The organism is Thalassobacillus sp. C254 (assembly GCF_001310615.1).
The window spans coordinates 1-56,307 of record NZ_BAXQ01000023.1; the positions used below are offsets into that span (position 1 = coordinate 1).

The following is a 56,307-nucleotide window of genomic DNA, read 5'->3' on the forward strand; positions in this document are numbered from 1 at the left end:
AGCCCCTTTTTATCGAGATTGAAGCAATATAGAGAGTTTTTTTCGATTATTTGCTGGTAGCTATGTGCCTTCTCTAAATATAGTTTACAATGTAAGTAATACAGATAGTAAAGGTTGATAAGAGATGAGCGTTTTACATGTAGAGAACTTATACAAGACTTATGGAGAAAAAGTATTGTTTAATGAAATCTCCTTTTCCATCAAGGAGAACGAAAGAATTGGTTTGCTAGGTGTTAATGGGACTGGAAAGTCTACACTCCTTAAAGTAATCGCAGGAATAGAAAGCGCTGAACGAGGAGAAATGCTTCATGCCAATTCTCTTCAGATCGAATACCTTCCCCAGCAACCTGAATTAGAGCCTGAATTGACCGTTTTAGAACAAATATATTACGGTGATTCTGTCATGATGAAAGTGATGAGAGAGTATGAAAAAGCGTTACAAAAGCTGGACCATAACCCGGAAAAGCAAAGTGCTCAAGAGCTGGTAATGAGTATGCAGCAAAAAATGGACGAAGCTGATGCCTGGGATGCGAACACAGCAGCAAAGACGGTATTAACGAAGCTTGGCATTTCAGACTTTGATAAGAAAGTGAAATATCTGTCTGGGGGTCAAAAGAAAAGAGTTGCCATAGCTAAAGCGTTGATCCAGCCAGCAGACCTCTTAATACTGGATGAGCCGACAAACCATTTGGACAATATCTCTATAGAGTGGCTGGAAGGATACTTAGCCGCATATAAAGGATCATTAATTGTCGTTACCCATGACCGTTATTTCCTCAATCGTGTCACTAATCAAATTTTTGAATTGGAACATGGCAGTCTTTATACGTATGAAGGGAATTATGAGATTTACTTAGAAAAGAAAGCTGAAAGAGAAGCAGCAGCACAAAAAAGTGAAGAAAAAAGACAGAACTTACTGCGCAGAGAACTTGCCTGGTTGCAAAGAGGAGCAAAGGCCAGAACCACAAAGCAAAAGGCACGGAAGCAACGAGTGGAAGGCCTAAAGGAACAAACAGGGCCAGAGGCCAAAAAAGACGTCGATTTTTCCATCGGTTCGGTTCGCCTGGGAAAGCAGGTCATTGAAGCGCAGGATATTACGTTTTCCTATGCAGCTGAGCAGATGCCGCTAGTCAAAGATTTTAATTATTTAGTAGTGCCTGGAGAACGACTGGGGATTATTGGGCCTAATGGAGCGGGGAAATCTACATTATTAAATATACTGGCTGACCGCTTGCAGCCCCAGGCGGGTAAAGTGAAGTTTGGACAAACTGTAAAAATAGGATACTACACCCAGGAATATGAAGAAATGGATGAAAATCTTCGGTTGATTGAGTACATCAGAGAAGTGGCAGAAGTAGTTCACACTGTTGATGGCCAGGTGATCACAGCAGAACAGATGCTTGAACGTTTTTTGTTTTCCAGAGAGATGCAGTGGACCTATATCCGCCGCCTTTCCGGTGGTGAAAGACGACGTTTGTATTTACTCAGTGTCTTAATGGAAGAGCCCAACGTCCTCTTTTTGGACGAGCCGACAAATGACTTGGATACTCAGACATTAAGCATATTAGAGGATTACCTGGATCAATTTCCTGGTGTAGTAATTACCGTATCACACGACCGGTATTTTTTAGACCGGGTCGTTGACCGCCTATTAGTTTGTAAAGGCGGCAGCGGAGAAATTGAACGCTTTCAGGGAAGTTATTCTGCCTACATAGATAAACAAAAGGAGGAAGCTTCCCGGCAAAAAGAGACAAAGGCAGGGGCAGGACACGCCCCGAAACAAGCGAGGCAGTCTAGAAAAAAGCTCTCTTATAAAGAACAGCAGGAATGGAACCAGATTGAAGACAAAATTATGGAATTGGAAATGAAAAAGGAAGAGCTTGAGTCAGAAATAGGTGAAGCCGGCAGTGATTTTGACAAAATACAAGAATCAATGAAAAAGCAGTCAGAAGTGGAAGCTGAGCTTGAGAAAACCATTGAACGCTGGACTGAACTTTCCCTGATGATTGAAGAAATTGAAAGCGGCAAACAACAATAAACAAAGAATCCCAGCTTTTTAGCTGGGATTTAATTACATATGGTGCTTATATATTTTTCAACTTCCTCCATAAAGTCGCTCGATTTATTCCCAGTCGCTTTGCCGCCCGTGTTTGGTTATAGTTTTCTTCTTCTACAACTTTACGGATAATGTCCTCTTCTATTTCAACCAGTGTTTTTGTTAAATCTATGTTGTCACCTGAATGTATTAACATGTCCTTTTTTGTATGCAGTACTTCTTTTTTTTGTATATATGGACCTTCGGCGTTATATACGCCTGCTTCTAAGCATTCGTTTAATTCTGCTAGGTTCCTCTTCCATTCTTTTTGTTTCCATATACATAATAGGTCCTCGGAAAGGCCCACCACTTGTTTTCCGTATAAATTATTATATCGAGCAATGAACTTGCGTGTATATTCCTCAAAGGTTTCTAATTGGTCCCTTAAAGGAGGGAGATGTACAGAGATATCAAAATTTTCAGTAATACGCTCAGAGAGGTTACAGTTATTTGTAGAGAAGACAGCGGTGTTTTCCTTACAGCAGGAAAAGCTCTTGACAAGGTTCTTTATTTGACAAGGAGATAATTCCTCCCACCCTCGGATATAAAAAGTGCCTTTTAATTTTTGTATGGTGGCGTGTAATTTACCTAACTCACCTTCGCTGATCATTTTCCCAATAGTAACTGCCCACTGCTCTTCAGTGTACCCATTTTTGTAGTAATGAAAAGCACTAGTCAAAGACTTTTTACCTGTCCCTTCCTCACCGGAAAGTAACAATACTGGCTTATGTACACTGGATTTTAATTGTTTAATTACCTCACGTACCTTTTGGTTCACCTGGCACAGCTGAGAAAAGGAAAAAATAGTAGAACGAAGATGAGAAAAAGAAAGTTCATCGCTGTGAATATAATACTTATTTTCTTCAGTGAATTTTACCACAAAATAAGAAGAGCTTTCTTCCAAAAACAGCACCTCGATAAGGAGCTTCTTGCCATTAACCTCCGCTGTTTTCATTGAAAGAGGAGCTTCTATAATCCTCCTAAAGACCCTTGGTAGTTTTGTCCCAGGTCATAAACAGAGTGAATGGCAGAGTCTAAGGAAAACAGAGAATAGAATTCTCTGTTAGCAAAATTCACTGTGCCATCTAACCCAAAGATAATGACTCCTTCGGATTGGGTATCCATAAGCGCATGAAAAGAAGAAATTTCTTTCCTCGTTTCATTTATGGCTTGAGCTACTTCTTTGGCCCGGACTAATGATTGATGGACAGCTTCTTTCCCAGAAGTAATCATTATACCTTGCAGGGTGAATTCTTCTATGTAATTCAATGCAACAGCATCCCCAAGAATAGTGTTGTATCCATTCCTCCATGCATCCTTTACAGCTTTCCTAACTTCCTCCGATGTTCTTACTTCCGTGTATGGGATTTGCATATCTAGAAGCTTGGAAACTTCTACAACCCCTTGGCAGACACTTGGATACCCGATTAGTTTAATTTTCTCTTCGGAGTCCTTGATTAGTAATAAAGTTCTTAGAATGTCGTAAGCAGAAACCTCAATGTCTATAATGGGTACTTTTACGTGTTTTCGTAAGGTGTCAGCTGTAGCCCCCCGGCTGATTAAAACCAGAACGCCATTTTGTTCCATTCTCTTGGCAGGCTGGACGGCATCCACTACATCGCACACTACAACTTCCACCTCTATGTCTGAGACAGCAGCAGCTTCCATTTGGATCACTTTCTTTAAGTGTGGGTAAGGGGCTAGAACCCCTATTTTTATTGGCATATCAATCATCAATCTCCCAAAAGTAACAAACTGTTTAAAATTTAAACGCTTTCTTATTTATTGTTGTTTTTTTAAATAGTTTTTGTCACAATTATTATAAAAGTTTCCACTATTATGTCAATAGTGATAGAAGCGAATATGTAGAAGAACTAGAAATATAAGATTTTTTGTAAGCGATTTCTACAATTATTCAAAGAGGGGAGTTTATTATGAAGATTAAACAGACAATAGAAAGGGTTCCTGGTGGATTAATGATTGTTCCGTTAATGCTAGGGGCTTTATTAAACACAATAGATCAGTTGCAAATTCCTTTTATAGTGAGATTTTTGCAGTTTATCGGTGCCCCCCAGACAGAAGACGGTACATATGAATTTTTACGGATCGGTGGATTCTCTCAGGAGTTATTCAAAGATGGGGCTCTTGTCTTAATCGCACTGTTCTTGTTTTGTGCAGGGAGTCAAATGAATTTGAAGCTTGGCGGGAAAGCATTAAAAAAAGGTTCTTTGCTAACTACTTCTAAATATCTTACTGGTCTTGTAATAGGTATTTCTTTCGGATACTTTTTTGATCCAATGGAAGGGTTACTAGGCTTATCAACGGTTGCTATCATTGCAGCAATGACCAATGGCAACGGGGGAATGTACGCCGCCTTGACAAGTCAGTACGGAAATCGTTCTGATGTTGGCGGGGTAGCAGTTTTGTCCATAAATGACGGTCCATTCTTTACGATGATGTCTTTGGGGCTATTAGGTGCTACCTTTCCGTTTGCTACGTTCTTGGCTGTATTGCTGCCAATAGGGATTGGTATGTTGTTAGGTAATCTAGACGAAGATATTCGATCTTTCTTAAAGCCCGGGGAAATTCTGCCGGTTCCATTCTTTGCCTTTGCCTTGGGCGCCGGAATGAATTTTGCACTGTTTTTCAACCCCGAAGTAGTTGGGGCAGGCATTCTCTTAGGGCTTTTGACAACGGTCTTAACTGGCTTAACCGGAATCCTGGTCTTTAAGCTATTTAAAGAAAGAAGTTATATTGCTCCGGTAGCAGAAGCATCTACGGCTGGAAATGCGGTAGGTACGCCAGCAGCTATCGCGGCCGCTGCGGCCACAGCTGCAGCTGCAGGGGGAATGAGTCAATCTCAAGCCGCTGCTTATCAAGACATTGTCCCTCTAGCCACCGCTCAAATTTCAATTTCCGTTCTTGTTACGGCTATATTATGTCCAATAGCTGTTATAATTGTTGATCGTTATCAACGGAAAAGAGGTATAATTGGTACAGAAGAAGATGTGACAAGTGAAATAAATGATTCAAAAAATACAAGCACAAAAATGGATGTATAGGAGGGTAACAAATGGACGTTTCACTGCTTTACGGAAAAGGAGAAATTCAGGTAGAGGTTCCAGATCATGCTAAGATTATTGAACCTAAACATGTAGAAGGAAAGAAAGATCAAAGGCAGGCTGTAGTTGATGCATTACAAAGCCCGATTGGCACCCCTCCGTTAAAAGAAATGGTAAAGTCAACTGATTCAGTTGCTATAGTGATTAGTGATATTACCAGACCAACACCAAATCATATTCTTGTTCCTGCCCTAATCGAGGAGCTTCCTCACGTACCATTGGAACAATTTGTAGTGATAAATGGGACGGGTACTCACCGTGACCAAACAAGAGAAGAGTTTATTGAAATGCTTGGTGAGTGGACGGTTAATAACATTCGCATTGTTAATAATCATTGCCATGATAAAGAGGAATTATCGTATGTCGGAGAGAGTGAATTCGGCTGTGGAGTATATTTAAATAAAGAATATGTAGAGGCAGATTTTCGTATCACGACAGGTTTTATAGAACCACATTTCTTTGCTGGTTTTTCAGGAGGTCCCAAGGGAAACATGCCAGGAATCGCAGGAATCGAAACGATTATGACCTTTCATAATGCTAGAATGATTGGAGATCCAAAGGCAACCTGGGGTAATATGGATAATAATCCAGTTCAGGAGATGACAAGGGAAATCAACCGTATGTGTCCACCACATTTTCTCCTTAACGTCACCTTAAATGGAAATAAAGAGATTACTGAAGTCTTTGCTGGAGACCTTTTCCCAGCTCATGAAAAAGGCTGTGAGTATACGAAAGAGCATGCTATGGTTCCTTGTGAAGAAAGATTTGACGTAGTGATTACCTCGAATTCAGGGTATCCGCTGGATCAGAATTTATATCAGGCTGTTAAAGGAATGAGCGCAGCACAAAAAATCGTAAAAAAAGGCGGCACCATTATCGTTGCAGCGGAGTGTTCTGACGGTATCCCCAATCATGGGAATTTTGCAGAGATATTTACATTAGCTGAGACCCCGCAACAGTTATTAGATATGATTAACGACCCTGCATTTAAAATGTTTGATCAGTGGCAAGTTCAAAAGCAAGCAGTCATTCAAGTTTGGTCGGATGTTCACGTGTATTCTAAATTGACAAAGGAGCAAATTAACCAAGCGATGTTAACTCCTTGTAATGATATAGAAGCAACATTAGAAAACCTTAAAGCAACTTATGGAGAGGATATGAGCGTGGCTGTTCTACCACAAGGCCCCTTAACGATCCCCTATATTAGAGAGGAGTAAGATGTATGTCCTACACTAAACTTACAAAACTACAAGAAACTCTACAAGAGATGGGAAGGGTAGTAGTTGCTTTCTCAGGTGGTATTGATAGTACATTTCTTTTGTATGTTGCTCGTGATACCCTCGGAAAAGAAAACGTATTAGCTGTGACAGCAGACTCAGAAACATTCCCACAAAGAGAATTGGAAGATTGCAGGGAATTAGCAAAGAAATTAGATGTAAAACATGAAGTAATATCAACTTCCGAATTTGCTATACCGGGGTACACAGAGAATAAAAGCGATCGCTGCTATTTATGCCGTGATAACCTATTTGAAAATTTAAAGCCTCTTTTAGAGCAAAAAAACTATAGTAATATCGTCTTCGGACTGATTGCAGACGATATGGGTGAGCATCGTCCCGGGATCATTGCAGCTCGTGAGCATGGCGTGCGCGGGCCTCTACAGGAAGTTGAGTTATATAAGCAGGAAATACGTGAATTAGCACGGGAAATTGGATTACCAAATTGGGATAAGCCTTCCTATGCTTGTTTAGCTTCCCGAATTAGTTATCAAGAGACTATCACGATCAAAAAGCTTAAAATGGTAGACAAAGCAGAAGAGATCATTCGGGATTACGGAGTCAGGCAAGTACGCGTGAGAATGCATGGTGAGATGGCCAGAATTGAAGTCATGCCAGAGGATATGTCTATAATTTTACAAATGCATGGAACTCTTCAAAGGGAATTAACAGAATTAGGTTTTAAATATGTCACGTTAGATCTGTCAGGGTACAAGAGCGGGAGCATGAATGCAGTATTGGAAAAAGTTAAAACAACTTAGAGGGTGGTTGCCATCATGTATGAAGACTTAGGGTTTTCTAAAGTAGATTATGATCGAGAAGAGAGGACGGGCTATCCTGAAATCATTTATGGTGAAGGGAAAACGGCTGAACAAATTACCTTAATCGCTGAGAAACTGGTGGAACGCCATGGTAAGGTTCTTGTCACAAGGGTTTCGGAAGAAAAAGCAGCTGACTTAAAGAAAGCGTTTGCTGATTCTTTTTACCATTCTGTTTCCCGTATCTTTAGTGTAGGGAAGCCTGAAAAATTATATCGCGGCAAAGTAATGGTGCTTAGTGCAGGGACCTCCGATCTTCCTGTAGCTGAGGAAGCGCTTTTGACAGCTCAGTGGATGGGGTGTGAAGTGGAAGCAATTAATGACGTAGGGGTAGCAGGCATTGACCGATTACTTTCTTATCGTGAATATTTACAAACAGCGAGTGTACTGGTTGTAGTGGCTGGTATGGAAGGTGCGTTACCAAGTGTGGTTACTGGATTGGTAAAACGCCCTGTGATCGCTGTTCCTACTTCAGTAGGGTATGGAGCTCATTTAGAAGGCTTAACACCTTTATTAGGCATGCTGACAGCATGTGCTTCCGGTATGAGTGTGGTCAATATTGACAATGGGTTTGGAGCAGCATACCAGGCTGCCTTAATTTTAAAAGTAGCAAATGAGGAAAAGTAAAATGAAAACATTGTATTTGGACTGTGTATCAGGGATCTCAGGTGACATGACATTATCAGCGTTAATAGACGCTGGTGCAAGCTTGCAGTATGTGAAACAAGAGCTAAAAAAACTTCCTATTGGAGAATTTGATTTAACGATTAAAAGAGTGAATAAGTGCGGGATTTCTTCCTCGCTTTTAGATATTTCGCTTCCACAAGAATTAGAGCATCATGATCATCACCATGCTCATGATCACTCTCATGATCACAAAGATCATCATGCCCATAGTCACCGTCATGCCTCTCATATCTTGAAAATGATACAAGAAAGCAGTCTTTCAGAGAGAGTAAAGGAACAAAGTACCAAAGTCTTTGAAGCTATTGCTGCAGCAGAAGGGAAAATCCACGGAATACCCCCTGAAAAGGTCCACTTTCATGAAGTAGGAGCAATGGACTCAATTATTGATATCATCGGAGTTTGCGTGGCTTTGGAAGATCTTGAAATAGAAACGATTTATTCTTCACCCGTTCCTACAGGAACCGGTCTGATAAAGATAGACCATGGGATATATCCTGTTCCAGCCCCTGCTACGGCGGAGTTATTAAAAGGAATCCCTATTTCTCCTTTAGAGGCAAAGGGGGAACTTACTACTCCAACTGGAGCAGGCTTTATCCATGCTTTAGTGAGTGAGGTAAGAAGCTTGCCTCCCTATGTTATATCATCAATAGGCTATGGAGCAGGAAAAAAGGATTTCGATTCACACCCTAACATCCTTCGAGCAATCATGCTGGAGAGTCAGGAAGAAAGGATTACTGAAGAGGTTGTCCTGTTAGAATGCCAGATTGATGACTTGCCTGGAGAAGTACTGGGATATGTGATGGAGAGCTTATTTGAAGCCGGGGCCTTAGACGTGTATTACACGCCTATCCAAATGAAAAAAAACCGGCCTGGGACTCTAATCACCGTCCTTTCCAAACAAGAGCAAGCAAATCGACTGGAAGAGTTGTTGTTACAGGAAACTTCTACCTTTGGAGTCCGTTCCTCTCTTTGGCAGCGAAGAGCATTATCACGAAGTATAAGCCACATAGATACCATTTACGGTGATATTCGTATTAAAAATGGTTATGAGAAAAACAAGGTTTATCAAAGGTCTCCAGAGTTTGAGGATATCAAACAAGCAGCTCTGCACCATGGAGTTCCTCTTAAGAAAGTTTTAGCAGAAATATATCGTCAGTTAGATAAATATTAGAGGATTCAGGAAGAAAGGCTTTAATTCCTGAAACTAAAAGCACCCTATAGAGCAGGACTTAATAAGTCAATCTATAGGGTGCTTTTTTGTACAATGGCAAAGAAAATTACAGAACTGGGGAAAATATCATAAGGGGAAAACTAAGATTAAAAGTAGAAAGGGTGCACTTCTTTCCTCTAGTCATGAGGGTTCTGTCAATCCATGTTTAGAAGAGGCAGCTGATAGCCTGCTCCCCCATTGGGATTGCCCCTCCTCTACAGAAGGGTTGGATAGGCAAGTCTGCTTTGAGGATGAATACAAAATAATGATAATGGGCTTTCTTCCCTTGACAAGTGAGTGAATAGACCTATCATACCCATTCTTGCTCTCTTTTGTGTAACCTTATACTATTTTAGTTAAAGGTAATAAATGAGGAGGGAACGAATTGAATAGCAAAAAAAATAAGGTAGAGTATATAGCTGGCGAAGTGATAAGTATAAAAGCTGTAGGAAAGGGCACTAGAGTATGTGTAGATTGTGCAGACGAGCTGTCTCCTGAAGAAGGAATGCTGGTTGGGAATACTGGGGACGGATACATATTAGTGCTTTCTGAAAACCGAAATACAGAAACCTACCCCTCCCGTGCGTTCCGTGTAAATTGCGGCGCGGTCCATCAGTACATTTATGAGGGAGAGAATACAAAATACTTATCTGAGCTAAGAGGAGGGGAGCAGACACCGGTTTTTTCCTTATCAGGAGAACCGAGAATTGTGCCGCTTGGTAGAGTGAAGGCAGAACAAAGGGATTTACTTCGAGTGGAATGCAGGGTGCAGAACAAGATCATTTCGGCAACACTGCAAGATGCTGATAGTGTGCAGCTTGCCGGTGAAGAAGGAAACTCTGTCCCAGTTCAGCAGTTAGCTTCAGGAGATCGTGTGCTCTGTATGGTCGATGAACCTGGCCGTCACCTTGGCGAAAAGATTAAAGAGGAGATTAGGGAATATTGAGCATAAAGAAAGAAGGATAAGGGAATAAATACAGAATTCACAGGAGGAGGGATAGTATGGAACCATCAGGTTGGGGAAGGTTTCTTGGAAAAATGAGAGAGGAAAAGCCGCTCGTTCACAACATTACAAACGTAGTAGTCACGAATTTTACAGCCAATGGACTTCTCGCATTAGGAGCTTCTCCGGTCATGGCGTATGCCAAGGAAGAGGTTGCTGATATGGCCAGGATTGCCGGGGCTCTCGTTTTAAATATTGGTACATTATCTGCTGAGGAGGTCGAGGCTATGATACATGCGGGTAACGCAGCAAACCAGCAGGGGGTGCCAATTATATTTGATCCGGTTGGAGCGGGAGCCACACCATATCGAACAGAAGCATCCAAAAGGATCGTAAAAGAACTGAATCTCTCCCTTCTAAGGGGAAATGCAGCAGAAGTGGCAAATGTGGTTGGACTTGAGTGGAAAATAAAAGGAGTAGATGCGGAAGAAGGAGAGGGAGACATACTTGAACTAGCCAAAGAGGCTGCGCGGAAGCTCGATACCGTTGTTTGTGTGACGGGGAAAGAGGATGTTATTACAGATGGGGAAAAAACCTATATTGTAAATAACGGGACTCCCATGTTTACGAAAATCACGGGTGCCGGATGTTTATTAAGTTCAGTGATTGGTTCGTTTGCAGCAGTTGAAAAGGACGTTTTAACTGCGGGAGCGGCGGCTCTTGCTGCATACGGAATAGCAGGAGAAAAGGCTGCTCAGGAAAGTGAGGGTCCAGGCAGCTTTTCAGATTGCTTTTTTGGATCAGCTTTATAAGATAACTTCAAAGGAAGTCGATTCCTTAGCTTCAATCTCTTTAAGTTAACCGATCTATTGAAATAACAATTATCAGTATGAGGAGGATTCACATTCACAAAAGGTGCCTGGCACCACTGCGGTCTGTAACATTAAAATTGTGATTTTCTTTAAGCAACAGCGTCATTCACGTTTTCTTTGTTACGTAACCTGCAAGGTGCCTGGCACCAAAAAGGAAGTGGGGAAACTTTGGGACGTATAACAAGAGCTGAGATGATACAGTACTTAAAATTATATTTTATATTTGGCAGTCAAAATACTACTCAGCTTCCTGAACAAGTAGTAAAGGAAGCAATCGCAGGCGGGATTACTCTTTTTCAATACCGTGAAAAAGGAGAAGGTTCAAAAGCAGGTGCTGAAAAGGAAGAGCTGGCACGTAAATTGCAAGAGATCTGCCGGCAGAATGGAATTCCTTTTATAGTTAATGATGATATTGATTTAGCGGTGCAACTTAATGCAGACGGTCTTCATATTGGACAAGAAGATATTGGAGCAAAAGAAGCAAGAAAAATGATGGGTGATAAAATTCTGGGGGTTTCTGCATATACGATTGACGAAGGCCTGGAAGCCGCAGAGCACGGGGCTGATTACCTTGGTTTAGGGCCTATATATGCGACAGGTTCTAAAGACGATGCTGCTGAAGAAACGGGTCCTCAAGTGATCACTCTGTTTCGTAAAATGGGGATCAAGACACCGATTGTTGGGATTGGTGGAATTTATGAAGATAATATCGACGAAGTGATGAAATCAGGAAGCGACGGCATATCAATAATTTCAGCGATTGCTTCTGCACCAAGCCCCTTTGAAAGTGCAAGAAATTTGAGAAAAAGAAATTGAAAATTACCTGTAGATAAAGGGATAATATATGTAAAAACAAGCAGTATTCTGGTACCTCCAGAGAACTGCTTGTTTTTTATAGCTGTGACTTTGCCATTAACCAGCTTTCTTCGCTAGTTTTACCAGGACGTGAGCCATTTTATGCTTTTCGTCATCCTCAGCTACCTGCCACATCTCTTGTAATAGCTTTTCTTCTGTATTTTTAGGTGATTCATGGTTTTTGAGGTATTCTGCTACACGCTCAGCGCCTTTTGCCATTTGCTCTTCACTGAGGCCTAGAGATTCACCTTTTTCTACTTTTCCTTTAAGGTATTGCTGGAACTCACTAAAGCTTTCTAAAATGTCTTCCTTTTTGTTTTCGGACATGTTGTCAAGTTTTTCTTCGGCTTGTTTCTTTGGATCTGCCATCTTATATTCCTCCTTAAAGTAATTATGATCCTCTAATTCCCATCCTTGGGCAATCTAAACGTTTATATCACAAATACTACTAATTACCGTGTCAGCAAGGAGGACTATAGCGTCAGCATAGCTGCAGCGAGCGCCATGAGTATCACTGTAAGAACGAGAGCTGCTACACTGCAGGCGATACCGCCAATTGCGAGTCCCTTTCCGGACTCTCCTCTTCTTTTGATCTCCCTTATTGATAAAATTCCAAGAATAAGGCCAACCAACCCTAGAGCAAAGCCGGCTAACGGAATCAGAATAGAAGATACGAGTCCCACTACACCAAGGACCAGGGCTGTAATTGACTTTCCATTTGTTTTTAAAGGTGTTTCTGATGAAATACCGGTTTCTTGTTGATGTGCCAAATTAGTGACCTCCCTTTCTCTTAATTCGTTCTCCTACTCTATTCCTGAATTTTTCTTTTTTAATCTCACAAACAAAAATAGAGTGGAAAAGGATAAATTCCTTAGCAGATAGAAAGCCAAAAAGAGATTGACAGAGAGTGGAGGATCAGATAGCTTTAAAGGAGAAGAATATTAGGGGAAAAGGTGAAAGCTGTTCTAACAGTTTTCTTAAAAGGGAAGACCGGTGTGAAGCCGGCGCGGTCCCGCCACTGTAATTGGGTTGTCTGTTTTGCTGCCACTGTCGGTACAAATCGATGGGAAGGAAGAAACAGATGGAAACCAAGAGCCAGGAGACCTGCCTTTTCAACAACACCAGTAACCTACGGGTCATGGGGGGTGTTAGAGCAGGTTTCCGATTAATTATGGGCTGTTAAAAAGCCGTTTATATTATGCCGGAAGAGCGCCTCTAACCTCCACATGCAGGTTAGGGGCGCTTTTTTGCTGTTTAGTTGTGTATGCGTAGGTGAGTGGTAAATCTTTTAGTGAATTCTCTGTTCAAGGAGTGCTTGTACGATATATCCTGGCTGGGGGATGCGTGCAGCTTTTATAAGCAGTCTGAAAGAGACCAAATGGAATAGAGCCTTTTGCAGTGCGTTCGTCTTTATTCTATATAAGGAGTGATAGTGTGACAAATGAAAAAGGAAAACTTCTTGTCGTAGGTTTCGGCCCAGGAAGTGAAGAACAAATGACATATCGTGCAAAAGAAGCAATTCTTGAGTCAGATTCTATTATTGGCTATAAAACATATATAGATTTAATTAAACCATTGCTTACCGATCAGGACATAGTAAGGACGGGAATGACTGAAGAAGTAAGCAGAGCACAGGAAGCAGTCAAGCAGGCTGAGCAAGGAAAAACAGTGGCTGTCATTTCCAGCGGAGATGCTGGTCTATACGGCATGGCGGGATTAGTTTATGAAGTGTTAATTGAAAAGGGATGGAAAGAGGACGAAGGCGTAGAAGTAGAAATCATTCCTGGGGTATCTGCAATCAATTCTTGTGCCTCGCTTTTAGGGGCGCCGGTAATGCATGATGCCTGTACGATCAGCTTGAGTGACCACCTAACCCCTTGGGATTTAATAGTAAAGCGAGTGGAAGCGGCCGCCCAGGCTGATTTTGTCATTGCACTTTATAACCCAAAAAGCGGCAAGAGAACAAGACAAATAGAAGAGACACAAAGGATTTTAATGAAGTATAGAGATAAAGGAACGCCTGTCGGCCTTGTGAAAAGCGCATATAGAGAGCGGCAGAACATAGTGATGACTGATTTGGAGCACATGCTTGACCATGAGATTGGCATGCTTACAACAGTAGTAATCGGAAATAATTCTACATTTTATTATGACGGCAAAATGATTACCCCAAGAGGCTACCAGCGTAAATATACCCTGGGCGAGGAGAAACAAAAGTTAAAACCTGCCAGAGACTAAGAAGTGAGGCAGAGCCATGGGCAATGCATGGGGGAAAAGAAGAGACGGTAACAGCTGCCGAAAGTATAAATGTTAAAGGTCTTGCAGAAGAAGCGTTAAGCAAGCTGGGCACCACTTATTCAGAAAACAAACAAGTATCAGAAGATTCTATCTCGTTTAAGCAAACAGAGATTTTTGAATTTGCGGTTTCTCCGGGAACAGCAAACAAGAAAATAAGCTCAAAACAGCTTCTTCAGCTGACAGAAGTAATCGGGGAAGACGGTGAGGTAGAGTATACACCGAGCCATTACTTCAAAGTATCCCTTGAAACAGATCGTGCACAGGAAATTGTGAAAGAGCTTAAAGAAGCGGGCTGGCTCGTTTCTCCGGTAGGTAATGTGATTCACGTAAAGGCCTGTGATTTTTGTGACGGTGAGAAGCGTGATTCAATCCCATATGCTGAAGAACTACAAGAAGCTCTAGGCGGTATGGTTGTTCCCAAAGTTATGAACATAGGCTTTAATGGGTGCGGCATGGCATGCTACGGCGCAATTACTGATGATATTGGCATTATTTATAGAAGAGGAGCTTTTGATGTATTTTTGGGAGCAAAACGACGGGCAGAAATGCGCATGTAGCACAGCCAGTGGCTGAGGGGATGGAAGTGGACAAGTTAATTCCCCTCATTACAGCTGTTGTAGATGAGTACAAGGAAAAAGGACTGCCTAATGAAAGGTTCCATAAGTTTTTTAAGAGAGTGCAGGAGATCCAAGGGTTTAAGTATCAAGAGATGCCAGTGCCGGTTATCGTAGATAATCCATGTGAATAAGGAGGGAGAAAATATGAAAGCTGTGCTGTTTATCGGACACGGAAGCAAGAAGAAAGAGGGCAATGAAGGGATCATCCAGTTTGTAGATAATCTTAAACAAAAGGTGCCTGCTCCGATTGTGGAGACTTGTTTTCTGGAATTTGCTTCTCCGGGGCTTGCTTCGGGCATTGAAACTTGTGTAAAAAGAGGGGCGACTGAGGTTGCGCTAGTACCTATTATGTTTTTTCCAGCGGGACATTCTAAGATTCATATTCCCCAAGCGATTGATAAAGCAAGAAAGCTTTATCCTTTAGTCCGGTTTCATTACGGGCGGCCGATTGGGATTCACGAAGAAATGTTTCAGCTGTTAAAAGAAAAGCTTCACGCTGGAGTGGAACAAGAAACATTGTATAACAAAGATACCTCTATCTTATTGGTTGGGAGAGGAAGCAGTGATGTAGATGCAAATAGTGAGCTGTTCAAGCTTTCTAGAATTCTCTCAGAAAAGCTGGAGATGGCAGCGGTAGAAGTATCCTTTATTGGAGTGACAACCCCCACAGTAGAGGAAGGCGTGGAGAGATGCATTCGTCTGGGAGCAAGTAATATTTTGATGATTCCTTACTTTTTCTTTGCTGGTATCTTAATGGACCGAATGGATGCCAAACTGAAAGCCTTTAAAGAAAAATATACAGAGCAGGAGTTTTATATGACAGACCCAATTGGCCTCCACAAGCGCTTGGAGAAGGTATTGCTCGACCGGGCTGAAGAAGCTGTTGGTGGTAACGCGAAATTAAACTGTGACATGTGTCAATATCGTTTATTCGCTTTAGAGCATATGGATATCCACCATGATCACGACCACAGTCATCACCATGACCATGATCATGATCATGAACACTCCCACTAAACAAAGGAGGCCCGCTCATGATATTTTTCTTAGCCGGAACAAGTGATGCCAGAGAACTGGCAGTGAAAGTGAAAAAGGACGGTTATAAGGTTCTTGCCTCAGTGGTTACAGAAGAAGCAGCAAAGGAATTGGAAAAAGAAGATATTCAAGTACGTACAGGAAGACTTGACGTAGAAAACATGGAAAAAGTTTTTTATGAAGAAGAAATTTCTTTAATTGTCGATGCCTCTCACCCTTTTGCTGAAGAAGCTTCCAAGAATGCGATAGAAGCTGCACAAAACAGCGGACTTCATTACATACGATATGAGCGTGCTTCTATCAATACTTACGATAAATTAGTAGTTAAAGTTGAAAGTTACCAAGAAGCTGCAGAATTTGCAGCAAAGCGTGGAGGCAATATCATGCTGACGACGGGCAGCAAGACCCTGGATATATTCGCCAAACGATTGATAGGTTTGGACGGGGTAAGACTTGTGTGCAGAATGCTGCCAAGAATAGAAAACATGGAAAAATGCAAGGAGCTTGGGGTGGAACAAAAGAACATTATCGCTTTGCAGGGTCCTTTCACTAAAGACTTAAATAAAGCACTTTATGAGCAGTTTGGCATTACAACAATGATTACGAAAGAAAGCGGAAAAAGAGGTTCATTCGATGAAAAAGTGACCTCCGCCCTTGAACTTGGAATTGAAGTTATTTTAATAGAAAGACCTGATATTTACTATGGCGACAAAGGGAGCACAACTGAAGAAATTTTAAATAAAATTGAATCTTCCTATGAAAGGGGAACAGAAAAATGGACTTCTCCACAGATTTTAAACCGTTAACGGTTCAGCCTAAAGAAATAGAAGGAAAAAGCTTTGAAATGATTACCGAGGAGATAGGAGAGCATTCTTTTACGGAAGAGCAGTATCCTGTTGTCCAGCGGATTATACACGCTTCAGCTGACTTTGAGCTGGGAAGAAGCGTTCGTTTTCATCCGGATGCAGTGAGGTCAGGAGTTCATGCTATCCGTCAGGGTAAAAAAGTTGTTGCTGATGTGCAGATGGTACAGGTTGGAATAAGCAAACCAAGGTTAGAGCAGTTTGGCGGTGGAGTTGATGTCTATATTTCAGATCCGGATGTTATCGAAGAAGCAAAACAGTTAAATACAACCAGAGCCATTATTTCTATGAGAAAAGCGATAAAAGAAGCAGATGGAGGGATTTTTGCGATCGGAAACGCTCCGACTGCCCTTCTTGAACTTATTCGATTAGTTAAGAACGGGGAAGCAAGGCCAGGTTGGTTGTAGGAATGCCAGTGGGCTTTGTGTCTGCAAAAGAATCAAAGGAAGAGCTGGCCAAATTGGATATTCCCTTTATTACAAACTTAGGGAGAAAAGGAGGAAGCCCGGTTACAGTTGCAGCAGTGAATGCTTTATCGCTCATTGCTGAACAGCAGGGATAACAATGAAATCAACAAAGCCTAAAAAAGATCCTAAAGATATGCGGCATGGATATACTACAGGTGCTAATGCCACAGCGGCCACCAAGGCGGCGTTGCTCAGTTTAGCAGGACAAACTGAAGTAAAAGAGGTGGAAATTACGCTTCCGATCGGTGAACGAGTCACTTTTCACATGGAAAGTGTCTCGTTTTCTCCTACAGAGGCGCAGGCTGTGGTGATCAAAGATGCAGGAGATGACCCGGATGTAACGCACAAAGCTGAAATTGTCTCCACTGTAAAATGGGCTGATGAAATTGTTATTGAGGGAGGAAAAGGTGTCGGTCGTGTAACAAAAACTGGTTTGCCTGTAGAAGTGGGAAGACCTGCAATAAATCCGGTACCTATGAAAATGCTGACTGAAATTACCAAAGAGGTGCTTGGAGAAACTACCCATAAAGGGCTGAAGTGATTATTTCCGTCCCCGAGGGTGAAACGATTGCTGAGAAAACGATGAACAGCCGTATTGGAATTATAGGCGGCATTTCAATCCTTGGAACACGAGGGACGGTCGTTCCATTTTCTACTGCTGCTTTTCGGGCAAGTATTGCTCAGGCTGTGAGCGTTGCGAAAGAAGGGGGATGCGAGCATGCGGTGCTTTCAACAGGAGGGCGGAGCGAGAAATACGCGTTAGAAATTTTTCAGAGAGACCGGAAGAGTCGTTTATAGAAATGGGTGACTTTGTCGGGTTCTCTTTAAAACAATGTAAAGCCAAGAAGATGAAAAGAGCAACATTAGTCGGTATGATCGGGAAGTTTTCCAAGGTAGCGCAAGGAATAATGATGGTTCATTCTAAAAGCGCCCCAGTGGATTTTGGTTATCTTGCTGAAATGGCAGGAAAGGCAGGGGCAGATGAAGATTTGAAGAATTCCGTCTTACAAGCCAACACGGCGTCAGAGGTGGCCAAAATGATGCAGGAAAGAGAATTAACGACATTTTTTCTTACTTGTGCAAAGATGCTGCCAAAGCCGGGTTTAAACATGTGAAAGGGAATATGGAAGTGGAAGTCATTTTAATTACGATGAAAAACGAATTGTTAGGAAGGGAAGTTTACGCAGGTGAGCCATAAAGTTATCAAACAGTCAGAGTTAAAGAAAAGCACGGTGGTTTGGACTTTGATCGCAATGTTTGTGGCGTTATCAGTCCTTGGAGCCGCAGTCAAGGTCCCTTTTATCCTCACCAGTGTATCACTGGATAGTACAGCAGCTTTGATTGCCGGGGGAATAATGGGTCCTGGCATTGGGGCGGCAGTAGGATTATTTGGCCATCTTGCTTCAAGTTTTTTTGGCGGATTGCCTCTAGGACCTTTTCATATAGTAATAGCTGCCGAAATGGCGGTGCTGGTGTATATATTTTCTTCCCTCTATAAAAAAGGCTGGCATAAGATCAGCGTTGTTTTTTTATCCTTGGCAACGCAATCCTCGCGCCTCTTCCCTTCTGGTTTTTGATTAGCCCGGCCTTTTATGCCGGCATGGTTCCTGCTTTACTCATTGCCTCTTCTATCAACGCCCTATTATCCTTTTTTGCTTTAACAAGGCTGAAGAAGGCTGGTATTGAGGAAAAAATATGGAAAGAGAGGATATAGGATGACTGTAAAAGTGATTGGAATAGGAGATGAAGGGAGGGAAGGGCTGCTGCCTGTCTATCAAGACTGGGTTCTTTCCTGCGACATTCTTGTGGGAGGAAAAAGACAGCTAGCAAACTTTCCGGAACACAAAGGGGAAAAACTGATTTTAGAAGGCGGCCTTAAGTCTGTCATAGAAACACTGAAAGAGAAGGAAGGATCAACGGTGGTTCTTGCTTCGGGAGATCCTATGTTTTTTGGGGTTGGAGGGTACCTCGCAAAAAAACTGAGTGATGTTGAAATTTATCCTTCTTTAAGTTCTATACAGCTTGCTTTTGCCCGAATGAAAGAAAGCTGGCAGGACTGCGAAGTAATTAGTGTTCATGGGCGTACGATGAAAGGGCTCGCCCAAAAGATTAATGGTAAAAAGAAAATTTTGCTTTTGACTGATAAAGAGAATACTCCTTCAAGAATTGCAGACTATCTGCTGGATTATCAGATGACCGAGTATAAGGCATTTGTAGGTGAAAATTTAGGAGGAATGGAAGAGAAAACTGAATGGTTTTCCTTAGAAAAGCTCTCTTCTTATAAGGCCTCTCCCCTTAACGTAGTTGTATTAAAACAAACCCATTCATCACCAGCCTGGACTTTAGGCATACCTGATGACGAGTTTTCTCAAAGAAAGCCTGATAAAGGGCTGATCACAAAAAAGAAGTGAGAATCCTAAGCATTGCTGCTTTGGAACTTCATGAACACAGTATTGTGTGGGATATTGGCACATGTACGGCTTCTGTAGCGATAGAATCGGCCAGGATTGCAAAATATGGAATGGTTTATGGAATCGAGAAAAATGAAGCTGATCTCAATAATGCCTGGGAAAACACCAAGAAATTCAGGACAGATATACATTTACAACACGGAAAAGCTCCGGAAGGGATAGAGGAATGGCCAGATCCCGATGCCATTTTTATCGGAGGATCAGGAGGGGACATGGAAGCTCTTCTAGGTGTGTGCTGCCAACGCTTGAAGGCAGGCGGAACCATCGTTTTGAATGCAGTGACTATCGAGAATCTTGGAAATGCAACTTCTATTTTTAATAAAATGGTTTCACCACAGATATTACGCTGGCTCAGATCTCCCGCAGTAAACCTATTTTACATATGACCCGGTTTGACAGCCTGAATCCCATTTACATCATTACAGCCAAATACAAGGAGGGACAAGAATGAATAGATTAGGAAGCGTTATTGGAGTTGGAGTCGGTCCTGGAGATCCGGAACTGTTAACTATAAAAGCCTACCGGGCATTGAAAGAAGCAGACGTCATTGCCTACCCTAAAAAACGCCAGGGGGCTAAAAGCTATGCTCACCAAATTGTTGAACCTTTTCTTCCGGAAGAGACCAGGAAACTGGGACTCGTTTTTCCAATGACAAAGGATCAAAGTATTTTAGAAAGGGAATGGAAAAAAATCACTGATACCATCTATAGTGAAGTAGAAGCAGGGCATAAGGTAGCGTTCGTGACAGAGGGAGATCCGATGCTCTACAGTACTTTTATTCATCTCTTAAACACAATGAGGGCAGAGTACCCACAAGTAACAATCACCTCCATTCCTGGTATTTCTTCTATTCATGCTATGGCTTCACAAGTAATGGTTCCTCTTGCGGATGGAGATGAATGGACGCTGTCATTCCAGCCAATGATAACCGGGAAAAAATGAAAGAAGCTTTACGGAAGCATGATGGGATGGTCTTCATAAAAGTGGCAAAGGTTCTTCCTATGATGATTGAAATTCTTGAAGAAATGAATTTAATTGACCAGGCTTTTGTGGCTACAAAGGTCACTTCCTCAGAAGAGTATATATGGAAGGATATCCGCGAACTGCGCACGGCAGAATTGGAGTATTTAACACTAATGATGGTCAGAAAAGAGAAGGTGGTGGCAGGATGAATCCTAAAGTATATATTATAGCGCCGGGCCAGGGGATCCTGACTTAATTACAGTAAAAGGAAAACAAATTATTGACTCTGCAGACCTCATCTTATATGCAGATTCCCTTGTGAACAAAAAGCTTTTTGAAGAGGTAAAAGAGGGTTCACGAGTACTAAAAAGTGCCGGAATGGACTTAGATGAAATGGTTGAGGTAATGGTCAATGCTGTTCGAAATGGAGAGAGTGTGGCCAGGGTTCACACAGGGGATCCCACCGTTTACGGGGCGATCGTAGAACAAATGAACCGCCTGTCAGAAAAAGGAATCGATACGGTGATCGTGCCGGGGGTTAGCTCTGTATTTGCAGCTGCAGCAAGCGCAAACATAGAACTGACTGTCCCGGAGCTTACTCAAACGGTTATTTTGACCAGAGCCGAAGGCCGGACTCCTATGCCTGACAAGGAAAAACTTATCGACCTTGCATCTCACCAATGCAGTATTGCTTTATTTCTTAGTGCCACCCTTATTAAAAAAGTCGTCAGAGAATTTATTGAGGCAGGCTGGAGGGAAGAAGATTCGGTTGTGGTAGTCTACAAAGCAACCTGGCCTGATGAAAAGATAGTAAGGACTACACTTGGCAGCCTTCATGAAGACATGAGAAGTGCAGGAATAACAAAGCAGGCTATGGTAATTGTCAGCAGAGCTGCTGACAGGAAGTTAGTCAGAGAAGGAAAGTTTGAGTCAAAGTTATATGACAAAACATTTACTCATGGCTATCGTAAGGGAGTGAAGGCTGATGGATAAGGTAGCATTAGTGGCCATCACCAAGCACGGAATTGAGCATGTGAGACAGCTGAAAAAAAGAATGGCAAATGCAGATGTTTATTACATGAAGAAACATGCCAAAGGGGACGAAGAAGAGCTTGGAATTACTTTATTTGAGGGTTCTGTCCGGCTGCAAATGGGGCATTTTTTTAAAGAGTACGATGGGATTGTGTTTGTGATTTCGCTAGGGGCTGTTGTACGAATGATCGCCCCGCACGTAAAGGATAAAAAAGTGGATCCTGCTGTAGTAGTTATTGATGACAAAGGCGAGTATGTGATCAGCGTTTTATCGGGCCACATCGGAGGGGCAAATGAACTGACAAAAGTGGTGGCAAGAGAATTACAAGCACAGCCGGTTATTACAACAGCCTCGGATGTTCAGCAAACAATACCAGTAGATATATTTGGCCGTGAATATGGGTGGACAATAGAAGATTTTACTCATGTCACTCCTGTCAGTGCTTCGGTAGTAAATGAAGAGCCTATTGTAATCGTTCAGGAATCAGGGGAAAAGGTTGGTGGAAGCATAACAGAGAAATGCCTTCTCATATGAAGTTTGTTCATTCATGTGAAGAGGCGCTGGGGGAAACCTTTCATGCAGCTTTACTTATCACCCACCGAGTACTGGGTGCAGACCGTTATAAGGACTTGTTACCTGCAAGTGTTATTTACCGGCCAAAGACAATTCATCTGGGTGTGGGCTGTAACCGTGGGACAAGTGCAGAAGAAATACAGCAAGTCATAGATGAAACATTACAGGAGCTTGAACTTTCTTCTCTTTCTGTTAATGGAATCGCCACAATTGATTTAAAGAAAGATGAGGAAGGCCTTCAAAAGGTATGTAAAGATAATAATTGGTCGTTTACGTATTATTCACCAGAGCAATTGAACAAACAGCCAATGAAGAATCCTTCAGAGACTGTATATAAATATACAGGGGCCTACGGGGTAAGCGAACCAGCGGCACTGCTGTCAGCCGGTACGGATGAATTGTTTTTAGAGAAAAAAAAGTCAGGAAATGTTACAGTTTCCATTGGAATCTCACAGCATCATGCGAAAGAATTACAAAGGAAGGTGTAAAGATGCAGCCTAGACTCGTCATTGCAGGGACAGGGAGCGGTGTAGGGAAAACTACATTCTCAATTGGTTTAATGGGAGCTTTAAAGCAAAGAGGATATAACGTGCAAGGGTTTAAGTGTGGGCCTGATTATATTGACCCAAGTTATCATACTGCTATCACAGGCAGGAATTCCAGAAACCTGGACAGCTGGATGCTGGATAAGGAGAAAATGCTCGATGTGTTTGTGAAAGGCAGCCAAGGGGCCGATATTTCAATCATCGAAGGTGTCATGGGACTTTATGATGGAAAAAGACCGGACGAGAACACGGGCAGCACAGCGGAAATCAGCATGCTGTTAAAAGCGCCGGTCATCCTGATGGTGAATATAAGCAGTATGGCCAGGAGCGCTGCTGCAATAGTCAAAGGGTTTCAGAATCTTGAGCCGCAAGTGTATATTGCAGGGGTTGTAGTGAACCAGGCAGGCAGTGAAGGCCATTACAAGCTATGTAAAACTGCAATTGAAAAAGAGTGCGGAATTCCGGTGTTGGGTTACTTAAAAAAAGGTGATGTTCCGTCAATTCCTGAACGGCATCTGGGTTTGGTCCCCGCCATAGAGAGAGGAGAGCTTGATGGGTTCTTCGAGGAATTAAGCCAAGTGATATCGGCACAGGTCGATATTGAGAGGCTTATGGAGCTTGCTCGTAAGTGTGAGAATGTTCATCCTTCTAATTTGTTGTTTTCTTCTAAAGGTAAGAGCAAAAATACGAGAATTGCCGTGGCAGTCGATGCTGCGTTTAATTTTTATTATCCGGAAAATATTGAGCTTCTTGAGGAAGAAGGAGCAGAAATAGTACCATTTAGCCCGCTGCAAGGAGAGAGTATACCAGAGAAGATTGACGGTCTGTATATCGGCGGAGGGTTCCCTGAAGAATTTGCAGCAGAGCTGGCAGAGCAAAAAAAGACCAAGGAACAAATAAAAGAATTGGGTGAAAAGGGTCTTCCTATTTTTGCAGAATGCGGTGGATATATGTATTTAGCAGACACAATCACTACTACTGATGGGAAGGTTCATTCTATGGTGGGTTTAATACCGGCCGACGTAGAAATGCAAGAGAAAAGAGCTGCTCTTGGATACCGGGATATTACAGCAGCGAAAGACACGATGATTCTTAAAGCAGGGGAAACAGCAAGGGGCCACGAATTTCATTATTCCACTTTAAATCCTAAGGGGGACTATCCTCACGCATATAGAGCAGTGGCATTTCGAAAAGAGCAGAATGAGGGATACCATCGTTCGAATATTACAGCAGGATATACCCATATACATTTTGGTTCGAATCCTGCCATAGCAAGCCGTTTTGTATCAGTGTGTCAAGCATGGAAAAGCACATTAAACAGTTTGTAGACAGTTGAATGGTTGTCTTCTGCTGTAGAGAAGAGCTCAATATTACAGCTGCTTGTGTGTGCTTATTACAGGTGAATAGTATAAGGCTTAACGCTTAAAAGGAGAAATGCTATGAAAGGAATTATTGTATGGGGAACCACCTCAGATGCTGGTAAAAGTTTTATCGTAACTGGCTTATGCCGAGCACTCTCTAACAGGGGTTATAAAGTTGCTCCTTTCAAAGCTCAGAACATGTCCAATAACTCTTATGTTACGTTATCAGGCCATGAAATTGGAAGGTCACAAGGGATGCAGGCTGAGGCGTGCCGAGTGGAACCAACCGTGCATATGAACCCGGTATTATTGAAGCCGAGAAGTGACCGCCGGGCTGAAGTTTTGATTCAGGGCAAATCCATGGGGAATCCTTCTGCCAAGTCTTATAGAAGAGATTTTTTTCCGTAGCTGAGGGGGCGATGGCAGAATCCTTAGAGGAGTTAAAAAACGAATATGAATATATCATTATGGAAGGAGCGGGAAGCCCGGCTGAGGTTAATTTAATGGACAAAGACCTTGCGAATTTAAAGGCAGCAGAGCTTGCTGACGTGCCAGCCATACTAGTTGGGGATATAGAGAGAGGCGGAGTATTTGCAAGTCTTGTTGGAACAATGGAACTTCTTCCGCCTGAACACCAACAAAGGGTAGAGTGTCTTATTGTTAACCGTTTTAGAGGGGATCCTGAACTTTTTATTGAAGGAAAAAAATGGCTTGAGGAGAAAACGGGATCTGCTGTTCATGTCTTTCCTAAGTTAGACATTTCCATGGAAAAAGAGGATTCATTGTCCTTGCCTGAAATAGAAAAAAGAGGCTATAAGCCTGGTGCTCAGTTAGATATAGGAGTGGTTCATTTTCCTTACTTATCGAATTATACAGACGTTGAGCCCCTATTGGCAGAAAAGGATCTTTCTTTGCGAATCATAAGAAAGCCTGAAGATTGGGGAGATCCTGATGTGGTGCTTCTGCCAGGCACAAAAAGTACGTTTGCTGATCTTCATGCGATTACTCAAACTGGAGTCGGAGATCTGATTAAAGGGCATGTTGAACAAGGCGGGATCTTATTTGGTATCTGTGGAGGTTACCAAATAATGGGTGAGAAACTGATAGACAAAGAGGGGACAGAAACAGGAGTAATAGGGAAAGAAGAGCCTGGTTTATCTTTTTTGCCATTTGTTACTTCATTTATCAGCACAAAAACAACGAGGAGAAAGCCAGGCTTGTTCACGCATGCTTCTGGGCAGTCCTTTCCGTTAGACGGGTTTGAAATCCATTTAGGAAGTACCCTAGTGGATCGTGGTAACGAACCACCGTTCATGGTAGAAGCAAATGGAAATCACGACGGTGTTTACGCCAAAGACGGTCAAATAATCGGTACTTACCTTCATCATGTCTTCCATAACGATGACTGGCGTACCTGGTGGCTAAACCAGCTTCGTATCAAAAAAGGCATTTCTGTTCAAGAAAAGGTTTCTTACACCAAAATCAGAGAGGATCAATATGAAACTGCTGCAGAAGCAATCGAGCAGTATCTAGACCTTGATAAATTGATTAATATTATGAAAAAAAATGAGAAAGCCAGTAAAGGAGGGGCGATATGAGACTGTATACCCGTACTGGAGATGAAGGGATGACACGAGTAAAAGGCGGTAAGAAAGCCAAGGATTCGGTGCGCGTGGAAGCTTACGGGAGCTGTGACGAACTCAATTGCTTTGTAGGTCGTGCTGTTTCTCTATTGACACAGACCGAGCACTTGGATATAAGGGACGATTTGACTGCCATTCAGCATGAAATATTTGATTGTGCAAGTGACTTATCTAATATTAGGGAATCAGCTGTATTCAAGGTAAAAAAGGATAGGATTGATAAGCTGGAAACATTAATTGATACGTATCAAAAGGAAGTCAGACAAATGAATGGTTCTGTCACTTTTCCTGCTCCGGCCCAGGAGCTGGTTCTATGCGCCAGCATTGCCAAGAGGATTGAACGAAAAATTACAACCTTACATAAGGAAGAACAAATTAATGAGATAGTGCTTGCCTATATGAACAGGCTCTCTGATTTATTGAATATATCAGCCAAAGTGGTGAGCGTGCGTGGAAATGCCGGCTAAAAAGACAGGTGCCATTTAACCTGTCTTTTTATGCCCTCATCGTTGTAAATGGAGTTGTTGTGTACGCTCATAGCAGCTGGTCAGCTGTCCGGTCATTCTTTACTGCGGAAACAGGCAGCAGTGAAAACGAAGCTGTCCGAGCCAAAGCTTAAGTGAAATCTTCTTTTCTTGCAGCATTTATTTCTCCGCCAAACAAAATGATCACCGAGGAAAGGTGAAACCAGACCATAAGAGCGATAACAGCTCCAATACTTCCATAGGTGGCGGTATAATTAGCAAAGTTATTGAGGTAATAGGAAAAACCCAAAGAGGTTAACTGCCACCCTACTGTAGCAAATATGGCTCCTGTATACACTTCTTTTATCTTTAGCCTGGTGTTTGGACCAACCAGATATAAAATGGAGAAAACAATGAACAAAATGACTGAACTTACCAGCCATCGGAGAACATCGTAGTCCAAAATGACTGGCTCTATTTCGATGTATTCGAGGAGGTTGCTCCCGATTACTTGAACTACCAGGGCGGTCAGAACAACCAAAAACATGCTTATGGTTAAAGAAATGGAAACGACACGGGCTTTGATCATTCCTCTTCTCTCTGTGACATGATAAGCAAGATTTAACGTTCGCAAAATTGAATTCAAAGCAAGAGAAGCTGTCCATATGGTAAAAATAATACTAAAAGATAATAGCCCTGTGTTTTGGTGGGCTGTTAATACTTCCCATTGATTCTCCACAATGCCGAGCACTTCAGGAGTACATAATCTTCCTCCAGAAGATTGTAAACGTCTTGAAACGTAAATGGGAGGTAAGTAAGAAGGGTAACAATAAAAATCAGGAAAGGAAACAAAGATAAGAGCAGGAAATAAGCGCACTGGGCACCTAAACTTATTAAATCATGGTCAGCAAATCGTTTCATTAAAGAGCGCGCGTATTTAAGATACATTTTGCAAGTCCCCCCAGTGAGCCCAGAATGTTTCTTTCTAGTGTTATAGCCTAATTATCTCTTTATCAATCATGGCCAGTATTTATATTTCATTAGACTGTACAGGTAGGTGCTGGATATAATATTGTTATTTTATAAACGAATCGTATAGAAGGAATTATACATAATGGAGGGATAAGAATGAACTATGCCGTCATTGGTGCAGGAGCAGTAGGAAGCTTTATTGGTGGATTACTGCAGCATGCTGGCAGAAGCGTAACCTTTATAGCCCGCGGAAGCCATTTAGAAGCCATGAAAGAAGAAGGACTAACGGTAGAAAGAGATGAGCAGACTTAACGGTAGATAGAGAGTTTAGCAGTGATATGCACGACATTTCTTCTGCAGATACCTGGATACTGGGCGTGAAGGGTACAGAGATGGCCAGTATTATTAAAAAGGTGAAGCCATATGTGAATAAGGACACACGGATTATCACTCTTCAAAATGGAGTCAGCAATGAAGAACAGTTGTCTGGGGCCTTCGGGAAAGATAAGATCCTTCCAGCCTCGGCATATTTGTCTGCCAGTATAAGAGAGCCGGGAAAAGTAGTTCAGCATGGGCCTCATAAATTCCATCTTGGTGCTTTGGATCAGGATAACAATCAATTACTTGAAAACATTGTTGATGAATGGAAAGCGGCAGGGCTCAGCTGTGTACGGTCAGAAGATATTATGGCTAAGAAATGGGAAAAAAGCCTATGGAATCTTACGTTCAATCCTTTATCCGCTATAACAGGAGCAAAGGTTAGTGACCTATTAGACGACCCTTTATTAAGAAATACTTGTGACAGTGTCTTGAAAGAAGCTGCCTTAATCAGTGAAAAAAAGGGTATCCTGTCTCGGAAAAATCGGCCGGAAATGTTTTCAAAAGTGCGGAAACAGTAAGAAACCATAAGACTTCCATGCTACAGGACTTTGAAAAAGGAAAGCCAATGGAAGTATATCCGCTCTGTGGTTACTTTGTGGAGAAAAGTAAAGAGCTTGGGATAGAAACACCCGTTTTAACTACTTTATATAATATACTGGAGTTTATAAATAAGGAGAATGTGGAGAAAAATAGAGAAGGGAGATAAAAAGCAGTTTTATCTGACTTTTTACCGTTTTAATAAGAGGTCCTGTTATTTCGATATCTTCGAAATAACAGGGCTTTTTTTGCATCCAGCTTTGTCGGCAAACTATTCCCATGTCTTTAGCCCTTTGAAAAATAAAAAACCTTACAATAAAATAAGAACACACGTTCTCTTGAAAGTTGTAATTTTTATTGGGAAATGACTTTTAAATAGTAAAGAGAGGTGATGAAAAGATGAAAGAAAGATCATGTGCAAGCTGTAATGAAGCAGCATGCGAACAATGGGTGGCCTTTCAATACAAACACCAAAATGCATTTAAAAATCCGGTGTTGAAATCTTTTATAAATGACGTCAAGAGAAGGGAGCTTTTGAGGGAAGCAGTCTGTTTTCCGACAAAAGAAAATGAAAGTAAATTAAATAAGGAATTTCAGCTTCATTATGGTGAGCTTCGTTTTACTAAATATTTATCCAAATGCATTTATTGGACAGCTCTGGGTCATGGAAAAAAACAAAAGCAGCACCGAGAGAGAAACGCATTATACTTGCATCAGAAGGCTGGCCACGAAGAAGACGGTGAGCTTTTGCTTATAGACTTTGTAAAGGATGAAAATGCGGATGTTAACCAGCGTGTATTTGATTATTCAAAGAATCTGGATGACGCAGTATCCTCTACTTCTTTAATAGAAGGACTGTCTAAATTGGAAAAACAAGAGAAGCTTGTGCTGAGAGACTATTATGCATACGGATATACCGATAAAGAAATTGCAAAAAGGCTGAGTGTTTCTCAACAGGCAATCTCAAAAAAGAGAAATAGGAATATTAAAAAATTAAAGGTCTCAAATTAAAAGGGGGTGTTAGTATTGGGGTGGTTGAGGAGGTTCCTATGCTCATTCATGCACTAGCCAACTTCGGCTTTCCCATCATTGTATCGTTGTTCTTGCTGTTGCGTCTCGAACATCGATTATTAAAATGGGAAGCAGCAATGTATGAATTGAGAGCTGATATTCGAAAGGAAGGAGATAAGAGAAATGACTGAAATCTATCGTCTAGTAGAAAAAGCACAAAAAAGTGACCAGGAAGCTATTCAACAAATTATATATCGCTTTGAGCCAAAAATAAAAAAGTTCACTAAAGCTTATCCCCTTTCAACATAGAGAGGATGTAAATCAGGAGATCGTAATGAAAATGATAGAAGTGATTCAAAAAGAAGATATGGAAAAAGTCCCAGGCTTCAAAGAATTCCTTAACAGTATTTCACTGTAGTCGGCAAAAAAGAGGGAAAGATCAGCTCTTTTCTTTTCCTCGTACATAAAATAGAGACCTATCTAACAACAAATAGTAGAAAAATGTTAAAATAAGCCGAGAAATGGAAAAAAAGGAGGTATAACGTTGAAGGTCTGCCGTTTTTTAATGTTTACTATTTTAATAGGGTTATGCGCGGCGTGCTCAGAGGATGTACCTGATCCTGAGTCTTTTTTAAATGATTACATTCACGCCCATGAAACATATGAGTATGAGGAAATCTATGAATTAGCAAATGGCAGCAATGAATTGGCGTTAACAGAAGATGAATTTACTGCCTATGCAAGTAACATACATACGAGTATTGAGCAACAGGATCTGTCTTTTACTTATGAAAGCCTTGAACTGGAAGACGATGAGCTTAGAGAAATGGAAAGCCTGACCTACCCTGTATTTATTACTATGGAGACCATAGCTGGTGACCTATCTTACGAGAGTGAAGTGACCCTTGTAAAGGAAGAGGGAGATGATGGTATATTCTGGTTTGTTGACTGGGATTATGAACATTTGTTTTTAGGGCTTGAATCAGAAAATGAGCGGGTGAAAGCTGAGATTGAAACACCCGACAGGGGTGAAATCCTTGACAGAAATGGAAATGGGCTTGCTGTAAATGGTGAGGTGGCCAGCGTGTATGTCGTGCCTGAACGGATGGAAGATCAAGACCAGGGAGTTCAAGAGCTGGCAGGTATCCTGGACCTTACAGAGGAAAGAATTGAGGAACTCTTAAATCAAAGCTGGGTAGAGGACCATTTAAGTGTCCCCATAAAAGACATACCTGTAGAAGATGACCGTGAAAGTGAACTGTTGGATATTCCAGGTGTTGGAATCAGTACGGAAGAAGGAAGAGAGTATCCACTGGGAGAAATGGCTGCCCACTTAACTGGATATACTGGAGGAATTACTGCTGAGGAATTAGAAGAAAGGGAATGGAAAGGATACCACGAAAACTCAAGAATTGGTAAATCCGGTCTGGAAGCGGTGTGGGAAGAAGAACTTCGAGGAGAAGTCGGAGCAAGGATTAAAATCCTAAATGAAAATGACGAGGTCAAAGAGGTTGTGTTAAAGAAAGAGGCAGAAGCAGGTGAGACCTTTGAGTTGAGTGTTGATGCTACTTTGCAAAAGCAACTATCGGACAGTCTGGGAGGAGATACAGGCACGGGAGTTGTTATGAATCCTGTAACAGGAGAAGTATTAGCCATGTACAATACACCATCCTATGATCCCAACCTCATGAGCCTCGGTGTTAGCAGCGAGCAGTGGGAAGAGTGGCAGGAAAATGAAGATGAACCTTTTTTAAACCGATTTGGCCAGCGTTATTCACCCGGTTCAGTATTTAAGCCTGTGACAGCAGCCATAGGCATTGAAGAAGGAACCTTACATCCTGAAGAAGTAATGACCATTGAAGGTGAACACTGGCAGGAAAGAGAAGATTGGGGAAGCTATCGTGTAAGGAGAGTGAATGAGGATATAGAGGAAGTCGATTTACGCCGGGCAATGCTTTACTCTGATAACATTTATTTTGCTCAGCAAGCATTAAGAATAGGTGAAGAGGCTTTTCAAGACCGTATAGAAGACTTTGGTTTTGAAGAAACTCTTCCTTTCGAGTATCCGGTTTATACTTCAAGACTTTCAAATGATGGAATAGATGCCGAAGCCTTATTGTCAGACACTGGGTATGGACAAGGAGAAGTACTGACAAACCCAGTGCACCTTTCAGCTGTTTATACAGCCTTTCTTCACGATGGAAGCATGATAGAACCAACATTGCTTAAAAGAGATGAAGGGAGATACTGGAAGGAAGATATTATATCTCCAACAACAGCTGAAACCATTCTGAATTCTTTAATTGCTGTGGTGGAGGACTCAGGTGGAACCGCCCATGATATTTATGAAGAGGGAATGCCTCTCGCAGGGAAAACCGGCACTGCTGAATTAAAACAATCGCTAGACGATGAAGATGGGGAACAGTTAGGCTGGTTTGTCGGGTTTGATTATGAAAATAAAGACCTTATGGTAACCATGATGCTGGAGCAAGTAGAAGGTCGTGGTGGAAGCGGCTATGTTGTCCCTCTTGCTAAAGATTTCTTCAGCGAACGATAGAAAACGAGGATATCCATCTCAGTAGAATACAGGGAGGATAAGTGAAGTCGAAATCCCAGAACCCTTGGCATACGGAGGATTCATCAACATTAAAAATTTTCCAGTTAGGTTTGCAATCGCTTCCTTCGTGTGATACATTTAAGAAGGCGAAAGTGAGTAACATCGTAAAACAGTTTTTATCGGCCTCAGTAAGGACGTAAAAAGATTTGTTTTCCTGGTATTCACTGAAGCAATTTTTTTTATTATCTAAGGAGGCCGTTAACATGACTGGCAAAGTAAAATGGTTTAATTCTGAAAAAGGTTTTGGATTTATTGAGCGTGAAGGCGGAGACGATGTATTCGTCCATTTTTCTGCTATTCAATCTGAAGGATTCAAAACTTTAGATGAAGGACAAGAGGTTGAATTTGAGATCGTTGAAGGACAACGTGGACCACAAGCTGCTAACGTAGTTCGTGTATAATTAAAATAATAAAAGCAGAGGATGTCTTGAATACCAAGACATCCTTTTTTAATCTTGATGCCAACGCTCAATTAGAGGTCCATCCTTTCCAAAGACTGGATCGGCCTTCGGCAGTTTTACATCTTTTATATTATTCCACACTTCCTGACTTACAGGATCTTTCTGGGTTTTCATATCATAATCTTTTCCATCTGGATAAGCCCCCACTACTTCAAAATCTGTACTTGCTTTCAGCTTTTTATGCCCGCATCCAGCAGGGAGAATCACAACATCTCCTCTTTTTACGTGCATCTCTTCCCCGTGTTCTCCACCAAACATAATAGCGGCTGTGCCCTTTTGTACTCCCAGGACCTCATGTGAATTGCTGTGATAATGGTGATAAGGGAGAACACTGCCTGTCCAGCTGTTCCTCCAATTATTTCTCTCGAAAATTTCCATAATGCTATCATCTTCGTCTAACACCATCGGGTAATAGAGCATAGGCAGTGTAGGATTGTTAGGGATATTGCCGTCCTCGTTAAAAAAAACTGCTTTCACTTGAAAGTCATGTAAAGAGTAAACCAATGTTATTCCTCCTTGGAACAAAAGGTAAGGTAATAATTTAATTCCTCTAATAGGCGGCAATAAAACCAAACAATTAATTGACATTGATAATCTTTATCAATTAGAATGTAATTGAGAATAGATTTCATTTAAAGGAGAGTGAGAAGCGTGGAGGCTTTAATGATTGTAGGGGCAGATCGATTAGGTGCCATCCCTGACCATTTGCAAAAGCTGGGAGTTAAAAACATCATACATATTAACGGGAGAAAGGTTAAGCAAGTGCAAAGAGAAATACCGGAGCACGTTGAATTAATTCTTGTATTAACAGACTTTATTAACCACAACTTATCTAAAAAACTGAAAGAGAAAGCAAGTAAACAATCTGTGCCAGTTTGTTATGCCAAAAGGTCCTGGTGTTCGATATATAAAGCTCTTTCTCATTGTGATTCCTTTTGTGAGCAATGCCCACTGATGAAGGAGGAGCGGTGAAATAACAAAAGTGGAGGTAAAAGGATATGAGGAGAACGGATCTGGTTTTAGATACACATCTTACGGAACTCTCTATTCAAACAGCTGCTGAATGCATAATAGAAACAATACTGGACAATCCAAAAACAACGATAAAAAAAGTACTTTACAATATTAATTTTTATTGGAAGCAGATCCCTTCTGCTTGTTTTTCAAGCTATAAAGCATACTTACTTACCACAGCTGCCTTCACTGATTATCTGCTGAATTTTTTGCCGGTTCTCTACACCATTCATGTTTCAAAAAAACTAAAGCTAAATGAAGAAGTAACCTTATATATAGAAGACAATCCTCATAATATTTCTCAAAAAGAAGCGTGGTTATTTATAGGGGATAAAAGAGAAATAACTAAAGCTCTCCTGATAAAGGCAGAAAACGTAATGAAAAAAGAGTGTAACGGAGAAGAATGGAAGTTGAATATAATTATGTTAACCACTGGCAGACATTTAAAAAAATCATACAGGTAATTCTTGTTAAGGGAGAGCAGAAAACTAGTTTTCTGCTTTTTTGGCATATGTAAAGATATATTGAAATAATTGTGATATATTGAAAATTAAGACTTACAAATAATTGGTAAGGTATCCCTTTTTACTAGGTCTTTCTTGGCTTTTTTGTTCACTATAACATACATATATCATTTCGATGGTATAATATAAAACATGACTAGATATATAAAGGAGACTAGAAGGATGATTGGTGACCGCGTTAAAAAATATCGGTTAGAAAGGAACCTTTCATTAACAGAGCTTGCTGAAAAAGCAGGTGTTGCCAAGTCATATTTAAGCGCAATAGAAAGGAACATCCAAACTAACCCTTCCATTCAGTTTTTGGATAAAATTTCCAAACAATTAAACATTCCGATAGATTTTTTACTCAAGGAAGAGACAGAGGAAATGGAACAAGAGCTTGATAGTGAGTGGATGAAGCTTGTTCAGGAGGCAATGGAATCTGGTGTGTCTAAAGAAGAATTTAAAGACTTTTTAGAATTCAATAAGTGGAAGATCAATAACCAATAACACTTTATACCCCAGTTTTGGGTATAGAGTGTTTTTTATTATATCAAGGGGAAAATGAGTAATCCCCAGTTTATTTACGATATACTGGTATGACCTTAATCATATTACGAATCAATAAAGAATACTCCTAGAAAGTGAGTGGAGGTTATGTTTAAAAAAGCCCTGCTTGTGTATAAAGGGAACGTAAGTGAAAAAGAAATAGGAAATGAGCTTAACGAAGCGATCTCCACCTTCATGCTCCATATAAAAGAATTGGTCATAGTTAAAACAGAAGAAGAAGGAGAGGGAGAAGAAATATGCAAGGCGCATGGAACGAGGTTGAGCTTATACTGATTTATGGGGGAGATGGCACTGTTCATGAATGTCTCAATGGCTTAAAGGAAATTAACCCTTCCCCTGTGATCGGAGTGCTGCCAGGCGGGACGGCTAATGACTTCTCCAGATCTTTGAATGTTCCTCAAAATATAAAAAAGCTGCTGAAGCGTTAATGAATGACAGCAAGCCTATAAATATAGATGTTGGACAGGCAAATGATCGGGTATTTACTAATTTTCTAGGGGTTGGGCTGGTATCAGATACCTCGGAAAGTGTTAATGAAAATATTAAAAATCTGTTTGGTAAAGCTGGTTATTACTTAAGTGCATTCCAGCATTTAACAGAGGGGAATACTTTTTCTTTCGTTTTAAAACATGGTGAAACAGTAGTTGAAGACGAAGCTGTGATGATACTGATTGCTAATGGAAAGTATCTTGGCGGACAGGAAATTCCAGGAGGATCGATAAGTCCTGCTGATGGTCTTCTTGATGTTTTTATTGTATACGAGGCAGGACTCCCGTTATTAAAGGATTTCCTAGTTGCAAAAAGAACCTTTGAATGGAACCAGGATAAATCACAGGTAGTACATTTTCAGGCTTCTTCGCTGCATTTAGATACCTCTGTCCCTCAAAAGGTAGACATGGACGGTGAAATTTATGCTGAGACACCGGTGGAAATCAACGTCGTATCAAAACAATTTTCTTTCTTAGTAGGAAACTCCCGAAGATAAAGAAATGAGCTTTAAGAAGGCTGTTGAGAAAGTTATCTCAGCAGTCTATTTGCGTAGGTATTATGCATTAAATGGTTGCTTGTCTTTTGAGGGAAATTGCGCCTTCAAGGACCTGTAGCAGTGCTTTTGACCAGACGCGGAGAGAAAGAGTTTCTTTAAAACAGATAAGCTGTCATGTATTGCTAGTCAAAGAAGTTTGTATAAAGAGGAATTTTGTTAGAAAAAGAAAATAAAAAAACATTTTAGGTGACAGCTTTCTACAGAATTACATATGGGACCCCTGTATAGTATGAAGTATCCAAGAGTATAGGAGTGCGTCAAAAGTTCTGATTTCTACCCAATGCTTAAATGTCTCGTTAATTTATACAGTTTGCGTTATGCAAGATTATCTGCTTGAAGAGGGTTCATATTTAGGAAGTAAGGATGGTGCATGAAAAATGAGCAAGAACCACCTGGAAAATCAAACACCTGATAGGAGAGAATGGTTAGAGCTGCTTGTGAAGGCAAGGGATAAAGGGTACACAGTAGAAGAAGTGAGGAAGTTTTTACACTTACACTCATCTCAGGTGGATGAGAAGAAGGTGATGATATAAGTCATAATCACCCTAAAAGATAAATCAGAAAAAATGTTTACGTAGGACTATGTTTCTCTGACTGATAAGGGATTTTAAAAACGAGAATGCAGATGTTACAGGATGTGCTGAAGAACAAGGCATCCCTGTTGAAAAGCAGGTGCGCAAAGTCACAGGTCTAAGGTGTTTACTAGGATGGCTGGGCTGCCTAAGCACTCAAATATTTCTTATATTTGAGGTGGTGCTAAAATGAATAGTAAAGCTAATACAAAAATTGACAAAGAATGGGTATTTTTGATTCAGGAAGCATTATCTCAAGGATTGACGCCTGAAGAAATCAGAGCATTTTTCCGACGTAAATCCTGCAATAATAAACTGCATTAAGAATGACATGCTTTAACATACTGATAAATAAGGCCTGAGTCCGGGGGTGCCGGACCCAGGCCTAATTCTAATTGTTTTCAGTGTATTGAAACCTAAAAAAGACTGTTTTCAAAAGGGTTACTTTTGAAAACAGCCCCAGGTCAAAAAGAGTCTTTCAGGACAGGAACTCTGAAACCTGGGTTTCAGTAGCTTCGTGACTTAAAAAATGAATCATTATCCTTTATCTTTTTCATTGCTCCATGCTTTGTATTTCACAAAATCCTGAAACTGCTTAAACTCTTCTTTTGTAATTCCTGACTTAATGGCTTGCTGCAGAAGCTGAAGCCATTCTTCGTCCAGGTGTTCCCCGCTATGTTCGTTGTATAGCTCTTGTTCATTTATCAATTCTTCAATAGAGAGGTCTAATACACTGGAAAGCTTTTTAAGAACATCAATAGAAGGATTCTTCTTCAGGTCTCTTTCTATATAGCTTAAATAGGATTTAGAAACCTTCGTACGGTTTGCCAATTCAGAAAGGGTTAATCCCTTTTCTTTTCTTCTGACCTTAATCTTTTCACCTATCATCTTCCCCCCTCCAGTTAGGGTGTTATTTGTTCATTATATAAAACAATTTCCGTTTTGGGAAAAAAGTAAACCAGAGAAAATTAAAAGAAATATAATATATAAAGAACATATTCGTTCATTATTAGGAACAAACGAACTAATTTAACGTTTTTCACGTTTTCTAATTTATAGAACAAATTTCCTTATAGCGAACAAAATATATAAATAGAAAGTAAAATATAAACCTCGATAAAGGAATGCTTGAAAGTATCTATAGAAAATAAGGAAGGTACTGTCTTTCTTTAAAAGGCTTAATGTATTGGCTGGATCTATGCGGGATTTATTATACCATCTGTACCGATGCAGCAATCTGCATGACTTTCCTATATGGACGAACGAGGCTCAATACTTAAAAAAAGGATCTAGTAAGAGTCTGCCCGGCAGACAGGCTATTTTATACAAAAAAACAAATTCGTGTTCACACAGTGAATCAAAAGCAGAAAGAAAAGGACAATTAATTGTGACAAGAAAGGATATATTAAAATTAGTGGACAAGCTTGCTGTAAAAGGATAAGTGCTGCACAGGCGGGAAGGGATGGATATTATGAATATCCTCAAAATGGTACTGCTTTAGTGAAAATTCGCGGTCATTATTATATTCCAGTAAATAGATCTTTGTGTTTCCCAGACTGCAGAGAATACCAGAAGTGCCTCGGCCGTTTTTTAAAGCAATCCCTACAGGTTCACCAATTAAATATTGAGCTTTTTTGTACCACTTCATTTCTTTTCACCTCTTATTGTTATCGTATGACATTTGATCAGTAAGGAGCGCCTATTCTTTAAAAATTGTTTTTCCGCCCTGTCTTGACAAAAAAAGAATTTCCTATTATGTTTAACGTTGTGCTTCAACGCATAAAAGCGTTCAAGCAGTGATAATGGAGGTAAATATGGAAAATCAAAAACAATTGCCAGCAGTTACAAGAATAGAAGCATTATTGGTCATTTTAGTTATTCTATCACTTATAGGAACGGCTCTTATCGTATTTGAGGCGCCTCCACATGTCCCTATTTTTACAGCGTTTATATTTTTGGTAGTATATGCTTTTATAAAGAAAGCACCCTGGAAAAAGGTAGAGGAAGGGATTGTGGAAGGGGTATCATCTGGAATTATTCCTATGTTAATCTTTATGTTTATTGGCGTGCTTATCAGTATTTGGATGAGTTCGGGCACTATACCTACGTTGATTCACTATAGCTTCCAAGTTGTCTCTGTGAGCTATTTTCTTCCCAGCGTATTTATTGTTACAGCCATAGTGGGAGCATGCGTGGGAAGCTCCTTTACGACAGCTTCAACGATTGGTGTTTCCTTCATGGCGTTGGGAAGCCTCCTTGGCTTTGATCTCGCATGGTGGCCGGTGCTGTAGTTTCTGGCGCTTTAGTAGGAGATAAAATGTCTCCGCTCTCAGATACGACAAATCTTGCTGCATCTGTAACAAGGGTAGATTTGTTTGAACATATTAGACATATGATCTGGACTGCAGTTCCTGCTTTTGGTGTCAGCCTGTTGTTGTTTATATTAATTGGGAGAACCGAAGCAGAGATAGAAACTGCAGGTGTCAATGAACTTATGGCTGAACTAACAGAGGTTTCCCTTATTAGCCCAATAGCTTTACTCCCTGCAGTAGTTATTGTTCTTCTGGCTATAAAGAGAACTCCAGCTTTGCCGACAATGTTAGCAGGGATAGCAGCTGCCTTTCTTATTGCTTTAATCATGCAGCCGCAATATACGATCGAAAACTATATTTCATTCATTCAGGACGGTTACACAGCCGAATCAGGTAATGAACAAATTGATGCATTGCTCACAAGAGGCGGTATTCAAGACATGATGTGGCCCCTTTCACTATTAGTATTAACATTAAGTATGGGTGGCTTATTAAATAAACTCGGTATCATTGAAAAGCTTCTTGAAACCATTCGTGCTTTAGTGGCCTCAACCGGGCGTCTTGTATTATCCACCGTGGTTACAGGAATGGGGATTAATATAACTCTTGGGGAGCAATACATGTCAGTCATTTTGACTGGGAAAGCTTATGAAAAACAGTATGAAGAACTTGGTTTAAAGAGAAAAAATCTCTCAAGAGCACTAGAAAACGGAGGAACTGTCATAAATGCTTTAATTCCTTATGGAGTTAGTGGTGTGTTTATGGCAAGTGTCCTTGAGGTGGATGTACTGAGTTATTTACCATACGCGTTTTTTTGTTTGCTTTGCCCTATTATTGCCGTCATATATGGTTTTACCGGTATAACTATGGAAAAAACGGAAGAAAAGTAATAAAGCAAAGGCTCCTGGGATATAACAGGAGCCTTTTATTATCAGCAAATGAAATATTATTTGGTTGTTTAAAAAAGATTTCTCACAAGTGAATAGAGTATTTTCTTCAGCAATCAGCAATTTTTAACCGTGAGGATGCCAATAAAAAGAAAAGTAAAGGATAAATACAGGATATTTCATTTTTTATCTCTGTTAGTTATATACTTACGATAAAGAATATAGAAAAAGGAGGGAACAAGATGCTAATAACAATGGAAGATGAACTTATTTATATTTATTTTCAAGGAAAAGCTTCAAAAGACCTCCCTATTGGTACTTATCCAGATGTAAATGGCTACCTCCTTTATTCGGATGACAATAAATGGTTGGGATATCGGCTCATGAGAACCGTTAGAGACCATGAGTCCATTACTCTTCCAAAGATAAAAAAAATCGACTATCCACTTTTCAGCGGAAGTGTGGAAGATGCAGACCGGTATGTAGAATTGAAATTCGATAAGGACACCCCAATAAAGGAAATGCATGAACAAGAATGCCTTGTTGACTTTAATGAATACGGGATATTCGGTATAGAAATTATTAGAAGACCAGAGAATCCCAGGGAAAGATGAATTAGTCAAGTATTTTATTGAACCTTAAAAGAGACAGAACTCAAGCCAATGGAATAACAAGAAGAATATTTTAGAAAGTGAGGAAAAAAAGAATAGTACGATGGTCTTTTATCAACTATAATAATGAAGGGCAAAAGTATTAGGTAAGGGAGAGAAGTGCTTTGTTTCAACGCATTCTTGTAGGTTTTCTTTTCGCGCTTGTGGCAGTCTTTGTTGTTATTTATGTAAATGATTCACCTGATTCTTATTCTATAGACGGTGGTACAAAGATAGAGACATTCGAACTAACTGAATAATCCTGTAACTCAAAGCCTTGCTTATCTGGAGACCTGGATATCAAGGCTATTTTATTATGTTTAGCTTTTTCTATGAATATACTATGAAGAAGGAAATAAAGGGAATGATCAAATGGCTATATAAATAAAGTTTTAAATGATAAAATATGGGGGTTGAGGAATAAAAAACCTACCATTAAAAGGCAGGGATAGTATATGGATATAGTTACAATTTTATTAGGGATTCTCTATTTATTAAATATTATCTTTGCAGCTGTGGTTATCTTCATAGAAAGAAGAGATGCTGGGGCCACTTGGGCCTGGGTACTGATTCTTTTCTTTGTCCCAGTGGCGGGATTTATTTTGTACCTTATCTTCGGCCAGAACTTAAGCCGAAAAAGATTGTTTGACTGGGGTGATATTAAGAAAATAGGGATAGAGGACCTAATTAATAATCAAACAGCTAACATCCGAAATCCTGATTTCTTCTTTAAAGAATCATACGTTAATGATTATCGAAACCTTATCTACATGCATTTGATAAATAATGATGCTGTCTTAACAGAAGGGAACAGCGTTGATATTTTTTTGGATGGAGAAGAAAAGTTCGCTTCTCTTTTAAAAGATATTGAACAGGCAAAAGACCACATTCATCTTCAATATTATATCTTTCGTAATGATGGACTGGGAGGACAGATCATCGATGCCCTTGCAAAAAGGCAGAAGAAGGGGTAAAGGTACGCGTTTTATATGATGACATGGGATCTAGGCTCCTTACGAAAAAGATTTTAAAGCGATGACACAAGCTGGTGGGGAAGTGGGGATTTTCTTTCCGTCGCGTATCCCGTTTATTAACCTTCGCTTAAACTATAGAAATCACCGAAAGCTTGTTATTATTGATGGGGAAATTGGTTATGTCGGAGGGTTTAACGTTGGGGATGAATATTTAGGGCTAAGTAAGAAATTTGGTTATTGGCGTGATACTCACTTGAAGCTCAAAGGTGAGGCTGTAAATGCGATTCAAACCAGGTTCATTCTGGATTGGAACCAGGCATCCAAGAGTGCTTCAATTAATTATCAAGATCGGTATTTCCCCCCAAAAAAACAGCAGGGGATGTAGCTGCCCAAATTGTTTCTAGCGGACCGGATTCTGAATGGGAGCAAATAAAAAATGGGTACATTAAAATGATTCATTCCGCCCGCAAATCTATATATATTCAGACACCGTATTTCATCCCCGATGCAAGCTTACTTGACACGTTAAGAATCGCTGCACTATCTGGAAAAGATGTATCTATTATGATTCCAAATAAACCTGATCACCCATTTGTATATTGGGCTACATACTCCTATATATTTGAGATGCTTAAAGCTGGGGCCAGGGTTTTTATTTATGAAAAAGGATTTATTCATGCGAAAACACTTGTTGTGGATGGAAAGGTAAGCTCTGTTGGCACGGCAAATATAGACGTGCGAAGTTTTCGGCTTAATTTTGAAGTAAATGCTTTTTTATACAATGCTCAAACGTCAAAAGAACTTGCCTTAGCCTTTGAAAATGACATTAAAGACTCCAGGGAATTAACAAAGGAACTCTATGCTAAAAGATCAGTCTGGATTAAGTTTAAAGAGTCCATCGCAAGACTGCTTTCACCCATACTATAGACTTGTATTAAATAAGAGCAGTCAGTTTATGATTTAGGTCAGTCAGCTCTTGTTCAATTTCAGTGAGCTGGCTTTCGGCCTTTTCCACACCACGCCCTACGGATTCCAACTTTTCAATATCTCCTTGTACCCTTATGTAATCTACCTTCAACATTTGAATTCTGTCTTCAATTTCTTTTCTACTCATATAACTTTCCCTCCCTATAATATTTGTTATACACTTTGAAGTTATCATAGGAGGATAGATTCACAATAAAAGATTGAACGATTGCAAGGTAAAAAAAGAGAGATTATTTCCCGAGAAATATGTCAAAAGACCACAAAGGATGAAGCTTATTTTAAAAGACATGGCCTTTTGACTTCAAATCGGTAATGATTTTTTTTAATGAGCTGTTATTTGTTTCGAAAAAATGAGAAAAGGGGCACCCTTGTCTCTTTATTCTTTGTATGACTTTCTCCATGGTAAAGTTTTCTGCATCAAGTCCTTCTTCAACTTCCTCCCAAAAAAGTGGAGCAGCCACAAGAGCTGATTGATTGCCTCTGAGAGAGTACGGAGCAATAATGGTTTTCCCTTTGCGATGTTGAATATAATCAACATAAAGCTTGTTACCCCTATTCTTTTTTAAGCGCTCTACGGTAAATAATTCTGGGGACTGTTTAACAAGGAATGCGGCGATAAACGAATTGAACTGTTCAGTGTCTTCCCAGGTGAAAGTTTCCTTTTCTAAAGGAAGATATACTTGAAGACCTTTATTTCCTGAAAACTTCACAAAGCTTGTGAGCTGAAGGCTATCAAAGATTCTTTTTAACTCTTTCGCTGCTTTTACTGCCAGGGAAAAGAATTCCCGGGAGGGAGGATCCAGGTCAAAAACGATTTCACTCACAAAATCTGAGTCAACTGTTTGAAAAGGCACATGATACTCGATAGCGAGCTGATTGCTTAACCATAACAATGTTTCTGCAGAGTTACAGACAATAAAAGAAGTTCCTTCATGATTAGATGTTTGTACGTATTCAGGAGCATAATCAGGGCATTGTTTTTGATAAAAACTTTCGCCATACATTCCATGGGGGTAACGAATCACTGTAAGAAGCCTCTTCTTTAAATAGGGAAGCAGTAAAGGAGCTATCGCTCTCATGAAACGAAGGTAATCTAATTTCAGGATGGGTGGAGAGCTCCACAAGGGCTTGTCTATGTTGGTAACTGGGACGTTTTGAGGAAGCTGGAGCTCATCTAACAGCATTTGTTCATACGTACACTCTTCAGGCTCTGAATCCAGTAAAAACGATTGAAATATGGTTCTCTTAGTTCCTGTTCTCCTCGCTCTAAGTAGTTAACTTCTACACAAATAGAGGGAGAAATAGCATACATATTTTTATTTTGAAGGAGACCGTTTTTTTTAATAATCTGGTTTAGAATCTCTTTTTCCTTCTTTCCTAACCCGTGAAGAAAAGCACCAGCTTTATACACTTCTTCTCCCTTGAAAACACCGATATCGTAGTACTGATTTTCTGAATTGTATCCTGTAATAAAGCATTTAACCAGACGCCAATTTTTCCATTTCACCCAGTTGTTTGAACGATTCTTCTCCCACCTGCTTTTTTTGTTTTTTACTACAATTCCTTCGCCTTGACATTCAAGTACCTGGTGCAGAGCTTCTTTGCGGCTATGAGATGGTATGGACTGGAGAAGCTTGGTAAAGGTCATAGTAGGCATATCGGAAAATCTTCTTCTTTAAAAAAATCTTCCAGCTTCTTTTTTCTTTTTTCATAAGAAGAATCGGTAATCGAAGAGCCTCGATAAATTAATAAGTCAAAAGCCAGAAAGCAAACCGGCCGTTGTAGTACTGCTTTTGAATAGATTTCTCTGATCTCATTCTTCCTCTTTTTTGGACTTCAGAAAAAAAAGATTTCCCATCGTTTCCAAGAACGGCAATTTCTCCATCTAACAAAAAAGGAGAGTGGGATTTTAAAGTTTTGTCATTAGCTGACAAAAAATCAATGATCTCTGGAAATAATTTAGATAAATCTTTACCGGTTCTGCTTATGAAAGAATACTGCTTATGTGAGGACCATTGTAACTGAGCTCGAAAGCCGTCATACTTCACTTCGTAAGCCCATTGGGAGTTCTCTGGCAGGTCATTGTGAAGCACAGGAAGCATTATCTTCATTACAAACCACCTTCAAGGATAAAGTAACTGAACCATCATGATGGATGAGTTTATGTTATTTATTATGGATTAATGAATGGATTGGTATCCTTCTGGTGCAAAATAACACAAAAAAGAAGGAGGCATATTCGTGCATACAATCTGGAAGGGAAGTATAAGCTTTGGACTGGTTAACATACCAATCAAACTTCATGCAGCAACAGAAAATAAAGACATTTCATTAAGAACTCTTCATAAAAAATGTCATACACCCATCAAATATGAAAAGGTCTGTCCAGTGTGTGAAGAAGAAGTCAATACGGAAGAGGTAGTGAAAGGGTATGAAATTACAGATGGGAAATTTGTTGTGTTTGAGGAAAAAGAGCTTAAAGAAATAAGAAAGCCAAATGAAGAAAAAGCAGTAGAAATTGTGGATTTTATAAACATAGATGAGATCGATCCCGTCTATTTTAATAGAAGTTATTTTATGTCACCAAATGATGGAGGCGCTAAAGCATACTCTTTATTAAGGAAATCCCTCAAGGATCCGGCCGTGTAGGCCTGGCCAAAATTATCATACGTTCTAAAGAGCAAATGGCTGTCATCCGCGAGTACAACAATACTCTTTTAATGGAAACGATACATTTTCCCGATGAAGTCAGAAATGCAGAAGAAGTTCCTAACATTCCAGCCGAGGATAATATAACGAAAAAAAGAGTTGGATACAGCAAGTTTACTAATCGACCAGCTTACAACCACATTTGAGCCTGGTAAATATGAGGACGATTACCGGAAGAAACTTCAAGAATTAATTGAAGCAAAAAAAGCCGGAAAAGATGTAGTCACTCGAACAGAAAAAGAAGAACCTTCTAACGTTACGGACTTAATGGAAGCTCTCCAAAGATCCGTAGATAAGAATAAGGAAAGTAAAACCAAAAAGAAATCTGGAAAAGAAAAAAGTCTGCACCTAGCAAGAAAGCTCAATAGAAGAGGCCTGTATAGTCAGGGAACAGGATCTAACATCTAAAGCGGAATAACTGATTTTTCCGTTTTAGATTTAGTCAATAAAAGAAAGCCCTTTCATATCCTGTGAAGGTGTTGTAATATGTTACTAACACATGTTGAATAATGAAACAGGGTGAAAGAAATGGAAAAAATCCTAGTCATAGCTCCCTACTCGGGGTTAGCCGATGTATTTAACGAAGTTAAGCAAGACCATAACAAAAACATTGATATTCAAATTGGTAATCTAGAGGATGGGGTAGAGTTAGCAAAAGCAGCCGAATCAAATGGATACAATATTATTATTAGCAGGGGAGCAACAGCAAAAATGATTCGTGAAAACTGCTCCTTACCTGTAATCAACATAAATATTACAGGATATGACATTTTGAGAACAGTGGCTCTAATGAAAGGGTATCAGGGGAAAATCGGAATCATGAGTTATTTTAATGTAATTCATGGTGCCGATTCAATAAGTAAATTGCTAGATATTGACCTGACATTTTTACCTATCAATACACAAAGTGATATAAAAAAGAGCTTGATAAAGCTTGGAAGGATGGCGTGCAAGTTATTATTGGTGATGTAATATCAACCACTGAAGCGGAAAAGATGGGACTTCACGGCGTTTTGATTAATAGTGGAAAGAGGCATGTATAGAAGCTATAGAAGAGGCTGAGGAAGTATTTTATTATCAAAGATTAGAAGTTAGGAAGCTGTTAACTCTTGTGAGTAACATAGAGGAAGGTGTTTTCTAACGAGTAGATCAGGAGAATGCATACAAGCAAACTCTAAAGCATGTACTCTTTTGGAGTGGAGCCAGACACTCTTCTACACAAGAATATAAATAAGGTATCCTCCTTTCTGGATATTAGCCAGACATCACTACAGCAAAAGACGGAGGAATTAGAAATACCATACAATGGAAGGGCGATACATGTACGAAAAGTACCAGTTGTAGAGAAGTCAGTGGTCATTGCTGTCTTTGTGTTCGTAAAACCCTCACCTGCTGCTCTTGGAATACAAAGAAAAAGAGGAAGAGTAGTTAATTATAGCCAACCTTACACTCACTTTAATCATGTCGTTGCTAACTCTGAAAAATGAGTCATGTAATTAGCTCCGCGAAAAAATTAAGCAAATCAAACCTGCCACTTCTTATTTATGGAGAACACGGCAGTGGGAAAACAGTGTTAGCGCAAGCCATCCATAATGAAAGCTCTAGGACAGGAGGATTTGTTACGGTATCTTGTCGGGATTCCAATGCTGAGGAACTAGATGAAATTTTATTTGGCAGGGACAAGGGTGCTTATCCTCGTTCAGGAGCGGTAGAGAGAGCAAAAGGTGGCACTTTATTTATTAAAGAAATTGGTTCTATGCCAAGCAGTCTCCAATCGAAGTTCCTAACACATGCAGGAAAAGAATTAGTATATAACTCTTCTAATGAAAGTTTCCGGATAATAGTGTCCAACACTATCCCCTTAGATATTTTAGTAAATGAAGGACTATTAAATGAAAATTTGTATAGATCTTTGAAATCTTTTAGTATAACTGTGCCCTCATTAAGAGAGAGAGAAGAAGATATAAATGATTTAATTCGCTGGTTCATTGCGTCTTCCAATAAGAAGTTAGGCAAACAAATTGTAGGATTAAGTAATGAAGTGAAGACTTTTTTGCTAGAGTACGATTGGCCTGGTAACGTAACGCAATTAAAAAACATTATTTATCAAATGTGTTTGGTTAGTAACGGTCCATTTATCGAGAACACAGACGTTAAAGATATCCTGCAACAATTGGATCACAAGGAGACAAAAGTGAAAAGTTCAACAAATTCAGCAGTAAACATAACTGGTAAAACGTTAGAAGAGATTGAAAAGGAAGCTATCCTATTGGTTATGAAACTTGAAAATTTTAACCAATCTAGAGTGGCAAAAAAGCTAGGAGTGAATAGGACTACTTTATGGAGGAAATTAAAAGAAATGGACATAAAGAACCAAAGTGTTTAAAAATGAAACAATTTAAAAAATAAATACTATTGAAATATTAAACATGTAAGCGTTATAATTTAGATATTCACTCAACAATCAATACCATGTTCCTAGAAAGGAGGAGCGACTTATTGAGAGTATCACAGTACTAGCAGATGATTTAACAGGAGCAAATGATACAGGGTTGCAATTCTTTGAACAAGGGTTTTCAACCAGAGTGGTAGTTAATTCGGAAAGAGCTACTCTTAAAGAGAACTGGGTAAACGTTTTAAATTTAGAGACCCGTTCGAAAAGTGAGGAAGAGGCAAGAAAATGTTTTGAGCAATTCTCAACGAAACTAATAGACTCGGAATCTATCGTTTATAAAAAAGTAGATTCTACTTTCAGGGGACATATTGGAGTAGAAATAGATGCTTTAATTGAAAAAGGAAAGTTTGACTTAGCTATTATAGCTCCATCGTACCCCATTAATGGAAGGGTTATTAGGTCGGGAGTACAGTACGTAAAAGAAGTGCCTCTGCATGAAACCCAGTTTGCAAAAGATAAACAATTTCCTATAGAACCTCATCGGTTGAGAAGTTATTAGAAAGTCAATCTAAACATTTAACTCGTCATGTTGGATTTGAAAGCGGTTTCTCTGTAGATGAAATACAAGAAGAGATTTATCAAGCGAAAAGAGACGGAGTAAAATTACTATCTTTTGATACAAGGGAGCAAAAAGACCTTGATTGCATTGCTGCTGCTAGTCTTGCTGTCCAAGAGAGATTTTTTTGGGTTGGATCAGCTGGCTTGGCTAATTCGTTAGCAAGGGTCTTAAAAAGCAAATTAAATCTCCTTAATCCTTCATCGCAAGATAATAAGGACCTTGCTCGTGATGATAGTAGGTTCTTAGGGATTGTTGGAAGCCAAAATGAAGCAAGTAACTTACAAGTGAATTACGCAGAAAGAAACGGGACCTCTATCACAACTCTAGACCCTCTAAGTTTGACAAAGCTAGGGTTGAAAGAGGTAGAACCTTGTTCCTTGCATGAGTTAGAACAAATTAAAGACATATCGGTATTTTCTGTCCAAACTCAAAGCAGTAATTCAGAAGAGTGGGCAAAATATTTAAGCAAATACTCATATATTGGAAATCTTATTGCGAAAGGGCTTGGAACGCTAGGAAGTTATTTATTATCAAAACATAAAATTAACGGTATTTTTCTAACTGGCGGAGACATAGCTTATCAAACATGTTGTTCTGCAAATATAGATACATTAAATATTGTAGGTCGTCTAGATGAGGGCATCCCAATATGCATAGTTCCAAAAGGAGCATATAAAGGGATGATCGTTGTCACTAAGGCCGGAGGTTTTGGTAAAGAAGATTCATTATTAAAAGCTATTAATATTATAAACAACCAAGGAGGATTAGTACGATGAAAAAAAGATGGTTAGTAGGTAGTGCACTAGTACTGGGAGCTGTATCTCTTTCTGCATGTGGAGGGAATGGAGATGATGGAAACACAGAGGCAAGCGGAGACGGAAACGGAAACGGGGAAGAAACCTATACCCTTGCAATAGGGCACACTTTAGCCGATACTTCCCATTACCAAGAAGCCTTATTAGAGTTTCAGGATATGATAGAAGAGCGTAGTGATGGCAGAATTGAAGTAGAGTTATTTCCTGACAGTGCCCTTGGCGGCGAAAGAGATATGATAGAAAGCGTTCAACTTGGAAACCAAGAGATGGTATTGACTTCTACTGGCCTATGAGTGGATTTGCTGAAGAAGTTACAGTTGTTGACTTGCCATTCCTATTCCGTGATCATGATCACGCACATGGAGTTCTGGATGGGGAAATTGGACAAGAATTACTAGAAAAGCTTGAACCAACAGGGTTAATCGGACTTGCATGGTGGGAAAATGGTTTCCGTCATGTAACAAATAGCGATGGTCCAGTAGAAACACCTGAAGACCTAGCCGGCCTTTCGCTAAGAACAATGGAAAATGATATTCATATGGATGCTTTCCGGGCTATGGATGCTGACCCAACACCTATGGCTTTTGGTGAATTATTTACAGCACTCCAACAAGGAGTGGTTGACGGACAAGAAAATCCTATACCTGTAATTCAAACCTCTAGGTTTTATGAAGTTCAAGACTATTTGTCCCTTACAGGCCATGTATACAATCCATCAATTCTAGTTATCTCAGAAGAAGTCTACAACAGCATGCCTGAAGACTTACAAGAAATCCTCCGTGAAGTGGCTCAAGAGGGTGCTGAGTTAGAGAGAGAGATTGTTCAACGCATGGAAGAAGAGTACATTGAAAGCTTAAAAGATGAAGGTATGGAAGTTATTGAAGATGTTGACCTAGAGCCGTTTATTGATGCAGTACAACCAGTTTATGAGAAGTATAGTGACGTGTTTGGAGAAGACCTTATTGAGTCAATTCAAAATCACGAGTAAGGAAAAGGGAAGAAATTGTGGGGCGAGTGTTTCTTACTCGGCCCCCTTTTTGAAAGGTAGTGACTGAATGTGAGTATAATCGTTCGTGGTATTGATTATATAAATTGGGTAATTAAATACGTCATAGGAATTACACTAGGTTCTATGGCAGTAATTATTGCCTACCAGGTATTTTCTAGATACGTATTGGGAACCTCTCTTTCTTGGTCAGAAGAGCTTTTACGGTACCTGATGGTCTGGGTGGTTTTTTTAGGTGCAGCAGTAGCTTTAAGGGAAAAAAGCTTAATTGGGATAGAAATGTTTGTAGAACGATTTCCTGAAACAATACACAGAATTCTAAAAGTTTTTTCTTACATAGTTTGTATGGTGTTCTTTATTTTCATCATGTATAAAGGGATAAACGTTTTAGAATCTGTAAGCAATCAACGTTCTCCTGCAATGAGGATCTCAATGGTATGGCCCTATGCAGCAATGCCTATAGGAGCCTTCTTTATGCTTTTAAATAGTGTTGCAGTACTTATTGAGATGTTTAGAAAGGAATGAGTTAATTGGTCACAATCCTAGTTATTACACTCATCCTGTTGTTCATGTTTAGTGTTCCCATTGCATTTGCATTAGGGATATCATCAACAGTGGCTATATGGTTATCGGGAACTATGCCACTAGAGAGTATTGTGCAAAGGATGTTTAATGCGTTAGACCTTTTTCCATTACTGGCCATACCGTTTTTTATACTTGCGGGAAGCTTAATGGAAACAGGAGGTATTTCACGACGTTTGATTAATTTTGCTAATGTGATTGTTGGTGAAATGAAGGGTGGCTTAGCCGCAGTTGTCGTTGTCACCTCAATGTTCTTTGCAGCTATTTCTGGTTCAAGTCCAGCAACAGTTGCCGCGATTGGTTCTATTTTGATTCCAGCCATGATTGCAAAAGGGTATCACAAGGATTTTGCTGCTTCTGTCCAGGCTGTTTCTGGTGGAATTGGGGTTATTATTCCGCCAAGTATCCCTCTGATTTTATATGGGGTAACAGCTCAGGTTTCAATTGGTAGTTTGTTTCTGGCAGGTATCCTTCCTGGAGTAATGTTAGGCATTTTATTGCTTATTACTGTTTATATCATTTCTAAAATGAGAGATTACAAAGGCGGGGAAAGTTCAAATTGGAAAGAAAAAGGCGTTGCTTTTAAGGACGCATTATTAGCATTAATGATGCCGGTTATTATTCTTGGTGGTATCTATGGGGGGATCTTTACTCCAACAGAAGCTGCGGGTGTAGCTGTAGTGTATGCATTTATTGTAGGATTCTTTGTGTATAGAGAAATTACTGTAAAAAATCTTATGAATATTTTCATAAAGTCCTCTATTACAACGGCTATTATCATGATTATTATTGCAAATGCCGGTGTATTTGCCTATATACTAACTAGGCAGCGAGTGCCTCAAACAATCGCAGAACAATTCACACAATTCACAGAAAGTCCGCTTGTCTTTCTATTGATTGTAAATGTGTTCTTGCTTATTGTGGGGATGGTGTTTGAAACTTCAGCCGCAATTATTATTTTGGCTCCAATCTTAGTGCCTGTAGCTATGACTATGGGAATTGATCCGGTTCATTTTGGTATTATTATGGTTGTAAACTTGGCTGTAGGAATGGTTACACCACCAGTAGGTGTCAACCTATTTGTAGCAGCCCAAATAGCAAATACTACCTTAGAGCGAATAGCTTGGGCGGTCATTCCTTTCTTGATTGTACTCATAATAAATGTGCTGATCATCAGCTATATACCTGAAATTTCAACTTTCTTGCCTTCAATCTCAAATTAGGAGGAATTTATTATGACTTCTTATCCCAAAGTTGCTAAGATACGTCAATCTTTTGATCGACCACAAGTCACGGCCATTGAGCAGTTGGTTTCTGAGGAATTAGACAAAGAAGACATTAAATGCCAAATTAAACCGGGTGCAAGTATTGCTATTACAGCTGGAAGCAGAGGAATTGCAAATATTGCATTAATCATTAAAGAAGTGATCAGGCAGTTAAAAGAAAAGGGAGCAAACCCATTTATTGTCCCAGCCATGGGAAGTCACGGCGGAGCCACAGCTGAAGGACAGGTTAAAGTGCTTAATAGTTTAGGTATTACGGAAGAATATAGCGGAGCCCCTATCAAATCTTCTATGCAAACAGTGCAAATAGGCACAACTGAAGAAGACCTTCCCGTTTATATGGATAAAAATGCTTATGAAGCTGATGGAGTAATTGTTATGGGAAGAATAAAGCCCCATACGGATTTTCGTGCAACCATTGAAAGCGGAATTTGCAAGATGGCTTCCATAGGACTGGGGAAACATGATCAGGCTTTAGCTTTGCATACATTAGGCATTCACGGAATTAGGGATGTGATGCCTAAGGCTGCAAAAGTGATTTTTGATTCCGGGAAAGTATTATTTGGGATTGGAATTGTCGAAAACGCTTATGATGAGACAGCGATTATTGAGGCGATACCTACTAAGAATATTTTTGAAAGAGAAGCTGAACTATTACAGCAAGCTAGCCAGTTTATGCCTTCCCTCCCTGTGAAAAATTGTGACATCCTTTTTGTCGATGAAATTGGAAAAAATTTCAGCGGAACGGGGATGGATACAAACATTATAGGAGGATTAGAATTAGTGGAGTGCGAGAACCTGAAAATCCCCAAATTAAATATATTATTGTTGGTGATGTGAGTGCTCCTTCTCATGGTAATGCCTTAGGCATTGGGTTAGCAGACCTTACGACTGAACGTTTACTTAATAAAATTAACTTTCAGGCAATGAATGAAAATGTTATTACGAGCACCTTTTTGGCACGTGCTTCTATTCCGATTGTTTTAAAGAATGATAAAGGGGCATTAGAAGCAGCAATGCGTGGTAATTGGGGAGTTGATGGCCAGGACACACGTTTTGTGAGAATACCAAATACTCTTGAAATTTCTACGTTATATGTTTCAGAAACGGTATTTGAAGAGATAAAAGACGATAACTCTATTGAAGTCCTAGAACCTCCCCGGGATATAATTTTTGATGATAAGGGTAACTTCCCTAACTTTTAAATATTTTTATTAAATGGAAGGTGATTAGAATGAGTGAAAAAGTAGTACATTATCCCCACTATATTGGTGAAGAGAAACTTACGAACAATGAAGTTATTAATGTTGAGGACAAATTTGAAAATACCCCTTTAGCCACGATTTCAAGAGGGTCAAAGACGGAAATTGATAAAGCTGTAAAAGTTGCAAAAGAAAACGTTTGAAACCGTTAAACTAACTCCTACAGAAAGAGCTGATCTTTTAGTAGCTGCTGCTCAAAAGTTTAAAGCGCGTAAGGAGGAACTTGCTGAAACGATTGCTCGTGAGGTTGGAAAAGTAATTAACGATGCCCGGGGTGAGGTAGATAGAGGCATTCAAACCTTTCTGGCAGCAGCAGAGGAAGGGAAAAGAATTACCGGTCACACTGTTCCAGTAGAAGGGCAGAGTGGAAATGAAAATAGAATGGCTTTTACAATTCGTCAGCCTGTAGGCGTAGTAGCGGCCATTACTCCTTTTAATTTTCCTTTTAATTTAACTGCTCATAAGCTTGCCCCTGCTTTAGCTGCAGGAAACACTATTGTATTAAAGCCTGCTGAAAAAACACCACTTAGTGCTATTAAGATGGTTGAAATATTGAGAGAAGTAGGCTTTCCGGCGGGATATTTAAATGTAGTAAATGGTTATGGTCATGAAGCTGGACAGCATTTATTAAAGCATCCAGATGTAAACATGTACACCTTTACTGGAAGTCCAGATATTGGTCGTCTAATTAAAAGTGAAACTGGAATCAGGAAGGTAACATTAGAGCTAGGCAGTAATGCTCCTAATATCGTACATAAGGATGTAGAAAACCTCTCTGAAATTGCTCAATCATGTGTTCAAAAGGGTGTTATCCACAATGGCCAGGCTTGTATTTCTGTTCAAAGAGTTTACGTACAAGAGGAGGTTCTTGATGCATTTTTAGAGGAGGCAAAAAATGCAGCTGAATCCTTAGTGGTAGGCGATCCAATGAAGGATGAAACTCAAGTCGGGCCTATGATTGATAAAAAGTCTGCTGAAAGAATTGAAAGCTGGGTAAACGAAGCAGTAGAACAAGGTGCTACTGTGGTTTCAGGTGGGAAACGGGAAGGCTCTATCTATTATCCAACAGTATTGACAGACGTTAAACCTGAAATGAAAGTAGTATGTGACGAGGTATTTGCTCCAGTTATTGTAGTTGTTCCTTACAAAGACTTTAATGATGCTATAAAACAAGCTAATGATTCCCGGTACGGACTTCAAGTTGGTGTATTTACTTCCAATATCCACTTAGCAATGGAAGCAGCAAAAACTTTACAATTTGGTGGAGTAATTATAAATGACGTATCCACATTTAGAGCTGATGTCATGCCATATGGCGGTATAAAAGATAGTGGTGTTGGAAAAGAAGGGCCTAAATATGCCATCGAAGAAATGACTGATGAGAAAATTATTGTTTTAAATAACAGGTAGCGGAGGGATAGTATGAGGAATACATGGACAGTACACTCAACTGAAACGATGGTTTTTGGCAATGGAGCTATTCAGGAACTACCAAAGCTTTGCAGAAAATTTGATGCCAAGAACGTATTAATTGTGACTGACCAAGGCATTAGGAATGCGGGTTTAGTCGAGGTGATCTTAGACGTACTATCTGATTTTAATGTAGAAGTCTACGATAAAGCTGTGCCAGAACCACCAGTAGAAAGTGCCGTGGAATGTTTGGAAGAAGCCAAGAAACAAATGCAGGTCGATGTCATTATTGGTTTAGGCGGTGGAAGCAGCATTGATTTAGCAAAAGTTGTGGCGCTTTTATTAGAACACGGAGGCGAGCCTAAGGACTATTTTGGCGAAAACCAAGTGCCTGGAGCGATAGCCCCATTAATTGCTATTCCTACTACTGCAGGTACGGGGTCTGAAGTTACTTCAGTGACTGTCTTAACTGATAATGAAAATAAAATAAAAACTGGTATTTCCGATAACAACTTAAGGCCAAAAGCTGCTTTACTTGATCCTGAATTAACGCTGAAGTTGCCTGCTTATGTGACTGCATGTTCTGGAATAGATGCATTAAGTCATGCTGTGGAAGCTTATACAGCAAAAGAGTCACAGTACATTGACGCTGAAGGAGAGCTTTTATTTCAGGGTGCAAATCCTATGAGTGATTCGCTTGCACTGCAGGCTATCCGTTACATTGTTGAATACCTGCCATTAGCTGTTAACCAAGGGACTAATAAAGAGGCTCGTTATTATATGTTACTAGGAAGCCTACTTGCCGGCCAAGCATTTTCAAACGCTGGCACTGCGGCTGCGCATGCACTTGCATACCCTATTGGAGGAATCGTAAAGTCTCCCCATGGTGAACTAACGGGTTTATTACTGCCTCATGTATTGAAACACAATAAAGCGGTAATAACTGATAAACTAGCTTTTGCAGAAAGAATGGTAGATTCTACAAAAGCAGATCTTAATAAGGATGAGGCTGCTGATTCGTTTATTTCACGTATCGAACAGTTATTAGTTGATATTAATTTACCGGCTCGTCTATCTGAGATTGGTGTAAAAGATGAAGATATTGATACCATTGCTGAAAAAGCACTAAAAATAGAAAGACTGATCAGAAATAATCCTAGAGTACCAACAGTCGAAAGCTTTAAAACGTTACTAAAGAATGCATTGTAGAAAGAGAGGGTTCCTATGAGTAAGCCAGTAATTTGCATGACTATGGGAGATGCGGCAGGTGTCGGACCGGAAATCATTATGAAGGTCCTTACAGACTCGGAAGTTTACGAATGGTGTCATCCTCTTGTCGTGGGAGATGCTAAAATATTACAACGCGCTGGAGAAATAGTAGGTTCTAATATGCCTATAAATTCCATTCAATCTGTTAATGAGGCTCGATTTGAAGTAGGAAAGGTTGATTGTGTAGATTTAGATTTGCTACCAGAGGATCTTCCTTTTGGAGAAGTTTCTTCAAAGGCTGGTGACGCAGCTTATCGTTATATTGAAAAAGCGGTTGAACTAGCTAAGAATAAAGAAATAGACGTCATTTGTACTGCTCCTTTAAACAAGGAAGCTCTACAAAAAGGTGGTCACAAATATCCAGGACACACCGAGTTATTAGCTCATTTAACAGATACAAAGGAATTTGCAATGTTCCTTTCTTCACCTAAACTGAAGGTAATTCATGTAACCACCCATATTGGTTTGATAGATGCTGTTAAGAGTATAAAGCCTGAAAGGGTTTATAACGTTATAAAAATGGCAAATGATACCTTAGTCAAAGCTGGAATAAAGGAACCACGGATTGCTGTCTGTGGAATTAATCCACATGCAGGTGAAAATGGTTTATTCGGCTATGGTGAAGAAGAAGAGAAAGTACTCCCTGGAGTAAAGAAAGCACAAGAAGAAGGGATTAATGCTACAGACCCTCTTCCAGCTGACACTCTTTTTTTCCGTGCAGTTAGAGGAGACTTTGATGTGGTAGTAGCTATGTATCATGATCAGGACACGGCCCTATTAAGGTATTAGGTTTAGAATCTGGGGTTAATATTACTGTGGGACTGCCAATTTTAAGAACAAGTGTAGATCATGGAACGGCTTTTGATATTTCAGGGAAAGGCATTGCTGATGAGGCAAGCCTTAAAGAAGCTATTCGTCAAGGGGTAGAATTAGCACCAAAGAATATTCAATAGAGGAAAACGCGTATTACACCTAAAGTTAGACCGAACATAGCTACTCGTTTTTAGTAGCTGGTCTTCTTTAGGTTTTTTGTTTTCATTTACAGCCATGTCTTATAAAATACAACTCAATCAACAACAGACGTTTTGGTATTTTATTAATAATTACATTAATAAGTATTAAAAAGAATAGAAGGGCACAAATACAAAGAGTACAATGTTGTGAAAGTCATACTGGCCTTTAGTATAAGACTACCTTCAGGTTTCATCTTTATTGCGTAAGCCCCATAATCATTCAATTGCAGTCATAGTTA

The 56,307-nt window shown here is 40.0% G+C and carries 59 protein-coding genes, 15 pseudogenes and 2 riboswitches; of the genes and pseudogenes, 61 read left to right on the forward strand and 13 right to left on the reverse strand.

Annotated elements, in window-relative coordinates; all coding sequences use genetic code 11:
* The first annotated feature begins 124 nt into the window (after positions 1-124).
* Entirely contained in the window at positions 125-2,038 is a 1,914-nt protein-coding gene (locus tag JCM19033_RS17200; protein ID WP_054637228.1) for an ABC-F family ATP-binding cassette domain-containing protein, read from the forward strand.
* 46 nt (positions 2,039-2,084) lie between these two features.
* On the opposite strand, the gene JCM19033_RS17205 is transcribed toward JCM19033_RS17200, so the two are convergent.
* Both JCM19033_RS17205 and JCM19033_RS17210 read right to left on the reverse strand, forming a co-directional pair.
* Positions 2,085-3,050, reverse strand: a complete 966-nt coding sequence (locus tag JCM19033_RS17205) for a helix-turn-helix domain-containing protein (RefSeq protein WP_054637229.1) — start codon at positions 3,048-3,050, stop codon at positions 2,085-2,087.
* A 14-nt stretch (positions 3,051-3,064) separates the two neighbouring features.
* The gene (locus JCM19033_RS17210) at positions 3,065-3,829 is read right to left on the reverse strand and encodes a PrpR N-terminal domain-containing protein (RefSeq protein WP_054637230.1); all 765 of its coding nucleotides are present in this window, start codon (positions 3,827-3,829) and stop codon (positions 3,065-3,067) included.
* Positions 3,830-4,029: 200 nt separating this feature from the next.
* On the opposite strand from JCM19033_RS17210, the gene JCM19033_RS17215 reads away from it, so the two are divergent.
* From JCM19033_RS17215 to thiE, 8 genes and pseudogenes are all read left to right on the forward strand, one after another.
* On the forward strand, positions 4,030-5,157 hold the full coding sequence (locus JCM19033_RS17215) for a 2-keto-3-deoxygluconate permease (protein WP_054637231.1): 1,128 nt from the start codon (positions 4,030-4,032) through the stop codon (positions 5,155-5,157).
* An 11-nt stretch (positions 5,158-5,168) separates the two neighbouring features.
* The gene (gene larA, locus JCM19033_RS17220) at positions 5,169-6,434 is read left to right on the forward strand and encodes a nickel-dependent lactate racemase (protein WP_054637232.1); all 1,266 of its coding nucleotides are present in this window, start codon (positions 5,169-5,171) and stop codon (positions 6,432-6,434) included.
* Between the two features lie 5 nt (positions 6,435-6,439).
* Positions 6,440-7,255, forward strand: a complete 816-nt coding sequence (gene larE, locus JCM19033_RS24425; RefSeq protein ID WP_054637233.1) for an ATP-dependent sacrificial sulfur transferase LarE — start codon at positions 6,440-6,442, stop codon at positions 7,253-7,255.
* A 15-nt stretch (positions 7,256-7,270) separates the two neighbouring features.
* Positions 7,271-7,939 carry a nickel pincer cofactor biosynthesis protein LarB gene (gene larB / locus JCM19033_RS24430; RefSeq protein ID WP_054637234.1) on the forward strand — a complete coding sequence of 223 codons (669 nt, stop codon included), beginning with the start codon at positions 7,271-7,273 and terminating at the stop codon, positions 7,937-7,939.
* 1 nt (position 7,940) lies between these two features.
* Positions 7,941-9,170 (forward strand): nickel pincer cofactor biosynthesis protein LarC, encoded by a 1,230-nt coding sequence (gene larC, locus JCM19033_RS17235; protein WP_054637235.1) that lies wholly within the window; start codon positions 7,941-7,943, stop codon positions 9,168-9,170.
* Positions 9,171-9,594: 424 nt separating this feature from the next.
* Positions 9,595-10,155, forward strand: coding sequence for a 3-dehydroquinate synthase II (locus JCM19033_RS17240; RefSeq protein WP_054637236.1), 561 nt, complete (start codon positions 9,595-9,597; stop codon positions 10,153-10,155).
* 56 nt (positions 10,156-10,211) lie between these two features.
* A pseudogene (gene thiM / locus JCM19033_RS17245) lies at positions 10,212-11,013 on the forward strand (hydroxyethylthiazole kinase).
* A 179-nt stretch (positions 11,014-11,192) separates the two neighbouring features.
* Entirely contained in the window at positions 11,193-11,840 is a 648-nt protein-coding gene (gene thiE / locus JCM19033_RS17250; protein ID WP_054637237.1) for a thiamine phosphate synthase, read from the forward strand.
* Between the two features lie 96 nt (positions 11,841-11,936).
* Here the strand turns inward: thiE and JCM19033_RS17255 are convergent, their stop codons facing one another.
* Together JCM19033_RS17255 and JCM19033_RS17260 are read right to left on the reverse strand one after the other, a co-directional pair.
* Positions 11,937-12,248 (reverse strand): DUF3243 family protein, encoded by a 312-nt coding sequence (locus tag JCM19033_RS17255; protein ID WP_054637238.1) that lies wholly within the window; start codon positions 12,246-12,248, stop codon positions 11,937-11,939.
* A 104-nt stretch (positions 12,249-12,352) separates the two neighbouring features.
* The gene (locus JCM19033_RS17260; RefSeq protein WP_054637239.1) at positions 12,353-12,649 is read right to left on the reverse strand and encodes a DUF4190 domain-containing protein; all 297 of its coding nucleotides are present in this window, start codon (positions 12,647-12,649) and stop codon (positions 12,353-12,355) included.
* A 164-nt stretch (positions 12,650-12,813) separates the two neighbouring features.
* Positions 12,814-13,006: riboswitch (cobalamin riboswitch) on the forward strand.
* 367 nt (positions 13,007-13,373) lie between these two features.
* On the opposite strand from JCM19033_RS17260, the pseudogene cobJ reads away from it, so the two are divergent.
* The 15 genes and pseudogenes from cobJ (at position 13,374) to JCM19033_RS24435 (ending at position 26,367) form a co-directional block, all read left to right on the forward strand.
* Positions 13,374-14,925 (forward strand): annotated as a pseudogene (cobJ, locus tag JCM19033_RS17265) (precorrin-3B C(17)-methyltransferase).
* 13 nt (positions 14,926-14,938) lie between these two features.
* Positions 14,939-15,811: a sirohydrochlorin chelatase gene (locus JCM19033_RS17270; protein ID WP_054637240.1), complete on the forward strand. Its 873-nt coding sequence runs from the start codon at positions 14,939-14,941 to the stop codon at positions 15,809-15,811.
* Between the two features lie 17 nt (positions 15,812-15,828).
* On the forward strand, positions 15,829-16,635 hold the full coding sequence (cobK, locus tag JCM19033_RS17275; protein ID WP_054637241.1) for a precorrin-6A reductase: 807 nt from the start codon (positions 15,829-15,831) through the stop codon (positions 16,633-16,635).
* Positions 16,605-17,254, forward strand: a pseudogene (locus JCM19033_RS17280) (precorrin-8X methylmutase). The gene cobK and the pseudogene JCM19033_RS17280 overlap by 31 nt, the downstream one beginning before the upstream one ends.
* 2 nt (positions 17,255-17,256) lie before the next feature.
* A pseudogene (locus JCM19033_RS17285) lies at positions 17,257-18,357 on the forward strand (cobalt-precorrin-5B (C(1))-methyltransferase).
* Positions 18,347-18,736 carry an ECF transporter S component gene (locus tag JCM19033_RS17290; RefSeq protein WP_269758331.1) on the forward strand — a complete coding sequence of 130 codons (390 nt, stop codon included), beginning with the start codon at positions 18,347-18,349 and terminating at the stop codon, positions 18,734-18,736. Before JCM19033_RS17285 ends, JCM19033_RS17290 begins: the two are co-directional and overlap by 11 nt.
* Positions 18,737-18,874: 138 nt before the next feature.
* A pseudogene (cbiE, locus tag JCM19033_RS17295) lies at positions 18,875-20,081 on the forward strand (precorrin-6y C5,15-methyltransferase (decarboxylating) subunit CbiE).
* A pseudogene (gene cobI / locus JCM19033_RS17300) lies at positions 20,078-20,802 on the forward strand (precorrin-2 C(20)-methyltransferase). Before cbiE ends, cobI begins: the two co-directional pseudogenes overlap by 4 nt.
* Positions 20,799-21,586 (forward strand): annotated as a pseudogene (gene cobM / locus JCM19033_RS17305) (precorrin-4 C(11)-methyltransferase). Before cobI ends, cobM begins: the two co-directional pseudogenes overlap by 4 nt.
* Positions 21,579-22,687, forward strand: a pseudogene (locus JCM19033_RS17310) (cobalt-precorrin 5A hydrolase). Before cobM ends, JCM19033_RS17310 begins: the two co-directional pseudogenes overlap by 8 nt.
* A 2-nt stretch (positions 22,688-22,689) precedes the next feature.
* On the forward strand, positions 22,690-24,072 hold the full coding sequence (locus JCM19033_RS17315) for a cobyrinate a,c-diamide synthase (protein WP_054637242.1): 1,383 nt from the start codon (positions 22,690-22,692) through the stop codon (positions 24,070-24,072).
* A 111-nt stretch (positions 24,073-24,183) separates the two neighbouring features.
* Positions 24,184-24,513, forward strand: coding sequence for a hypothetical protein (locus JCM19033_RS26380; protein ID WP_269758332.1), 330 nt, complete (start codon positions 24,184-24,186; stop codon positions 24,511-24,513).
* 11 nt (positions 24,514-24,524) lie between these two features.
* The gene (locus JCM19033_RS17320) at positions 24,525-25,703 is read left to right on the forward strand and encodes a cobyric acid synthase (protein WP_269758333.1); all 1,179 of its coding nucleotides are present in this window, start codon (positions 24,525-24,527) and stop codon (positions 25,701-25,703) included.
* A complete protein-coding gene (locus JCM19033_RS17325) occupies positions 25,700-26,215 on the forward strand; it encodes a cob(I)yrinic acid a,c-diamide adenosyltransferase (protein WP_054637243.1) in 516 nt (171 codons plus the stop codon). Before JCM19033_RS17320 ends, JCM19033_RS17325 begins: the two co-directional genes overlap by 4 nt.
* An 8-nt stretch (positions 26,216-26,223) precedes the next feature.
* Positions 26,224-26,367, forward strand: coding sequence for a hypothetical protein (locus tag JCM19033_RS24435; RefSeq protein ID WP_198153552.1), 144 nt, complete (start codon positions 26,224-26,226; stop codon positions 26,365-26,367).
* Here JCM19033_RS24435 and JCM19033_RS17330 read toward each other — a convergent pair.
* Both JCM19033_RS17330 and JCM19033_RS22605 read right to left on the reverse strand, forming a co-directional pair.
* Positions 26,364-26,951: a YihY/virulence factor BrkB family protein gene (locus tag JCM19033_RS17330; RefSeq protein WP_198153553.1), complete on the reverse strand. Its 588-nt coding sequence runs from the start codon at positions 26,949-26,951 to the stop codon at positions 26,364-26,366. The genes JCM19033_RS24435 and JCM19033_RS17330 overlap by 4 nt on opposite strands.
* Complete coding sequence (locus tag JCM19033_RS22605; RefSeq protein ID WP_083465540.1) at positions 26,927-27,160, reverse strand: hypothetical protein; 234 nt, start codon at positions 27,158-27,160, stop codon at positions 26,927-26,929. The genes JCM19033_RS17330 and JCM19033_RS22605 overlap by 25 nt, the downstream gene beginning before the upstream one ends.
* 180 nt (positions 27,161-27,340) lie before the next feature.
* On the opposite strand from JCM19033_RS22605, the gene JCM19033_RS22610 reads away from it, so the two are divergent.
* The 8 genes and pseudogenes from JCM19033_RS22610 (at position 27,341) to JCM19033_RS17350 (ending at position 32,131) form a co-directional block, all read left to right on the forward strand.
* Positions 27,341-27,496 carry a ketopantoate reductase family protein gene (locus JCM19033_RS22610; RefSeq protein ID WP_083465541.1) on the forward strand — a complete coding sequence of 52 codons (156 nt, stop codon included), beginning with the start codon at positions 27,341-27,343 and terminating at the stop codon, positions 27,494-27,496.
* A gap of 26 nt (positions 27,497-27,522) precedes the next feature.
* A complete protein-coding gene (locus JCM19033_RS17335; protein ID WP_054637245.1) occupies positions 27,523-28,083 on the forward strand; it encodes a ketopantoate reductase family protein in 561 nt (186 codons plus the stop codon).
* Positions 28,083-28,271 (forward strand): annotated as a pseudogene (locus tag JCM19033_RS22615) (ketopantoate reductase C-terminal domain-containing protein); the annotation flags it as partial. The gene JCM19033_RS17335 and the pseudogene JCM19033_RS22615, both read left to right, overlap by 1 nt.
* Positions 28,272-28,501: 230 nt before the next feature.
* Positions 28,502-29,113, forward strand: coding sequence for a sigma-70 family RNA polymerase sigma factor (locus JCM19033_RS17340; RefSeq protein WP_054637246.1), 612 nt, complete (start codon positions 28,502-28,504; stop codon positions 29,111-29,113).
* A gap of 20 nt (positions 29,114-29,133) precedes the next feature.
* On the forward strand, positions 29,134-29,304 hold the full coding sequence (locus JCM19033_RS22620; RefSeq protein WP_269758334.1) for a YvrJ family protein: 171 nt from the start codon (positions 29,134-29,136) through the stop codon (positions 29,302-29,304).
* A complete protein-coding gene (locus JCM19033_RS22625; protein ID WP_083465544.1) occupies positions 29,297-29,422 on the forward strand; it encodes a helix-turn-helix domain-containing protein in 126 nt (41 codons plus the stop codon). The genes JCM19033_RS22620 and JCM19033_RS22625 overlap by 8 nt, the downstream gene beginning before the upstream one ends.
* Before the next feature lie 235 nt (positions 29,423-29,657).
* Entirely contained in the window at positions 29,658-31,670 is a 2,013-nt protein-coding gene (locus JCM19033_RS17345) for a penicillin-binding protein 2 (protein WP_054637247.1), read from the forward strand.
* A 263-nt stretch (positions 31,671-31,933) separates the two neighbouring features.
* Positions 31,934-32,131 carry a cold shock domain-containing protein gene (locus tag JCM19033_RS17350; RefSeq protein ID WP_054637248.1) on the forward strand — a complete coding sequence of 66 codons (198 nt, stop codon included), beginning with the start codon at positions 31,934-31,936 and terminating at the stop codon, positions 32,129-32,131.
* Positions 32,132-32,179: 48 nt separating this feature from the next.
* Here the strand turns inward: JCM19033_RS17350 and JCM19033_RS17355 are convergent, their stop codons facing one another.
* Complete coding sequence (locus tag JCM19033_RS17355) at positions 32,180-32,695, reverse strand: cupin domain-containing protein (RefSeq protein ID WP_269758335.1); 516 nt, start codon at positions 32,693-32,695, stop codon at positions 32,180-32,182.
* Positions 32,696-32,833: 138 nt separating this feature from the next.
* Here JCM19033_RS17355 and JCM19033_RS17360 point away from each other — a divergent pair, with 138 nt between their 5' ends.
* The 8 genes from JCM19033_RS17360 (at position 32,834) to JCM19033_RS22630 (ending at position 36,219) form a co-directional block, all read left to right on the forward strand.
* Positions 32,834-33,163 (forward strand): DUF2325 domain-containing protein, encoded by a 330-nt coding sequence (locus JCM19033_RS17360; protein WP_306301381.1) that lies wholly within the window; start codon positions 32,834-32,836, stop codon positions 33,161-33,163.
* 26 nt (positions 33,164-33,189) lie between these two features.
* Entirely contained in the window at positions 33,190-33,669 is a 480-nt protein-coding gene (locus JCM19033_RS17365; RefSeq protein WP_054637250.1) for a hypothetical protein, read from the forward strand.
* A 222-nt stretch (positions 33,670-33,891) separates the two neighbouring features.
* Entirely contained in the window at positions 33,892-34,218 is a 327-nt protein-coding gene (locus JCM19033_RS17370) for a helix-turn-helix domain-containing protein (RefSeq protein ID WP_054637251.1), read from the forward strand.
* A 147-nt stretch (positions 34,219-34,365) separates the two neighbouring features.
* Positions 34,366-34,551, forward strand: coding sequence for a hypothetical protein (locus JCM19033_RS17375; RefSeq protein WP_054637252.1), 186 nt, complete (start codon positions 34,366-34,368; stop codon positions 34,549-34,551).
* On the forward strand, positions 34,515-34,706 hold the full coding sequence (locus JCM19033_RS17380; RefSeq protein ID WP_054637253.1) for an acylglycerol kinase family protein: 192 nt from the start codon (positions 34,515-34,517) through the stop codon (positions 34,704-34,706). Before JCM19033_RS17375 ends, JCM19033_RS17380 begins: the two co-directional genes overlap by 37 nt.
* A complete protein-coding gene (locus JCM19033_RS17385; RefSeq protein WP_054637254.1) occupies positions 34,706-35,263 on the forward strand; it encodes a diacylglycerol kinase family protein in 558 nt (185 codons plus the stop codon). Before JCM19033_RS17380 ends, JCM19033_RS17385 begins: the two co-directional genes overlap by 1 nt.
* A gap of 437 nt (positions 35,264-35,700) precedes the next feature.
* Positions 35,701-35,856, forward strand: coding sequence for a hypothetical protein (locus JCM19033_RS24440; RefSeq protein WP_198153554.1), 156 nt, complete (start codon positions 35,701-35,703; stop codon positions 35,854-35,856).
* A 108-nt stretch (positions 35,857-35,964) separates the two neighbouring features.
* Positions 35,965-36,047, forward strand: a riboswitch (cyclic di-GMP riboswitch).
* 37 nt (positions 36,048-36,084) lie between these two features.
* On the forward strand, positions 36,085-36,219 hold the full coding sequence (locus tag JCM19033_RS22630) for an anti-repressor SinI family protein (protein WP_083465546.1): 135 nt from the start codon (positions 36,085-36,087) through the stop codon (positions 36,217-36,219).
* 213 nt (positions 36,220-36,432) lie between these two features.
* On the opposite strand, the gene JCM19033_RS17390 is transcribed toward JCM19033_RS22630, so the two are convergent.
* On the reverse strand, positions 36,433-36,783 hold the full coding sequence (locus JCM19033_RS17390; RefSeq protein ID WP_054637255.1) for a helix-turn-helix domain-containing protein: 351 nt from the start codon (positions 36,781-36,783) through the stop codon (positions 36,433-36,435).
* A 523-nt stretch (positions 36,784-37,306) separates the two neighbouring features.
* On the reverse strand, positions 37,307-37,543 hold the full coding sequence (locus tag JCM19033_RS17400) for a hypothetical protein (protein ID WP_054637257.1): 237 nt from the start codon (positions 37,541-37,543) through the stop codon (positions 37,307-37,309).
* Positions 37,544-37,709: 166 nt separating this feature from the next.
* Here JCM19033_RS17400 and JCM19033_RS26385 point away from each other — a divergent pair, with 166 nt between their 5' ends.
* The 5 genes and pseudogenes from JCM19033_RS26385 (at position 37,710) to cls (ending at position 41,645) form a co-directional block, all read left to right on the forward strand.
* The gene (locus tag JCM19033_RS26385; protein WP_269758336.1) at positions 37,710-38,186 is read left to right on the forward strand and encodes a hypothetical protein; all 477 of its coding nucleotides are present in this window, start codon (positions 37,710-37,712) and stop codon (positions 38,184-38,186) included.
* Positions 38,187-38,212: 26 nt separating this feature from the next.
* The gene (locus JCM19033_RS26390) at positions 38,213-39,097 is read left to right on the forward strand and encodes a Na+/H+ antiporter NhaC family protein (RefSeq protein ID WP_269758337.1); all 885 of its coding nucleotides are present in this window, start codon (positions 38,213-38,215) and stop codon (positions 39,095-39,097) included.
* Between the two features lie 239 nt (positions 39,098-39,336).
* Positions 39,337-39,708, forward strand: coding sequence for a hypothetical protein (locus JCM19033_RS17410; RefSeq protein ID WP_054637258.1), 372 nt, complete (start codon positions 39,337-39,339; stop codon positions 39,706-39,708).
* A 161-nt stretch (positions 39,709-39,869) separates the two neighbouring features.
* On the forward strand, positions 39,870-40,004 hold the full coding sequence (locus JCM19033_RS26395; protein ID WP_269758338.1) for a hypothetical protein: 135 nt from the start codon (positions 39,870-39,872) through the stop codon (positions 40,002-40,004).
* A gap of 195 nt (positions 40,005-40,199) precedes the next feature.
* Positions 40,200-41,645 (forward strand): annotated as a pseudogene (cls, locus tag JCM19033_RS17415) (cardiolipin synthase).
* Between the two features lie 7 nt (positions 41,646-41,652).
* Here cls and JCM19033_RS17420 read toward each other — a convergent pair.
* The 4 genes and pseudogenes from JCM19033_RS17420 to JCM19033_RS26415 all read right to left on the reverse strand — a co-directional run bounded on the left by JCM19033_RS17420 (position 41,653) and on the right by JCM19033_RS26415 (position 43,816).
* Positions 41,653-41,832 carry an SE1832 family protein gene (locus JCM19033_RS17420; protein ID WP_054637259.1) on the reverse strand — a complete coding sequence of 60 codons (180 nt, stop codon included), beginning with the start codon at positions 41,830-41,832 and terminating at the stop codon, positions 41,653-41,655.
* 151 nt (positions 41,833-41,983) lie between these two features.
* Positions 41,984-42,889, reverse strand: a complete 906-nt coding sequence (ligD, locus tag JCM19033_RS26400; RefSeq protein WP_269758339.1) for a non-homologous end-joining DNA ligase — start codon at positions 42,887-42,889, stop codon at positions 41,984-41,986.
* The gene (locus JCM19033_RS26405; RefSeq protein ID WP_269758340.1) at positions 42,880-43,362 is read right to left on the reverse strand and encodes a hypothetical protein; all 483 of its coding nucleotides are present in this window, start codon (positions 43,360-43,362) and stop codon (positions 42,880-42,882) included. The genes ligD and JCM19033_RS26405 overlap by 10 nt, the downstream gene beginning before the upstream one ends.
* Positions 43,350-43,816 (reverse strand): annotated as a pseudogene (locus JCM19033_RS26415) (hypothetical protein). Before JCM19033_RS26415 ends, JCM19033_RS26405 begins: the two are co-directional and overlap by 13 nt.
* A gap of 130 nt (positions 43,817-43,946) precedes the next feature.
* Here JCM19033_RS26415 and JCM19033_RS17430 point away from each other — a divergent pair.
* The 16 genes and pseudogenes from JCM19033_RS17430 (at position 43,947) to pdxA (ending at position 56,008) form a co-directional block, all read left to right on the forward strand.
* Positions 43,947-44,822 (forward strand): annotated as a pseudogene (locus tag JCM19033_RS17430) (Ku protein).
* A gap of 120 nt (positions 44,823-44,942) precedes the next feature.
* Positions 44,943-45,457 (forward strand): annotated as a pseudogene (locus tag JCM19033_RS17435) (PrpR N-terminal domain-containing protein).
* A 138-nt stretch (positions 45,458-45,595) separates the two neighbouring features.
* Positions 45,596-45,901, forward strand: a complete 306-nt coding sequence (locus JCM19033_RS24445) for a hypothetical protein (RefSeq protein WP_054637261.1) — start codon at positions 45,596-45,598, stop codon at positions 45,899-45,901.
* On the forward strand, positions 45,898-46,800 hold the full coding sequence (locus tag JCM19033_RS17445; RefSeq protein WP_083465547.1) for a sigma 54-interacting transcriptional regulator: 903 nt from the start codon (positions 45,898-45,900) through the stop codon (positions 46,798-46,800). Before JCM19033_RS24445 ends, JCM19033_RS17445 begins: the two co-directional genes overlap by 4 nt.
* A gap of 166 nt (positions 46,801-46,966) precedes the next feature.
* Positions 46,967-47,526: pseudogene (locus JCM19033_RS17450) on the forward strand (four-carbon acid sugar kinase family protein); the annotation flags it as partial.
* A 45-nt stretch (positions 47,527-47,571) separates the two neighbouring features.
* Entirely contained in the window at positions 47,572-48,204 is a 633-nt protein-coding gene (locus JCM19033_RS17455; protein ID WP_054637264.1) for a nucleotide-binding domain containing protein, read from the forward strand.
* Positions 48,201-48,536 (forward strand): hypothetical protein, encoded by a 336-nt coding sequence (locus tag JCM19033_RS26420; RefSeq protein WP_269758342.1) that lies wholly within the window; start codon positions 48,201-48,203, stop codon positions 48,534-48,536. Before JCM19033_RS17455 ends, JCM19033_RS26420 begins: the two co-directional genes overlap by 4 nt.
* Positions 48,533-49,231 carry a DctP family TRAP transporter solute-binding subunit gene (locus JCM19033_RS17460; protein WP_269758343.1) on the forward strand — a complete coding sequence of 233 codons (699 nt, stop codon included), beginning with the start codon at positions 48,533-48,535 and terminating at the stop codon, positions 49,229-49,231. Before JCM19033_RS26420 ends, JCM19033_RS17460 begins: the two co-directional genes overlap by 4 nt.
* Before the next feature lie 69 nt (positions 49,232-49,300).
* Positions 49,301-49,774 carry a TRAP transporter small permease gene (locus JCM19033_RS17465; RefSeq protein ID WP_269758344.1) on the forward strand — a complete coding sequence of 158 codons (474 nt, stop codon included), beginning with the start codon at positions 49,301-49,303 and terminating at the stop codon, positions 49,772-49,774.
* A gap of 5 nt (positions 49,775-49,779) precedes the next feature.
* On the forward strand, positions 49,780-51,054 hold the full coding sequence (locus tag JCM19033_RS17470) for a TRAP transporter large permease (protein WP_083465550.1): 1,275 nt from the start codon (positions 49,780-49,782) through the stop codon (positions 51,052-51,054).
* A gap of 12 nt (positions 51,055-51,066) precedes the next feature.
* Positions 51,067-51,954, forward strand: coding sequence for a lactate racemase domain-containing protein (locus JCM19033_RS17475; RefSeq protein ID WP_269758345.1), 888 nt, complete (start codon positions 51,067-51,069; stop codon positions 51,952-51,954).
* On the forward strand, positions 51,951-52,319 hold the full coding sequence (locus JCM19033_RS26425; protein ID WP_269758346.1) for a hypothetical protein: 369 nt from the start codon (positions 51,951-51,953) through the stop codon (positions 52,317-52,319). Before JCM19033_RS17475 ends, JCM19033_RS26425 begins: the two co-directional genes overlap by 4 nt.
* 29 nt (positions 52,320-52,348) lie before the next feature.
* Positions 52,349-52,519, forward strand: coding sequence for a hypothetical protein (locus tag JCM19033_RS26430; RefSeq protein ID WP_269758347.1), 171 nt, complete (start codon positions 52,349-52,351; stop codon positions 52,517-52,519).
* Entirely contained in the window at positions 52,500-53,786 is a 1,287-nt protein-coding gene (locus JCM19033_RS17480) for an aldehyde dehydrogenase family protein (protein ID WP_269758348.1), read from the forward strand. The genes JCM19033_RS26430 and JCM19033_RS17480 overlap by 20 nt, the downstream gene beginning before the upstream one ends.
* A 12-nt stretch (positions 53,787-53,798) precedes the next feature.
* Entirely contained in the window at positions 53,799-54,995 is a 1,197-nt protein-coding gene (locus tag JCM19033_RS17485) for an iron-containing alcohol dehydrogenase family protein (protein WP_054637265.1), read from the forward strand.
* Between the two features lie 15 nt (positions 54,996-55,010).
* Positions 55,011-56,008, forward strand: a pseudogene (gene pdxA, locus JCM19033_RS17490) (4-hydroxythreonine-4-phosphate dehydrogenase PdxA).
* The last annotated feature ends 299 nt before the right edge of the window (positions 56,009-56,307 follow it).

Excerpts from the sequence above, each read along its gene's own strand:
- JCM19033_RS17365 (WP_054637250.1), top strand. The coding sequence starts at position 33,190 with ATGAGGAGAACGGATCTGGTTTTAGATACACATCTTACGGAACTCTCT.
- JCM19033_RS17375 (WP_054637252.1), top strand. The coding sequence starts at position 34,366 with ATGTTTAAAAAAGCCCTGCTTGTGTATAAAGGGAACGTAAGTGAAAAA.
- JCM19033_RS24440 (WP_198153554.1), top strand. The coding sequence starts at position 35,701 with ATGAGCAAGAACCACCTGGAAAATCAAACACCTGATAGGAGAGAATGG.
- JCM19033_RS17215 (WP_054637231.1), top strand. The coding sequence starts at position 4,030 with ATGAAGATTAAACAGACAATAGAAAGGGTTCCTGGTGGATTAATGATT.
- JCM19033_RS17340 (WP_054637246.1), top strand. The coding sequence starts at position 28,502 with ATGAAAGAAAGATCATGTGCAAGCTGTAATGAAGCAGCATGCGAACAA.
- JCM19033_RS17410 (WP_054637258.1), top strand. The coding sequence starts at position 39,337 with ATGCTAATAACAATGGAAGATGAACTTATTTATATTTATTTTCAAGGA.
- JCM19033_RS26380 (WP_269758332.1), top strand. The coding sequence starts at position 24,184 with ATGAAAGGAATTATTGTATGGGGAACCACCTCAGATGCTGGTAAAAGT.
- cobK (WP_054637241.1), top strand. The coding sequence starts at position 15,829 with ATGATATTTTTCTTAGCCGGAACAAGTGATGCCAGAGAACTGGCAGTG.
- JCM19033_RS17200 (WP_054637228.1), top strand. The coding sequence starts at position 125 with ATGAGCGTTTTACATGTAGAGAACTTATACAAGACTTATGGAGAAAAA.
- JCM19033_RS17390 (WP_054637255.1), bottom strand. The coding sequence starts at position 36,783 with ATGATAGGTGAAAAGATTAAGGTCAGAAGAAAAGAAAAGGGATTAACC.
- JCM19033_RS26385 (WP_269758336.1), top strand. The coding sequence starts at position 37,710 with ATGGAAAATCAAAAACAATTGCCAGCAGTTACAAGAATAGAAGCATTA.
- larC (WP_054637235.1), top strand. The coding sequence starts at position 7,941 with ATGAAAACATTGTATTTGGACTGTGTATCAGGGATCTCAGGTGACATG.
- JCM19033_RS17385 (WP_054637254.1), top strand. The coding sequence starts at position 34,706 with ATGAATGACAGCAAGCCTATAAATATAGATGTTGGACAGGCAAATGAT.
- JCM19033_RS17350 (WP_054637248.1), top strand. The coding sequence starts at position 31,934 with ATGACTGGCAAAGTAAAATGGTTTAATTCTGAAAAAGGTTTTGGATTT.
- JCM19033_RS26420 (WP_269758342.1), top strand. The coding sequence starts at position 48,201 with ATGAAAAAAAGATGGTTAGTAGGTAGTGCACTAGTACTGGGAGCTGTA.
- JCM19033_RS26390 (WP_269758337.1), top strand. The coding sequence starts at position 38,213 with ATGTCTCCGCTCTCAGATACGACAAATCTTGCTGCATCTGTAACAAGG.
- JCM19033_RS26405 (WP_269758340.1), bottom strand. The coding sequence starts at position 43,362 with ATGCCTACTATGACCTTTACCAAGCTTCTCCAGTCCATACCATCTCAT.
- JCM19033_RS17370 (WP_054637251.1), top strand. The coding sequence starts at position 33,892 with ATGATTGGTGACCGCGTTAAAAAATATCGGTTAGAAAGGAACCTTTCA.
- larA (WP_054637232.1), top strand. The coding sequence starts at position 5,169 with ATGGACGTTTCACTGCTTTACGGAAAAGGAGAAATTCAGGTAGAGGTT.
- JCM19033_RS17460 (WP_269758343.1), top strand. The coding sequence starts at position 48,533 with ATGAGTGGATTTGCTGAAGAAGTTACAGTTGTTGACTTGCCATTCCTA.
- larE (WP_054637233.1), top strand. The coding sequence starts at position 6,440 with ATGTCCTACACTAAACTTACAAAACTACAAGAAACTCTACAAGAGATG.
- JCM19033_RS17255 (WP_054637238.1), bottom strand. The coding sequence starts at position 12,248 with ATGGCAGATCCAAAGAAACAAGCCGAAGAAAAACTTGACAACATGTCC.
- ligD (WP_269758339.1), bottom strand. The coding sequence starts at position 42,889 with ATGCTGTTAGATGAGCTCCAGCTTCCTCAAAACGTCCCAGTTACCAAC.
- JCM19033_RS17320 (WP_269758333.1), top strand. The coding sequence starts at position 24,525 with ATGGCAGAATCCTTAGAGGAGTTAAAAAACGAATATGAATATATCATT.
- JCM19033_RS17325 (WP_054637243.1), top strand. The coding sequence starts at position 25,700 with ATGAGACTGTATACCCGTACTGGAGATGAAGGGATGACACGAGTAAAA.
- JCM19033_RS17270 (WP_054637240.1), top strand. The coding sequence starts at position 14,939 with ATGAAAGCTGTGCTGTTTATCGGACACGGAAGCAAGAAGAAAGAGGGC.
- JCM19033_RS17380 (WP_054637253.1), top strand. The coding sequence starts at position 34,515 with ATGCAAGGCGCATGGAACGAGGTTGAGCTTATACTGATTTATGGGGGA.
- JCM19033_RS17315 (WP_054637242.1), top strand. The coding sequence starts at position 22,690 with ATGCAGCCTAGACTCGTCATTGCAGGGACAGGGAGCGGTGTAGGGAAA.
- JCM19033_RS22625 (WP_083465544.1), top strand. The coding sequence starts at position 29,297 with ATGACTGAAATCTATCGTCTAGTAGAAAAAGCACAAAAAAGTGACCAG.
- JCM19033_RS24445 (WP_054637261.1), top strand. The coding sequence starts at position 45,596 with ATGTACTCTTTTGGAGTGGAGCCAGACACTCTTCTACACAAGAATATA.
- JCM19033_RS22605 (WP_083465540.1), bottom strand. The coding sequence starts at position 27,160 with ATGTATCTTAAATACGCGCGCTCTTTAATGAAACGATTTGCTGACCAT.
- JCM19033_RS22610 (WP_083465541.1), top strand. The coding sequence starts at position 27,341 with ATGAACTATGCCGTCATTGGTGCAGGAGCAGTAGGAAGCTTTATTGGT.
- JCM19033_RS17210 (WP_054637230.1), bottom strand. The coding sequence starts at position 3,829 with ATGATTGATATGCCAATAAAAATAGGGGTTCTAGCCCCTTACCCACAC.
- JCM19033_RS17485 (WP_054637265.1), top strand. The coding sequence starts at position 53,799 with ATGAGGAATACATGGACAGTACACTCAACTGAAACGATGGTTTTTGGC.
- JCM19033_RS17205 (WP_054637229.1), bottom strand. The coding sequence starts at position 3,050 with ATGAAAACAGCGGAGGTTAATGGCAAGAAGCTCCTTATCGAGGTGCTG.
- JCM19033_RS17445 (WP_083465547.1), top strand. The coding sequence starts at position 45,898 with ATGAGTCATGTAATTAGCTCCGCGAAAAAATTAAGCAAATCAAACCTG.
- JCM19033_RS17475 (WP_269758345.1), top strand. The coding sequence starts at position 51,067 with ATGACTTCTTATCCCAAAGTTGCTAAGATACGTCAATCTTTTGATCGA.
- JCM19033_RS17420 (WP_054637259.1), bottom strand. The coding sequence starts at position 41,832 with ATGAGTAGAAAAGAAATTGAAGACAGAATTCAAATGTTGAAGGTAGAT.
- JCM19033_RS17335 (WP_054637245.1), top strand. The coding sequence starts at position 27,523 with ATGCACGACATTTCTTCTGCAGATACCTGGATACTGGGCGTGAAGGGT.
- larB (WP_054637234.1), top strand. The coding sequence starts at position 7,271 with ATGTATGAAGACTTAGGGTTTTCTAAAGTAGATTATGATCGAGAAGAG.
- JCM19033_RS22630 (WP_083465546.1), top strand. The coding sequence starts at position 36,085 with ATGAATAGTAAAGCTAATACAAAAATTGACAAAGAATGGGTATTTTTG.
- JCM19033_RS26430 (WP_269758347.1), top strand. The coding sequence starts at position 52,349 with ATGAGTGAAAAAGTAGTACATTATCCCCACTATATTGGTGAAGAGAAA.
- JCM19033_RS17400 (WP_054637257.1), bottom strand. The coding sequence starts at position 37,543 with ATGAAGTGGTACAAAAAAGCTCAATATTTAATTGGTGAACCTGTAGGG.